The organism is Bacillus sp. NEAU-Y102 (assembly GCF_054788175.1).
The window spans coordinates 1-57,671 of sequence record NZ_JBTWFK010000001.1 but is presented as its reverse complement, the minus strand read 5'-3'; the positions used below and the strand labels follow the sequence as shown (position 1 = coordinate 57,671).

Genomic DNA, 57,671 nt, shown 5'->3' with positions numbered 1-57,671 from the left:
ATTGAAAAATTAAGATCTATATTAAAGTCAAAGGGCAGTGGATTTATATGTGTGGTGTAGTCGATCAAGAGGGGGATACCATTGACTTTTAATTAAGGAAAAAAGGACAGACTTTGCAAGGAGAGAAGGCTATCAAAAACAAGTTAAGTTAATCAATCAATTCTTCGGTCTTATCGCATAGTAACACATTCCATGTAGGGATATACAATGCTATTTCGAATCTACATACCCTTATTGCAGAAAGAAAACCACCGGCATTATACCGGTGGTTTTGACTTAGAAAGCAAAGCAAGTACAACCGATACCCCATGTAGTTCCATCTTTTCCTATTACGGTATGAGTGTGTTGATGGAGAGGGTTACTGCAACTATGTAACTTGTTATCATGGGAATCGTGGGAAAGTATAGTGTTGGCTAGGTTAGCACCACCATAACCATAAACGCCCGTCGGTGACCAATCAGGTGATGCTGGCGGCAATTCAGGTGATAAATTTTTAAATTCATCATTTCCATAAACAAACTGCCCACCCATAATGGTGAGTAATGATTCAAGGTTTTTGATTTCTTCTTCTGGCACAGTAAAGTAGTCAGCAGACAATACAGCAAGATCAGCAAACTGACCTACTGCCAGGGTTCCCTTTTTACCTTCATCATCAGAGAACCACGCACTTCCTTTTGAATATAATTCCAGGGCTACTTTTCTATCAAGTTTATTTTTTTCATCGTATATGGAAAGCCCACCAATGGTTTTTCCGGCAACCATCCAGTAAAGGGCAACCCAAGGGTTATAGCTGGAAACCCTAGTTGCATCACTACCGGCGCCAACAGGTATACCAAGGTCTAACATACGATAAATCGGAGGAGTACGCTTTGCAGCTTCCTTTCCGTATAAATCAACAAAGTATTCACCTTGAAAAGCCATGCGGTCTTGGATGGCAATACCGCCATTTAAAGCCTTAACACGTTCCATACTACGATCTGAGATTGTTTCTGCATGGTCAAACCACCATCGTAGACCATTAAAAGGAATTTCACTGTTAACTTCCTCAAATACATTTAAGAAACGTGTGATTGACTCATCATAAGTTGCATGTAAACGGAAGGGCCAACGGTTTTCCACCAATAGAGAAATTACTTTCTTTAAGTCAGCTTCCATCATCGTAGCTAGTTCAGGCCGTGGCATTTGAAATTTTTCAAAATCGGCTGCTGAGAATACTAACATCTCTCCGGCACCATTCATTTTATACTTATCACTTCCTTGACCTGGAGAAACAATTTTTGCCCATGAAGCAAAGTCTTCATATTCATGATTTGGATTTTGCGTAAATAGATTATAAGCAATGCGCAAAGTTAATTGTTCCTTCTCGGCTAAATGTTCAACAACTTTGTAATCATCCGGATAATTTTGGAATCCACCACCTGCGTCAATAGCACTTGTAATACCTAATCTATTTAATTCGCGCATAAAATGGCGAGTTGAGTTAATCTGGTCGTCAAAATTAAGTACTGGTGCTTTACCCAAACTTGAATAAAGAATAGAAGCGTTAGGATTCGCAATTAAAAGGCCTGTTGGATTACCTCGTTTATCCCGCTCAATTAAGCAGCCTGGAGGGTCTGGTGTATCTTTCGTATATCCCAGTGCATGCAGCCCTGCACGATTTACAAGTGCTCTATCGTAAAGATGTAGCACAAAGACAGGAGTGTGTTCAGAAACGGCATTAATTTCTTCCAAAGTTGGCAACCGTCTCTCTTTAAATTGAAATTCAGACCAACCTCCAACTACTCTTACCCACTGAGGAGCAGGTGTACGCCTTGCCTGTTCTTTGAGCATTTCTAGAGCAATAAAAAGTGATGGCACGCCTTCCCAACGTAATTCCATATTATAATGTAGACCACCACGAATAACGTGTATATGAGAGTCATTCAGGCCTGGAATAGCTCTCTTTCTTTTAAGGTCTATTTTCTTTGTTTTTTCCGTGGCACTATTAAGAAGCTCATCTCCACCTACTGCAGTGACTAAACCATCAGTTATGGCGATAGCAGATACCTCAGGTTGAGAAGGGTCAAGGGTAGTAATTTTTCCGTTATATAAGATCATATCCGGTAAAGTCATGTTCACACCTCGTCTACTTTCTATTATTTTGTAACCATGGATGAAATAATTTACCGAAAATCGGCATGACTACCCATGATAGCAAGGACACTATACATACAGAAACAAAAAAAGCTGACATAATAGGATTCATATGTTTTATAATAGGTCCTATCAATTTAGGAACTAACATGCTAAGAGGCCATACACCCAAAAGGGTAACGATAGACATTTTCCATTTTGGCGGTGGAACTGGCGTTTTCGGAGTAACAAACCAATAAGCCAAACTGCTTTCAGTTTTGTAAGTTGGATTAGTGGCTTGAAATTGCTCGGCCGTTTTTAACAAATCCCGGCGAACATCTGATTCTTGCCAAGCACGTAGATGCTCATACGTATCAAAGCGAAAAATAACAGTATACTCTCTGGATTCGTTACTTGGGACTATTAGATTTACACCTAAATGTCCTGGGAATTTAGTAGCCGCAGCCTCAATTTCATGTCTCCATGTTTCAAACTGTTTTTCTTTACCCTGTTGAATTTCCCATGTAACAATCGTTGTTACTGGATTAGCAGCATCCATTGTGTTCTCTGTATGAGTCTCTTCGACAGCTACTCCTTCTAGTTTCATATTTTTCTGCTTGGAAGCGCGCCGTGAACCATAGTATATGCGTATTCTACACCTTGACCATAAGCGCCAGTGTGTTCTTTTACAATCTCCATTACAGCATCATAAGTGTCTTTGTGTGCCCAATCACGTTGGTATTCAAGTAAAACTTGAATTGCTGTCACTGGAATTGCACCAGCTTGTTCTACACGACGCATAGCAGCGTTATGTGCTGTCAAACTAGTACCACCTGAAGCATCATCAACTGCATACACCTCATAGCCAGCTTTAATTGCTTCAAGCACAGGGAATGCAAGGCAAACTTCAGTCCAAAGTGCTGCAAATATTAATTTCTTTCTACCTGTTGCTTTAACTGCTTCAACAAATTTTGGATCTTCCCAAGAATTCATTGAACTGCGTTCTATAATTTCATGGTTTGGGAATATGTCAAGAATTTGCGGCCAAAAATAACCAGAAAAGCTGCGTGTTTCAACTGTAGTAAGAATAGTAGGTACGTTAAAAGTTTTTGCTGATTTAGCAAGCAGCATAACGTTATTAATCAATGTTTGTCTATCAATACTTGCAACTCCAAAAGTCATTTGAGGCTGAAAATCAATCAAAATTAAGGCACTGTTCTCCGGATTTAACAATTCTAAATTACTCATAATAAAACGCTCCTTTTTTAATTGTTTAAAATCAATATTATTGAAAATAATGTTTTTTCTGTTAATTAAAAAGAGAGTGCTGATTTAATCAGCACTAAATGTATACTATCCATTTTTTAAAAAGTGATTTAAAGCTATTTCCTTGAAATACATTTATGCATTTTGTTTACTAAGATCTCGCTGTGCGCTCATATAGCTTCCAATTATATTTTGATAGCCTGGAAGATTGCTAGCAAGCAAATTGCCAAAACCTTCGACATCGTTGCGCCAATCGCGTTGTAATTCGCAAGCTACGCTAAACCAGTTCATAAGTTGCACACCACTATGTGCCATACGAGTATTTGCAGCATCTGCAACTTGCTTATTGAAAGTACCTGAAGCATCAGTAACAGCAAATACTTCATATCCAGCTTTTATAGCGGAAAGTGCAGGGAAAGCAACACAAACGTCCGTAACTACGCCGGCGATGATAATTTGCTTTTTTCCAGTTTCTTCGATTGCTTTTACAAAATCATCATTATCCCATGCGTTAATTTGTCCAGGTCGAGCTATTTTTGGTGCATGAGGAAAGAGATCAACCAATTCTTGCATTAAAGGTCCGTTAGGTCCGTTTTCAAAACTTGTTGTTAAAATAACTGGTAAATCAAAAAACTTAGCAGTATGAGCAAGAGCTAAAACATTGTTCTTGAATTCATCAACACCATAGTCACGTACTAGTCCGGACATAAGACCAGTTTGATGATCTACTAAAAGCACGACAGCATCATCTTTGTTAATACGAGAATAGAGATCAGTCATTATGTATTCCTCCTAAAAATTAAGTAATCGAAGAAAGTTTAAATAGTCGAATACTATCATAAGTTTCTTCGTTTATAACTAAGCTGACCAATAATATTGGTTATAGCAGCATTCACAGAACATGAAGTGCTATACAAATTTATAGTATTTGAAAACTGATTCATTAATCAATTCTAAATTATCTATAATTTGTATAGGTCGTAACTATAGTTGTTTTCACTATAAAATAGATTGGTTTTACCTATACATCCTATAGATAGAACAATATTGATAGTCACCTATTTTTGTTATTACAATTGAATATGAGTAATGTTCAGTAATTATTTTATGATGAAAAAGGTATTAGAGGGGGGATTGTTCCAAACGGAGAAAAAATGCATTGGAACAATAGAGTTTCATACTTAGAGTTCACAACATAAACGTGCATGAATAGCTTATGAGATTCATCCGGATTATTGAAGAAAAGGATATATATTAAAGGAGGTAGGAGAATGGCAAAAATTACTGTAGGAACCGAAAATCAAGCACCAATTGAGATATATTATGAGGATCATGGTATAGGAAAACCAGTTGTACTCATTCATGGTTGGCCGTTAAGTGGTCGATCTTGGGAATATCAAGTTCCCGCTCTTGTTGAGGCTGGATACAGAGTTATAACATATGATCGTCGAGGCTTTGGAAAATCATCTCAGCCGTGGGAAGGGTATGAATATGATACCTTGACTTCTGATTTACATCAACTATTAGAACAGTTAGAGCTTCAAAATGTCACACTTGTTGGTTTTTCTATGGGTGGAGGCGAGGTAGCCCGGTATATTGGGAAATATGGAACCCATAGAATAGAGAAGGCTGTATTTGCCGGAGCTGTACCACCATTCCTTTACAAGTCAGCAGATCATCCTGAGGGTGTATTAGATGATGTAGCAATTCAAGGATTTGAAAATGGAGTGAAAAGTGATCGCATAGCATTCCTTGATGAGTTTACGAAAGGTTTTTTTGCTGCTGGAGATCGAACTGACTTAGTTAGTGAACCATTTCGACTTTACAATAGGGATATCGCTGCGGGTGCATCACCTAAAGGAACATTAGATTGTATCGCTGCTTTCAGCAAAACAGACTTCAGAAGCGATTTAGCCAAGATTAATATACCTACCCTTGTCATTCATGGTGATTCAGATGCAACTGTACCATATGAATATAGTGGGAAATTAACACATGAAGCAATTCCTAATTCTAAAGTAGCATTAATAAAGGGTGGTCCACATGGGCTCAATGCAACGCATGCTAAAGAATTTAATGAAGCACTCCTATCATTTTTAAAGGACTGATTACAACTATATAATTGTTAATTGAGACATTATAAATAAGTTAAAATAAAGCTTTATAAAAGATGCTCTTGGATAAATCCAGGAGCATCTTTTTAAATATTGATATTGAGATGTTAGGTTAATAAATCGCCATTAGTTTTGGATTGAATATTCTTCTTAACAGCTAAAATGTATTGATTAGAGTTTTTTAGATTTCTTAGAAGTATTGTTATATTACTATCAAGATAATATTTCTTCCTCAAAACAAAGAAATATACATTTTTTTGAGGAAAAAATATCTTGTCAGAAAACAATAAAATCTTATTAATTTTTATAATTGGTAGAATTTTTATGGAAATAATTCTCTTAATATATTAAAATAACATCGTATTATGTCAGATTTTAATTAGGGGAGAGAAATTTTATGTTGAAAAAAATCATTCCAGTTGCTTTAGCATTAAGTACAGTTACTTTTACTAGTGTATTTGCTGCGCCTTCAATCCAAGCAAGTACAGAACAAAACCGCTACATAGATGTACAAATGCTCGGTATTAACGATTTTCATGGGCAACTAGACACAGTAAAAAAAATTAACAATAAAGATGCAGGGGGAATTGAGTACTTAGGGGCTTATTTACGCGATCGTGAAAAACAAAATCCAAATACATTAAAGGTACATGCCGGCGATGTTGTTGGAGCAAGTACTCCTGTTTCAGCATTATTACAAGACGAACCTACAATTGAATTTCTAAATGATTTGAAATTCGATGTTGGAACTATAGGGAATCATGAATTTGATGAAGGTGTTGCGGAAATGAACCGCCTTATTTATGGTGGGTACCATGAGAAAACAGGGAATTTTAAAGGAGCAAAATTCCCATATGTTGCTGCGAATTTCTATAATAAATCCACCGGGCGTCTATTTTTACCACCATTCACTATAAAAAAGGTACAAGGAGTGCCTGTTGGCTTTATCGGAGTCGTAACAACGGATGTTCCTAACCTTGTTATGCCTACTATGCTAAAGAATGTAGAAATTACAGATGAAGTTGAAGCTATTAACAAATCCGTAAAGCAATTAAAAAAACTAGGCGTTAAATCTATCGTTGTTCTTGCACATAACGGAGGTACAACAGATGGGAACGGCGTAACAAATGGTGATATTGTCCAATTAGCAAATGAGACTGATCCAGAAGTCGATGTTATTTTTGGTGGCCATAGCCACACTTATGTAAATGGAACTGTTAATAATAAACTTGTCGTACAAGCAAATTCATATGGTATGGCTTTTGCTGATGTTGATGTAAAGATTGATCGTAAGACACAAGATATTGTTGAGAAAAAAGCAGAAATTGTTACAACTTACCATGAAGGCATGGAGCCTGATAAAAAAATAAAGAAGAAGATGGAGAAATATCAAGCAAAAATCGCACCTCTTGTTAATGAAGTTGTAGGTAAGTCTATTGCTCCACTAGATCGTAAACTCAATACGGCTGGTGAATCTACTCTCGGAAATTTAGTTGCTGATGCCCAGCGTGCAACAATGCAATCCAAAATTGCACTTATGAATCCTGGTGGTATTCGTAATGACTTAGATGCTGGTGATATTACATGGGGAGAGATATATGGTATTCAACCATTCGGAAATCAATTAATAAAAGTAAATTTAACAGGTCAAGACATTCGTGATATTTTAAATCAACAATGGCAAAAAGATATAACAAGAATGCTTCAAATTTCAGGTATCCAATACACTTGGGATGCGAACAAGCCTAATGGAGAAAAAGTAACAAGTATTCGCTTAACAAATGGAGAAGAAATTATTCCTTCTAAAACTTACAGCGTCGTTGCTAACGCATTTCTAGCTTCAGGTGGAGATGGATTTGTATCTTTTAAAAACGGTAAAGATGCTGAAACAGGACCAACTGATTTTGAAGCATTAGTAGATTATATAAAAAAATCAAAAGAACCAATTCAGTCTATTATTGATGGAAGAATTCAAAAAATAAATTAGGTTTTTATTAATCTCAAAAAAAAATAGATTACCTATACTTTTTATTGTACAGGTAATCTATTTTTTGTGGGTTTGAAATAAAGTCTTACTGTGGCCAATTAATAGTGACGGTGAATTTGGCCCCTATGGAACATTAAAATTGGATGATCCAAACAGTTATAACTACATTTTTGGACAGGTCAAAAAAGATCAATTTTTTATTGATTTACGTAAGGCGAACGGCGTGACAAAAACTTGGTTACACGAACAACATCCAATTTTCGCTGGAATAACTACCGAAGGGCCTGATATACCAAAAACTGTTGATATATCATTAGGTAAGCGTTTGATATACTTGTTCAAATTCAAAAAGTGAGTCCATCTCAAGTACATCAATAAATTTAGAATAATATGCCTTAATGACAAATTTCATAGTGTTTCATATAACACAATGAAATTTGTTTTATATAGCAAGAAGAATAATCGCATTAGAAAAAATTAGCAGTTTAACCTGTTAAGAGTAAAACGAATCTTCAATATGTAAAGCGCAAAAACACTGAAGCGAAAAGCATCGGTGTTTTTTGCGCTTTCGGGCACAGATGCTACTTCAACCCTAGTGTACAAGTGATTTTGTATGTAAGGAATTTGTAAGGAATAGGTAAGAAAAAAGAGATTTTCATTGTGTAGGATAAAAATATAAGGAGTCGTGAAGGGGGGATAAGTACGGCCTATATATAACAATCAGTAACAAGAGTGTTTTGTGAAAATAATGAGTACAATGATTGCAAATGCATTGTTGCCTTTTCATCATTGGGAGAATGGATAGCTGTGTGGTTCGTATATGACACTGCTATCAACTATCTATACAATTTTAATAGAAGAGAGGAATTCTTTATGAAAACACGCAGTAAAATTACATGTGCAAGTCTAGCACTTTTAATAGCTGGAAGTTCCCTGTTATACATAACACCAACATCAATTGTAAAAGCAGAACCTACGAAAAATGTATCTAGTTCGTTACAAACAAGTACGAAAAGCGATCGTACTTCCGTTAAGAAAGCAATGCGAGATGAACTGCAACTTGGATACCCGGGAATACTCGCTCAAATTTCTAAGGGGGGTAAAACTTGGAGTTATAGTGCTGGGATAGCGGATTTGAGAACTAAGAAACCAATGAAAGCAGATTTTCGCTTTCGCATTGGCAGTGTGACGAAAACGTTCATTGCAACAGTTCTACTTCAATTATCTGGAGAGAACCGTTTGAATCTAGACGACTCAATTGAAAAATGGTTACCTGGTGTGATTCAAGGAAACGGATATGATGGTAACCAGATTACTATCCGGCAAATATTGAATCATACAAGTGGTATTGCTGACTATATAAATTCAAAAGACTTTGATATTACGGATATAAAAAAATCGTATACGGCTGAAGAATTTGTAAAGATGGGGATTTCACTTCCCCCAGACTTTGCCCCAGGAAAGGGTTGGTCTTATTCAAACACAGGATACGTATTACTGGGGATCCTTATTGAAAAAGTAACTGGCAACAGTTATGCCGAAGAGGTTGAAAATCGGATTATTGAACCGCTTGATTTGTCAAATACATTCCTACCTGGCAATTCAAGCGTGATTCCAGGGACTAAGCATGCCCGTGGCTATTTGCAACTAGACGGAGCGAGTGAGCTAAAAGACGTTACTTATATTAACCCAGGTAGCTCGGATGGAGATATGATTTCTACTGCTGACGACTTAAGCAAATTCTTCTCTTACTTACTAGGTGGCAAATTACTGAAGGAACAGCAGTTAAAACAAATGCTTACTACAGTTCCTACAAATAGAGAGGGAACCGGATATGGTCTTGGAATCCTTGAAATTAAGCTTCCGAACGGTGTCTCGGTATGGGGACACAGGGGGGCCGTTCCAGGGTTTTCCACTTTTGTTGGTGGAACACTTGGAGGTAAACATATACTCGCTATCAATTCGAACAGTTTAAACATTAATAACCCGGAATTTTTTAAAAACATTTTACTTGCTGAATTTAGCAAGTAGGAAAAACGGATAAATTTTGTCATTTGTAATTTCCATCGGAATGGATTACCGCTTGAAATGAGTACAGAGGGATTAAGTATCTAGAAACAATCAAGCCAATCATGAAGGATGGCTAAGTAAAAGGATTTGTTTATACATTGGCCAATTAAAAGAGCAACACATATAATGAGTGATTATGTATATAGTATTGCATTTGTGTTGGTATCGTCACGGATTGTAAATTTGTATAAGGTGCGAAGTCTAATTTAAGACTTCGCACTTTTGCTGTTTAACAGCTTTTATTACGAAGCTATTAACAATAGAAAAAGGAGAATGTAACTAGTTATGTGGATACTACTGTATGATTGGTGCAACAAATTGTGACTCTAACGTATTTGAAAGGTTTGATAAATTCACCGTTTATCGTCCTGACATTGATATTAAAAAGGCATTTAGTGGTACTGCAAGACATCTTGCTTTTGGATCAAGTATCTATAATTGTGTAGGAGCAGCATTTGCAAAATTAGAAATTGAAATAGATTCAACGATCAAAGATAATATTAGCGGAAAAAAATTGAGGGACATTAAAGATTTTGTGAAGAGGACTTCAAAAATGAAATAACATTGTAATAAGTTATATTTCTATTATTAATTGAAAGTTATTACCCTATAAATTCAGTCATTTATTATATAACTGAGTGCATAAAAAATGAACCGAACTCTATTAAATAACGTAAAAGCTAAAAGGTTTTCGCTTTGGGAACATCTCAAAATATTAAATTGATGGTAACTTTGTTGTAGCTCTTTAAACATACCTTTAGAAAAACCCAAATTTCTCAATTTAATGCTGAGAAATTTGGGTTTTTCTAAAGGAATCAATTTTTTAAAAAATTTTTAGAAATTTAAAGATAAAGTATTGTATACATGTAAGTATGATTAAAAATGAAAAGTTGTAAATGCTAAATTTAATTAAATATGCCTTACTCTCTTTAACATTGGCCTGAATGAATAGTTTATAGGAGATTACACTGGCTAAAGATGCGATAATTGTTCCAAGCCCTCCAATATTTACTCCTAGTAATAAAGCTTTCCAATCAGAAGTAAAGTTTGATAGAAGAATTGAAGTAGGAAAATTGCTAATCAATTGACTCAAAAATATGGAACTAAAGAAGACTGAAGTATCTCCTCTTAAATTAGCGCGAGCAAATGTCCCCAGTGCATCGGAATGGGAAATGTTTCCGATAAAAATAAAAAAACAGACAAAGGTTATTAGAAGAAAGTAATCGATCTTAAATAGTAAGTTTCTATCTAACGTAAATGCTGCTATCAGTGTGACTATTAGCGCGATGTAATAATTAATAAAACCAAAAATAGATGCAATGATAGTAATAAGTATCAAAATCCAGACGGTAGCTTTTTTTCGATTTTTCACGGTAATAACAGGTAGTTCTATTTTCAAATCTGTTTTTTGAAGTTTTTGAGTAAATATAAATAATAAACTAATTCCAAGTACAGCTAAAAGCAGAATTGAACCTAAAAATGGGATGAGCTTAATTCCATAGTAAGAATATAGGTATAAATTTTGTGGGTTTCCCATAGGCATCAAGCTACTACCGATGTTTGCTGCAATTGTCTGCAGGATGATTGTCTCCATCATGTTCATTTGTGTTTTTTTACTAATGACAAGTGTTATTGGTACAAAAGTGAGGAGAGCAACATCATTTGTTACAAACATGGAGCAAATAAAGCATAACAAAATTAGAATAATAGATATTGACCTGCTGTTATTGCATTTATTTAAAATCGCAACGGCAAGTTTGTCTAATATCTTTAGCTGTTCCAAGGCCTTAATGGCTACCATCAGATTAAATAAGCTAATTAACACTTCAAAGTTAATATATTCGATCTTTGGCGAATGTATTAAGCAGCTTACAATTGCTAGTATCAGTGAAATGGTAAGCACTAAATCCTTTTTTAAAAATTCGAATTTCATAAGGAGTCTTTTTTTATTTTGAACGAATACTATTTCTTTCACAATACACCACCTGTAATCTATGTTAGTAAATATACGTTTTTTGGGATAACTCGATATTGCTAGAAAAGAGGATGTCATAAGGTCCTAAATAAGAGTTTTGTAATGTTTCATCCCTTCAACAAAATCTTTTTTTCTTAGTGTCTTTCATGTTGTAAATATGTGCAATATAGACGAATCCAACTAGGGGGATTAATTGAGAAAACAAATGTTTTTTGTATGATAACATAAATAAATTAAATGTTTTATTTTTTTAATATTCTTATAATATTCCGTTGATTCTTGATTTCAAATACTTTATATGAACTTCTAAAAGAGAAAAAATATGCATGTTTTTATGAAGAAAATAGAGGCTTGTCAGAGGTTAGGTAGAACAGCATCCGCGACGTTTGGATACTGTATAAAATTCACAAAATCTCACTGTTTTTTTAGATGAAAAATCTTAAAATATTTTTTTGTTTTTATAAAAATCTGTACTTTTTCGTAACATTCTGTACTTTTAATTATAAATTAAAGACAAGCTTCTCTTAGTTGAAGATTGAAAGCGCTTCATAGTTTTTCTATAAATTTTTTATCTAGCCTATTTTTGAGATTAGTAGTGAGAAAGGAGATATTTCCATGTTCTTGAGAAAATTAACAAATAACCAGTTAATCACTATTGATTTTATGATTTAAATCACCGGTAAACGAAACAAACATAATAGTACAACAATGTTAGTGGATAAAAATATTAGTTTGCAGAAAGGGGTAGAGCATCCGTTTGTATAAGCGTTAAGTACTTCAAAATTTCAGTTTTACGGTTACATGTTGTGCTGTTTGCTTAAACAGGCCAATCCGATTAATATAGAAAATTTTTATCCTTGTTGTATTTGAATATGAAAGAGGTATTTATACCAGGAAATATAGGTGATTTTATATAAATTATAATATATAAACTTTGGCATGGAGTGATGATATGGAAAGGTTTTTTGTAGAGTTAGTCGGATCAACAAATGATTTTTTATGGTCTAAATTGCTAATTATTATGCTTGTTATTTGCGGAATTTATTTTACATTTAAATTGAATTTTGTACAGTTTCGAATGTTAAAAGAGATGGTCCGTGTATTAATGGAGGGGAAAAGTGGTTCTAAAGATCAAATCTCTCCTTTTCAAGCGTTTTGTATTGGTATGGCAGCCCGCGTTGGGACAGGGAATATTACAGGAATTGCGATTGCAATTGCATTAGGTGGTCCTGGAGCTGTATTTTGGATGTGGATTATTTCTATTATTAGCTCGGCATCTAGTTTTGTCGAAAGCACATTAGCACAGATATATAAAGTAAAAGATAAAACTGGTTTCCGCGGTGGTCCATCCTATTATATGGAAAAAGGGTTGAATAAACGTTGGATGGGAGTATTATTCTCTATTTTAATCACAATTACTTTTGGACTTGTATTCAATTCAGTACAATCAAATACAGTTACAATTGCTTTTCAAAACTCATTTGGTACAGATCGTCTAACAGTTGGGATAATCATGGCCATTGCTTTCGCTGCGATTATTTTTGGTGGTGTACAACGTATTGCAAAAATGGCTGAATACAAGGTGGTATTTTTAGCGGTATTATACATTGGAGTTGCATTATTTGTTGTAGTTACCAACATATCAAAAATGCCGGAAGTTCTTTCTCTTATTGTTCAAAACGCATTTGGTTTTAAACAAATAGCAGGCGGTTCAATTGGTGCAGCACTTATGAATGGGGTTAAACGCGGTTTATTCTCAAATGAAGCTGGTATGGGAAGTGCACCAAACGTTGCTGCAACAGCAACAACAAGTCATCCGGTGAAACAAGGACTGATTCAAGCATTTGGTGTATTAACGGATACACTAATCATTTGTACTAGCACCGCCTTTATTATTTTGCTGTCTGATGCATATAAACAACCAGGGTTAAATGGTATTGCACTTACACAAGCAGCATTAAGTGAACACATAGGCCCTTGGGCATCGGGTTGTCTTGCTATCTTTGTTTTTTTATTTGGATTTGGTGCGTTAATTGGCAACTATTATTATGGTGAAACAAACATTCGCTTCTTACATAAAAGTAAAGTGTGGTTAATGATATACAGAATAAGTGTGTTGGCTATGATTGTATTTGGTTCTGTTGCAAAGATTCAAATTGTATGGGATTTAGCGGACTTATTTATGGGCTTTATGGTTATTATTAATTTAATTGCTATTACCTTACTTTCAAAAGTAGCATTTGCGGCGTTACAAGATTATATAAACCAGAAAAAAGCTGGTAAAGATCCTATTTTTTATAAAGAAAACATTAAAGGACTTGAAAATATTGAATGTTGGGATAGTTATGAGAAAACTTCAAAAAAGAAAAGTGTGTAATAAGAAGGATATTCAGACTGCAATATGTCTGAATATTTTTCTTGGTTCTAGTGCAAATATTATTGATTATAGTAAAGAAAAAATCATTCTATATAAAGTTAATAGTACGGGGGAATATTATTAAATGATAAAGGATTCTAGCGTTCAAGTTGAGGGGCAAGAAAAAGTTTGCTTAGATCAATGGGTAGCTCATTATCGAGCGTATGCAGCTAAGGGACGAAGCGCCAGTTATATTCCCGCTCTGGGGGAAATAAATGTATCGCAGTTAGGTATTTGTATAGTAAAGCCAGATGGAACAATGATAAAATCAGGAGATTGGGAGATACCTTTCACATTACAAAGTATATCAAAAGTAATCGGTTTTATAGCCGCTTGTTTAAGTCGCGGTATTTCTTATGTATTAGAACGAGTTGACGTAGAGCCAACTGGAGATGCCTTTAATTCAATTATTCGTTTAGAGATACATAAACCAGGAAAACCTTTTAATCCTATGATCAATGCTGGAGCGATTACGATAGCTTCACTTTTGCCAGGGACATCGGTGCAAGAAAAATTAGAATCTCTATACGTATTAATTGAAAAAATGATAGAGAAGCGTCCCGCTATTAATGAAATAGTATTTCAATCAGAATGGGAAACGGCTCATCGTAATAGAGCATTAGCATACTATTTAAAGGAGAATGGTTTTCTAGAATCAGATGTGGAGGAGACACTAGAGGTTTACTTAAAACAATGTTCGATTGAAATAAATACAGAAGATATTGCCTTAATAGGGCTTATACTAGCACATGATGGATATCATCCTATTCGCAAAGAACAAGTGCTCCCTAAAGAAGTAGCTAGGTTAACAAAAGCTTTAATGCTTACTTGTGGAATGTACAACGCTTCTGGAAAATTTGCTGCTTTCATTGGATTACCAGCTAAGAGTGGGGTATCCGGCGGAATTATGACACTTGTTCCCTCAAAATCTAGGAAGGATTTATCGTTTCAAGATGGATGTGGTATTGGTATTTACGGACCAGCCATTGATGAGTATGGGAATAGTTTACCAGGAATTATGTTGTTAGAACATATTGCAAAAGAATGGGATTTAAGTATATTTTAAAAAGGAGCACAGATATTTTGGTGTTAGAGCGAGTCCAAAAGTGTTCAGACCTTATATTGTGTCTGAACATTTTTGAGTTATAAAGTATCTTTCTAAAGTAGAAGAGTGTAATGAATACTCACAATCTATAATGCTTTCGTTTATAACTTATTTATCAGTTTTTGAAAAAAATAGAGTAAGTATTGTATTAATGCAAATAGGTTTGTATACTGACTGTTAGGCGAAAGTGAGAAGTGATTATTTTGAATCTTAGTAATTTAGTAAAAAAAGACATTTATATTCTCGTTTTAATGATACTTACAGTACCCTTAGTAGGTGAAATAAAGTCATTTCCCTTAAATGAAACATTTAGAATGAGCTTTGGTGCACCAACATTTTTCTTTTTTTTGTTATTGTTTCGACGAGTTCCAGCATTTTTACCGGGTTTTTTAACAGCGATAGTCGTCGTAGTATTTCGTATCTCAATGGATGTCATTATAAAGGGAAATATGGATTGGTTAGCCGCTTTTCATACTCACTATCCTAGTTTTTTCTTTTATTTTACGTATTCGTATCTCTTTCATTTAGCAAAAATCAAACGTTTTTATCATCAACCACTAATGATTGGTTTTATTGGTTGCATGATTGAAATACTGTCAGACTGTGTGGAATTAATGATTCAATATTTTGTATTAAAAACATCGATCACATCCGAGGCAATAAATGAGATCATTGTTATCGCATGTTCCCATAGTTTTATAGTTCTAAGCTTTTTCAATATGATGAAATTGTATGAAGCACAATCAAGGGAGCGACATATAAAGAAACAAAATGAACATATGCTCATGCTCATCTCTAATTTATATGAAGATGCTGTTCATTTAAAAAAAACATTACAAGATGCTGAGAATATAACAAAAAAATCCTATGATTTATATAAAACTTTAGACTCTTTTGAGCATAAACAGATGGATTTTCAGTTTGAGGATTTAAGGCAACAGGCATTACAAATTGCTGGTGAGGTCCATGACGTTAAAAAGGATAACCAACGTATTTTTGCGGGACTTTCAAAACTAATTTCTGATGAAAGTTTTACAGATTATATGTCTGTACATGAACTAGTAAATATCATTATACGGGCAAATACGAAATATGCACAGTTGTTAGAGAAAGATATCCAATTTGTGTATAAAATTGATGGTGTGCATCCTCATTATCATATTTATACAATCTTATCTATTATAAATAATATCGTTACAAACGCTGTAGAAGCTATCCAAGGTATGGGAACCATCACAATTGACATTAATAAAGACCACCATTTTGTTGAATTTCAAATAGGCGATAATGGTCCTGGTATTTCTTCAAAATATAAAGATTCAATTTTTGAGCCTGGGTTTACTTCTAAATATGATGATTTAGGCAATCCATCGACAGGTATCGGATTATCGTATGTTAAAGAAATGGTCGCACAACTTGAAGGTGATGTTACGCTTGGGGACAGAACCGAAGGAAAAGGATCAATTTTTATAATTAGATTAGGAATTGATCATATAATTTCGAAAGGGTGATTCTATGTATTTTTATATAGTAGATGATGAAAAAGCGGTTCGCTCAATGTTGGCTCAAATTATCGAGGATGAAGATCTTGGGGAGGTTATAGGAGAAGCTGAGGATGGTTTATCTTTAGAGCAACAAATGGTAATCCTTAAAAATATAGACATTTTATTTATCGATTTGTTAATGCCGAATCAAGATGGAATAAAAACAATTCGTCAAATAAAGCCTTCGTTTAAAGGGAAAATCATCATGGTCTCTCAAGTAGAATCAAAAGAATTAATTGCTGAAGCTTATTCGCTTGGTGTTGAATACTATATTATTAAGCCAATTAACCGGATTGAAGTATTAACAGTTGTTCGGAAAGTCATTGAACGAATTCGTTTGGAAAAATCAATAAAAAACATTCAAGAATCGCTTAATATGGTACTAAAATTGGATAGTAATTCAAGTGTGCAAGAAAAATACCGTAATGAAAAACATTTAAATACTTTCAATCATTTTCAAAATTCCATTCATTTTCTTTTGTCTGAATTAGGAATAGCCAGTGAAAGTGGAAGTAAAGATTTAATGGATATGCTAGATTATTTATATAAATATGAACAAGATAACACGTTGGAACAAGGCTTTCCCTCACTAAAAGAGATTTTTATGAATTTGGCTCAAAAAAAACTTGGGGATTCAGCTGAAGATGCCGAATTAAAAAGGTTCATAGAAGCTTCCAAACAACGGATTCGGAGAGCTATTTATCAATCATTAAACCATTTAGCATCCCTTGGACTTACTGATTTTTTAAACCCGAAGTTCGAAAATTATGCTTCTAGATTTTTTGATTTTACTACCGTAAGGAGAAAGATGACAGAATTGAATAATGAACCAACATTACCTGCTCGTATTGATACGAAAAAATTTATTCAAGTTCTTTATTTTGAAGCAAAACGAATACACCTGGAGTTAAGATGATAAACTCTTGCTAATTATTATTTTCAATTGCTAGATTGATAATTGTTTTCATGTTATTTGTTTTATATAGTTTTTCTAAGAGAGTATTTTCCTTTATTTCATATTGATTTTAAAATCAGAAAATTCCGTATCGATTTGGTAGAAGTGTATGAACTTAGAACAAAAGAATATGTATTTTTTATTTTTTTAAACATTAATATTCATTAAAAAAAACGAGTATTTTCACAATAAAATATAAATACATAGTAAGTTGAATTTAAAAAAAGATGCTATCTTCTAGCATCTTTTTTTCTTTAAGAGGAAATATCATTGATCCTTATATTATTTGAAATTCAAATGCGGGCATATAAATAACGGAAAAGGAGATAATATTTAACAAATTATAATTGGAAATGGTATTTTAGGTCAGAAATGTTTTTATACTAATTAGGTTATTGGTACTAAATAAGCATAATGTCTCGCTTTTCTGCTCTTTAATCTTATCGTTATTTTTTATTAAGTACATATCGTTTTTTAGAAATCTCAATCCTAGCAGAGTATATAAATTGGGTGATAAAAATGTGGAACATAATTACTTCTTATCTTCCAGATTGGAAAGTCTTTGTACAAGCTTTTATCTTGTTTTTAATTCCGTATACTATCTCAAGAGTTTTTCATTGGGTTCGTATGTCAGAGAAAGAGTGGGAAGAATGAGTTGGTGGAAGTCAAGAGACAAACAAGTGAAAAAAATAATATTCAAAGTAAAACGAAACAAGAGCATAAACCTTCTCAAAATGCAATCGTTCATTTCACAAATGATTTTGCCTCTAACTTAGAACTTATAAAGCAACAAATCGGACATAATTCTGATGTTCGCTTTCGGAAGTTTAATATTGGACGCACAGATATTCAGGCTGGGATCGTTTTTGTTGATGGCCTATCAGATAAAGAGATAATTGACAAACATATTATGAAATTACTAATGGATGATTTTTCTGATGAATATAAAAATGAAACTTCTTATGTGGAGGGGACTGTTTCAAAAGAATATATTAAAAATAAAGTTCTTACAATTAGTGAAGTAGCAGAAGTCCATTACATAAAAGATTTAATACCCAAAGTATTGATAGGTTCAACAGCTCTTTTAATTGATGGTTTAGCAGATGTGTTTATTCTTGGTACAACAAAAGCAAATAAACGAAACATTGAAGAACCAGTATCGGAGGCATTAGTCAGAGGGCCACGGGTCGGTTTTACTGAAGTATTAAGTGATAATACCTCACTTTTGCGACGACATTGTGCGGATGAGAGCTTATCATTAGTAAAGCTACCAGTAGGAGAACGTGCAAAGAAAGAGTTAGTTGTCGCATTTATTAGAGATCTTGCTAGTACAGAATTGGTGGATGAAGTAAAAAACAGAATTCAGACAATTGACATAGACAGTGTACTCGAATCTGGTTATATAGAGCAACTCATTGAAGATAATTATCTAAGTCCTTTTCCACAGATTCAAAATACAGAACGACCTGATCGTGTTATTAGTGCTTTAATGGAAGGTCGAGTAGCTATTTTGTTAGATGGAACACCATTTGTTTTAATTGCTCCAGTTACATTTAGTATGCTGCTGCAATCACCAGAAGATTATTATGAAAGGTGGCTTCCTGGTACGCTTCTCCGCTTATTACGCTTCATGACAGCTTTTGTTTCATTATTTGCTCCAGCACTGTATATTTCTTTTATTTCATTTCATCCAGGATTAATTCCCACTAAGCTCGCTATTTCTATTATCGGATCGCGAGAAGGAGTTCCTTTTCCCGCTTTAATAGAAGCGTTAATTATGGAAGTAGCTATCGAAGTTTTGCGAGAAGCAGGTTTACGTCTGCCTAAACCGATTGGACCTGCAATGGGAATTGTGGGCGGTTTAATAATTGGTCAAGCTGCCGTAGAAGCAGGAATTGTTAGTCCAATAATGGTTATCGTTGTTGCGGTAACAGCTATTTCTTCTTTTACTATTCCACAATATAGTGTAGGAATTACGTTACGCATTCTTCGTTTTGTAGCTATGTTTTGTGCTGCGATATTTGGTTTGTATGGAGTTATTCTCTTCTTTCTTTTACTTTGCAGTCATTTAGTGAAACTGAAAAGTTTTGGCGTTCCTTATACCAGTCCTGCTGTTCCATATCGATTCAGTGACTGGAAAGATTTTATGGTTCGCATGCCATTAAAAATAATGAGACGTCGACCAAAAATAATGCATACCAAAAAAAATATCCGCAAAAGGTAGCTGATGACGAAAGGAAGTGGCCTTCAGTGATTACTAAACTTAAAGACCGAATAACAACTTCACAGGCAGTTGTTATTATTGTAAATTACATACTTGGGACAGGAATTCTCACTCTGCCTAGAGCATCTGTGGAAAAAGTGAAAACACCAGATGTATGGATAAGTGTGATATTAGGTGGAATACTGGCAATGGTTTCAGGAGTAATTATGGTCAAATTAAGTCAGCAGTTTCCAGAAAAAACATTTTACCAATACAGTCAAGATATTGTAGGGAAATGGATAGGCAGGTTGCTTAGTTTTCTTATTATAGGGTATTTTCTTACAACTTCAGCATTTCAAATTCGTTCAATGGCAGAAGTAATAAGCTTTTTTTTGCTCGAAGGAACCCCCACATGGGCTATTGTTATGCCTTTTATGTGGATAGGTCTCTATTTGATTATGAGTGGTATTAATTCAATTGCACGGATGTTTGAAATAATATTTCCTATTACTGTTTTTATTTTTTTAATCATTTCCTTTATGAGCATCGGAATATTCGAGATAGATAATCTCCGTCCCGTATTAGGTTTGGGAATTAAACCAGTATTAGATGGGATAAAAACAACGTCTCTCGCATATACAGGTCCTGAAATTATGTTAATTCTTTTGGTATTTATGGAACAACGAAATAAAGCAGTAAAAGCTATTTTAGTTGGAATTTCTATTCCGTTAATCTTTTATGTAATAACTGTTGTAATGGTCATTGGTGCATTATCAATTGATGGGGTTGTAACAAGAACATGGCCGACAATTGACCTTATGCGCAGTTTTGAAATTTCTGGATTGATATTTGAACGTTTTGAATCTTTACTGCTTGTAATATGGATTATGCAAATATTTGCTACCTATACGATTAGTTATTATGCAGCTGCATTAGGATTAGCGCAACTCTTTAAAAAGAGTATTCATCCGTTTATTTTTGCTTTGATTCCAATCATTTACATCATTGCTATGACTTCGAAAAATATAAATGACTTGCTTAAATTGGGGGATATGCTCGGTAATGCTGCTTTATTTTTATTTGGTTTACTGCCACTGCTTCTTCTTATTATTACGCGATTAAAAGGAGGAGTAGTGTGAAAAATAAATTTAATTATATACGGTTCTATTTTGCTTTGTTATGGACGCTTTTGCTTCTATTTTTAACAGGATGTTGGAGCAGTAAAGAAGTAGAAGAGTTGAGTTTAACTGCAGGTATAGCACTAGATAAAGGGAAGAATTCAACAATTGAGAAAGAAGATGAGGAAGGAGGTTATCCTAAAAGAAATCTTATAACAGCTACTTATCAAATTGTTAGTTCGCAAGCACAAAGTAAAGGAAATGGACAACAAAAACGTTATATTAATGTTTCTGAGACAGGTGATTCCATTCATCAAATTGTTCGTGAGTTTTCATTGAAAAGAGAGAGCACAATGTTCAGCCCACATTTAAAAAACATTGTTATTAGTGATAGTCTTGTACGTACATACAGTTTAGAACAATTACTTGAACAGTATCTCCGTGACAATGAAGTTCGGCTTAGCTGTATGCTCTTAATTAGCAAGGGGCTAGCGAAGGAGATACTGGAATCAAACAAAAAAGGAGAAATTCCAGCATTTCGTTTGTCTGGAATTGCAGATAATAGAAATAGAACAACAAGGATTTTACCTCCTGTATCGCTCGCTAAATTGGAAGGAAAGATGCGGTCAGGGTCCAGTTTTCTTTTGCAAAATGTAATCTCGATAAAAGGGGAAACAAAATTTGCAGGAGCTGCTGTAATTAAAGGGAAGACAAAAAAGTTGATGGGCTTTTTAAATGAACAGGAATTGGAAGGAGTAGTATGGATAAACGGAAAAAGGAATGGTGGTGTGGTAAAAACTTTTGATAAAGAATCAAAGAAACTCATTATATACGAAATAAAGTCAATAAAAAGCAAAATCATACCACATGTTAACGGAAATAATATTTCCTTTGATGTAAACATTGAATCAGAAGGGCGTTTGTCTGAAAATTGGATGCAATCAGGAAAAGATTTTGAAAATGAATTTTTAAAAAAGGAAGAAAAAGCTATTGAAAAAGAAGTAAAGCACTTAGTACATCATGTTACAAAAAAAATACAAAAAGAATATCAAGTCGATATTGCGGGTTTTGGCAACCAATTAAGAATTAAACACCCGAGAACATGGGAGAAAGTCAAAAAAGATTGGGATCAAACATTTAGTAAAGTACCGATTAAATATCATATAAATGTAACTATACAAGATTATGGAGCGTCAAGTTTAAAACGATGAGATACCTTAATTGAAATTATATTTGAATCAAAACAAAAAGTTATAAAAGTTTTAATTTGAAAATTTTTGTAACTTTTTGTTTTTTTATGTCCTTCTTATTATAGATTAAAGAAATGATTTTATCCCGCTATTTGCCGGGCAGTAAGACTCACACCTCAAAATTCAGCGAAAGCAAAGAAGTTATTAGAGGTATATGTAAGCTCTATATAGGAAGGAGAATTTTGAAATTCTATTGATAAACCAAGTAATTGTAATAGCCCTTATTTAGAATAATAATTTCAAAATCAATAAAATTTAGAGTAGAAGGAGCAAGAGCAAATTATTATGAATAAACAAATAGGTTTTATCGGATGTGGAAACATGGGTATTGCTATGATAGGTGGGATGATTAAAAAAAATATAGTTTCTCCAGATCAAATAATTTGTTCAGATTTAAATGTCATTAATTTAAAAAATGCTAGTAATGAATATGGCATAACTATAACTACTAACAACAATGAAGTCGCTAACAGCGCTGACATTTTAATTTTATCAATCAAGCCAGATTTATACTCATCGGTAATTAACCAAATAAAAGATCAAATAAAAAATGATGTAATCGTTGTAACTATTGCTGCAGGAAAAAGTATTAAGAGCACTGAGAATGAATTTGGTAGAAAGTTGAAAGTTGTTAGAGTAATGCCTAATACACCGGCACTTGTTGGAGAAGGAATGTCTGCGTTATGTTTTAATGAAATGGTTACAGAAAAAGATATAAAAGAGGTACTGAACATATTTAATATTTTCGGCCAGACGGAGGTCATAAATGAAAAACTAATGGATGTTGTTACATCTATTAGTGGTTCTTCTCCAGCATATGTGTATATGTTTATAGAAGCCATGGCAGATGCTGCTGTACTTGGCGGTATGCCGAGAAAACAAGCTTATAAATTTGCGGCTCAGGCTGTATTAGGTTCTGCAAAAATGGTATTGGAAACAGGAATACATCCAGGTGAATTGAAGGATATGGTTTGTTCTCCAGGTGGAACGACGATAGAAGCTGTAGTAACGCTAGAAGAAAAAGGTTTAAGAACAGCTATCATTTCAGCTATGAAACGTTGTACGCAAAAATCTATGGAAATGTCTAGTTTAACTAGTAAGTGAGAAGCGAATTTATATAATATTTCAAATCTATTTAATGTAAAAGAAATATTATGAGACTAGTTAATAACTAAGTAAATTTATATACAACACTAACGAGAAGAATAAACCTTATTTTAAAGGGGATACAGAAAATATGAGTAATTTACTAAAAAAGAAATCCGTTACACAATTGTTAGAGCATAATCAAAGCAAGACTTTAACGAAAACATTAGGAGCATTTGATTTAATTATGTTAGGGGTAGGCTCGATAGTTGGAACGGGTGTTCTTGTGTTAACTGGATTAGTAGCAGCAAGAAATGCTGGTCCAGCAGTTGTTTTTTCATTTATACTTGCAGCAATTATATGTGGATTTATAGCATTATGTTACGCGGAAATTGCTTCTACACTCCCGGCGTCTGGTAGTGTATATACGTACTCATATGCAACAATTGGTGAGTTTGTTGCTCATCTAGTAGGTTGGTCATTGCTGTTAATATATATCGTGGCAACAGCGGCTGTCGCTGCTGGATGGACAGGCTATTTCCACAATTTAATAAAGGGATTTGGATTAGAGATACCTAAAGCTCTAGTAACGATTCCTTCGCATGGTGGTATTGTGAATCTACCAGCAGTAATCATTACATTGATATTAGCATGGATGTTATCCCGTGGTACGAGGGAAAGTAAACGAATCAATAATACAATGGTATTGATTAAAATTGGAATGATTTTGTTGTTTATTACGGTTGGTATATTCTATGTAAAACCAATGAACTGGATACCAATTGCACCATACGGTTTAAGTGGAGTTTTTACGGGTGGAGCAGCTATTTTATTCGCTTTTACGGGTTTTGATATATTAGCAACTTCAGCAGAAGAAGTAAAAGACCCGAAACGTAATCTTCCGATCGGTATTATTGCATCATTAATCATATGTACAATTATTTATGTTATGGTATGCCTTGTTATGACAGGAATGGTTTCCTATAAAGAATTAAATGTCCCTGAGGCAATGGCTTATGTAATGGAAGTTGTAGGACAAGGAAAAGTCGCTGGTGCAATTGCTGCAGGTGCTGTAATTGGCCTTATGGCTGTTATTTTTTCCAATATGTATGCGGCAACACGAGTATTCTTTGCAATGAGTCGTGATGGATTGTTACCGAAATCATTTGCGAAAGTTAATAAGAAAACTGGAGCACCCACTTTTATAACTGGATTGGCAGGAATAGGGAGCTCTATAATAGCTGGGTTTATTGATTTGAAAGAATTAGTTAATTTAGTTAATATCGGTAGTTTGGTGACGTTTGCGTTAGTTTGTCTATCAGTTATTATTCTACGTAAATCACACCCAAATTTAAAACGTGGATTTATGGTACCTTTTGTACCTGTATTACCATGCGTTGCAATTGTATGCTGTTTGTTTTTAATGCTAAATTTACCGTTAAGGACATGGATGTACTTTAGTAGTTGGATTACTATTGGGGCAGTCATATATTTCTTTTATTCGATAAAACACAGTAATTTAAATGAGGAAACGATCTCGAAATTACATAATAAAATTGCGAGATAATAACGATAGAAAATTTTATTAATAATCATATTGATAGTTGAGCAACATAGAAACAGTTTTTTGATATTTAGCAAGAAATAAAATGAAAAATCCTAGGACAGCTGAGTGCCTTTTTTAGAAACCTTGCCTGTTTTTCATGATTTAAAACTAATAAGGAGAGGAAAGTATGAGTGAATTGCATTTTATGAGTCTAGAAGAACTGGATAATGAATTAGAAAAAGATGACAGTGGTATTTATTTTATTAAAGATTATAATGACAATATTATTTATATAGGCAAGGCTTTTAGTATAAAAAGTAGAGTATTAGCTCATTTTAATAGTTATTCCAATATTAAGGAATATGTACATTTATTTAATAAAGTAGCGTATCTCATTGAAGATAGTTTGTTAAAACGCTCATTGTTACAAGTTACTTATATGATTAAATATAAACCAGTATTAAACAAAGAAGTCCAAAAAGAATTCCCAGAGTTATATACTCAATACATTAAGCAAACAAATAAAAAATCCATGTTGTTAGAAATTGAGGAAGCTAAAGAAAAAAGGGATGAGTTAAAGAATAGATTGGTAAAATTAGTAGGCGGAAAAACTATGTTTTATGACATAATTTCTCTGTTAAACAATGGATATAACTATCATGTTCTCGCAAAAGTATTGAGCATAGAACTTCAAACTTTAATTATAATGAAAGAACACCGAAACAAATTCCCGATGCCACATAATTATAAGAGGACAATAAAGCATCAAGATATAATGTATGCTTTATCTGGAAAAAAGAATTTAAGTATTTCAAGGTTAAACACTTAACTTTAAAGTAGTAAATTCGTTGCTTTTGTAGCTTTTATTGTTATATTGAACTGCAATGTACATTTGTGTTTCAAATTTAATTGGTGGAATAAGGGGAGGGAAAGGGTTCCTATAAAAATGCTGGAAGAAATTAGGTTACTTATGCATAAATAGCATAAGTAGGCACATGTTATTTATAAATATATTGGAAGTGCAATTATAAATATTCAAAGATACGAAAGTAATACAAATGAAATTCTTATTTCTGCTACTACAAGTACTATTGAGCAAATAAAGTATGAAATTGCTTTTGAACTAGGAGTCACACTGGGACCTGATACATCACATCATCTGCAAATGGTTCGGATCGGTGGAGAGATTACAAAACGCTTAGTTCGAATGGCTGATAAACAGTTAACAGGTCAATACAGATTACACTAAGAAAATAATCCGTATATATATATGGATTATTTTTCCTTTAATTTACAAAAAAATAAATTTCGGAATTGAAAAAACCTCTCAGATTCCTTTGTGATAATCTTTTTTAGTTGTGTTAATGACATAGGTATCTAAAGGTGGTAAATTCGATACGAACGATGTATGAGCTCTTAAAATAGTTTTGGTGTTATTTGTAATTTTAATTCCATAATACTTAAGCTGATATAATATAATGTTTTATGTCTAAATCGATATAAAATAATAATTGTTAAGTGATATTTCTTTTTTTATAGAATAAGTAAAAACTGATACTGTAGTAATTACTGTTTTGAGATCAATTTACTGTGTACCTTAATTATTGAAGTTTTTTGTTGATTAACAACTATTGTGTTTGGAAATTAATAATAAGTTTATGTGATGCGGTAATAAAACTAGCTATTTTGCTATTCTTAGTATTTGTAAAGTCTATATATTTTTCCCTCTTTTGTGGAAAGTAAAACTAATGTTACGACCAGTAATATAGTGTCATTTTTTGAATATTCCATTCGTTTTTTATTTTTATTTTTAGTTGATGAAAAGACCTTTCTCTCAATTAAATGTTTAATTGAGCACTTGAATTTCCTCCACCTTGTACTTTTCAAAACATAGTGTTTCAAAAATAGCCGTATCGCTTTCCTCTTTTTCCGATTTCACGACTTCTTTATTATCTTTTTCTAAAATTTGGAGCAAAATAGTTTTTCAGTTTCATATTTAAATTAGCAGTATTTATTTTTTGAATTCAATTTGTATAAATGATTGAATTGGAACTTTGACTGTTATTTCTTGCGGTGGTACAGTATCTCCTGTTACTTTCGTTTTATTTGTAATATTTTTCTATCTCGGTCCTCGCATTGACTACCACTGTATTTTGTAGTGCTTCACTGTTTTCTCAAGTTCAATAATTATATCTTGTAGAATTAAGAAAAGAACTTAGCTTATTTCGTTTACTTATCTACTCTGATATTTAGATGCTAACTACAATTAAATAATATATGATTTTTATAAAAAAGATATAGTAATATTTTGTTGTGAATTGTACTAATTTGATATTTTATAGTATTATTTGTCGTGAATTATCTCTAACAGAATATATTTTATGGATCTATAAAGGAGAATGTAATGAATACTTCTATCGATATACAACACTTGTGTGATCTTGCACATAAAGCATTTAATGCCCCTGTACATATTTTATCTGCAGACAGAAAAATTTTATATCATTCTACATCTGATAATGTTTGTAGTCCTTTTTATTCTTCAAAAGAAGAACATCTTAGTGATATTTATCAAGAAAACGATCCCTTTAACTTGCCACTTTTCCGAAGTAACAACTATCTTGAAAATTTTGTTCTAATTCATATAGAAAATCATGATGATATTAAAGGGACTATTATAATCGGTCCTACTATACATCCAAAAGATTCAGATGATATGATCATAAAATTTCAGAAAGAATTTAAATCAAATGATAACATTCAAGAAAGACTTGCCTATTATCAGTGTTTATCTGAGATTAAAAAAACTACATTAATTGATATGGGAATTTTATTACATTACATGATTTTCAATGAAAAGTTAGATGTAGATATTGTCTTGGAAAAAAATAAAGTACTAGAGGAAATTCCTAATAAAAATGTGAAACCTGATTTATATATTTTAAAACGTCGACAAAACAAACCTAAAACGCACAATATGTCATTAGTAAATGATTTCTTTTCGACTATTAAAGAAGGGAATAAAAAAAAGTTAATACAGTATATGTATGCGGTTTCGCAAGAAGATGTTGAACTTATGCTAATAGAGGATCCGCTCAGGAATCAAAAAAACCTTGGAATTATTGCGATTACCTTAGCCACTCGATATGCAATAGAAGGAAACCTGCCACCAGATATTGCTTTTGCTCATAGTATCTTATATATACAAACCCTGGAACAATTAGATAATGTAGAATCTGTAAAGCGATTGTCAGGGGATGCTTTACGTACTTTTGCAGATCGTGTGAAAGAATACAATGCAAAAAAGTATTCTTACGCGGTTACTACATGTATAAAACATATTAATAAAAATGTTTACGATGGAATATCTCTGAATGAACTTGCTAATCATTTAGAAATTACGCCTACTTATCTGTCTAAACTATTTAAAAAAGAAATGGGAATTACTTTAAGCGAATATATTCAAAGGGAACGAGTGGAAGAAGCAAAGAAATTATTAACACTCACTACTTATTCGTTATCAGATATCTGTGCTTGGCTTAACTTTAATGACCAAAGTTATTTTATAAGAGTTTTCAAAAAAATCACTAGCATGACCCCTAGGCAGTACCGTGAAAAATATACAATAATATAAGTTTGTTATCTACTGTCTCCAATGTAAAGACTTAAACATGGGTGTAAGTATCCCAAAAAATGAAAATTCACTAACCATTATTTTGCTAAAGGAAACAAAAAGATAGAAGGTTGCAAAGTGTTCCAAGGAAGCTTTGCAGCTTTTTTGTAATTTAAAACCTATGTTTATAACGATGATAAGTTTATAGACTAATATCTTCATATTAGATATTTATTAATAATGATATTGGGATATTTCGTGAAAAAATCAATAATATAACATATATTACTAAATATATCTACATTTTATGCAATTATACATAACTAAATAAAGGTAAAAAAGTATAAAAAAACCTATTATATTATTCTATAAGTATTTTTTCTAAAATAAAATTTCTTGGTTGAGCTAAAATAGTTATTTTTAACCGTATACACATTAATTTGTAATCATTACAATTACAGAAATGAAATTTACGAATAACTATATTTATATAATTTTTTTCGGTTCATATTTTTATTTAACAGTAAATTATCGAGCATAATCGACAAAATTTTTCTATTTACGCATTAAAAATTTAATGTTTTAATGAACAACATAACTGGTATGACCAGACAGAAAGGAGAAGGTTACGCTAATAGGAATTATAGTGAAGTTATAAGTAACATTATGTCTTTAATAATTTTCTAAATAGTCAATTTATTTACAAGAGGTCAAGAATCAAATTGGTAATAAACGTGTTCTAAGTTTCTGCATAACAAAAGTGAAGTTATTCCGCAATAAAAGTATAAGTAATGTACAGTATAATTTCACCTTTTGTTGTCTACTAAGAAGTTTGCTGACAAAACTAAGAGGGATATTATTAAATTGAAATTAAACAATGTTATGACAAGATTAACTGTAAGCATTGGTTTATTGATCCTCACGATTCTGTAAGTTAAACCGCAACTTTAGGAAAGAATTAATAATTTACTACTCATAAGGTGCCTGATTCAAATATAGTTAATAAATTTTTGTTATTTATATTTTAAAAAATAGAGTATCGAAATGAGAGATAAATAAAATCCTTACATCCTATTAGAAGTAAAAAACAACGATATTAACGTATCTGAAAGATTTCTCCTTCTTATCCAGTTTACAAAGAGAGCGGTCGTACAAGTTATATGAATTAAGTTATAAAAACAATGGTAAAGGAGTGTACGGAATGAAAACTAAAATAATGACAGGATTATTAGTCACATCCATTGTAACTGGAGCAACTATTCCTATCAATACTCTCGCAACACCAATCGTTCAAGCGGAAACTCAACAGGAAGGCATGGATATTTCCTCTTCATTACGAAAATTAGGTGCGCAATCTAAATTAATCCAAACGTATATTGATCAATCTTTAATGAGTCCTAATGTACAGCTAGAGGAAGTCCCAGCTTTAAATACCAATCAATTCCTAATCAAACAAGATATGAAGGAATGGTCATCGGAACTCTATCCACAGTTAATTCTATTAAATTCAAAAAGTAAAGGATTTGTAACAAAATTTAATAGTTATTACCCGACATTAAAATCGTTTGTAGACAATAAAGAAGATAGAGAAGGGTTTTCGGATAGACTTGAAGTACTTCAAGAAATGGCTATGACGAATCAAGAAAATGCGCAACGACAAATCAATGAATTAACAGATCTTAAATTACAGCTTGATAAAAAATTAAAAGATTTTGATACTAATGTGGCAACTGCGCAAGGCATACTAAGTACAGATGGAACAGGAAAAATAGATCAGTTAAAAAATGAAATATTAAATACCAAAAAAGCAATTCAAAATGATTTACAGCAAATTGCATTAATACCAGGAGCTTTAAATGAGCAGGGATTTGCTATATTCAAAGAAGTTTATAGTCTTTCAAAAGAAATTATTGAACCAGCTGCTCAAGCAGGGGTGGCAGCGTATAACAAAGGAAAAGAAATTAACAACTCTATTCTAGAAGCGGAGAAAAAAGCGGCGCAAGAAGCGACAGAACAAGGTAAAACTGCTCTAGAGATTGAATCAGCAAAAAAAGCAGCTCGTGAAGCAATTGAGAAAAGCAAACAAGGTGAAATAGCAGCCGCAGCCGCAGCAAAAACACAAGAGTATGACCTGATGAAGGTCATTGATACCGAAAAGATTAAGAAAACATTTGGCGTTTTTGCTGAAGTAAATAAATTAACAGCAGAACAGCGAGCATATTTAGATGATTTAGAGAAACAAAATCAAAAAATATATGATTTAACAACGAAACTATCAATAGCTGATTTACAAAAATCAATGCTTCTTCTTACACAAAATGATTTGCATACGTTTGCAAATCAAGTAGATGTAGAACTGGATCTACTAAAGCGCTATAAAGAAGATTTAAATCTAATAAAAAATAGCATTACAAAATTATCTACTAATGTTGATACAACTAACGAGCAGTCTCAAAAAGATACATTAAGACAATTAAAAAATGTAATAAGTTACCTTGAAGAACAAGTATATAAATTTTAATATTGCGTTTTTAGGGAATTCATACAGATTATAAGCATTTAGCGAAAGAAGGAGAATAGTCATGAAAAAATTTCCATTCAAAGTACTAACTTTAGCTACATTAGCAACTGTTATAACTGCTACTACCGGTAACACTATTCATGCATTTGCACAAGAAACGACCGCTCAAGAACAAAAAGTAGGCAATTATGCATTAGGCCCCGAAGGACTGAAGAAAGCATTAGCTGAAACAGGGTCTCATATTCTAGTAATGGATTTATACGCAAAAACAATGATTAAGCAACCAAATGTAAATTTATCTAATATCGATTTAGGCTCAGAGGGGGGAGAGTTGCTCAAAAATATTCACCTTAATCAAGAGCTGTCACGAATCAATGCGAATTACTGGTTAGATACAGCGAAGCCACAGATTCAAAAAACTGCTCGTAATATTGTAAATTACGATGAACAATTTCAAAATTATTACGACACATTAGTAGAAACTGTACAAAAGAAAGATAAGGCAGGTCTAAAAGAGGGTATAAATGATTTAATTACTACAATCAATACAAATTCAAAAGAAGTTACAGATGTGATTAAGATGCTACAAGACTTCAAAGGGAAACTATATCAAAATTCTACAGATTTTAAAAATAATGTTGGTGGTCCAGATGGGAAAGGTGGATTAACTGCAATATTAGCAGGTCAACAGGCAACGATTCCACAACTTCAAGCTGAAATTGAGCAACTTCGTTCTACTCAGAAAAAACATTTTGATGATGTATTAGCATGGTCAATTGGTGGTGGATTGGGAGCAGCTATTTTAGTTATTGCAGCTATTGGAGGAGCGGTAGTTATTGTTGTAACTGGCGGTACAGCAACACCGGCTGTTGTTGGTGGACTCTCGGCTCTTGGTGCAGCTGGTATCGGTCTAGGAACTGCGGCTGGTGTCACAGCATCTAAGCATATGGACTCCTATAATGAAATTTCTAACAAAATCGGAGAATTAAGTATGAAAGCAGATCGTGCTAATCAAGCAGTTCTTTCGCTTACTAACGCGAAAGAAACATTGGCATATTTATATCAGACTGTAGATCAAGCGATATTGTCTCTAACAAATATTCAAAAGCAATGGAATACAATGGGCGCAAATTATACAGATTTACTGGATAATATCGATTCTATGCAAGACCACAAATTCTCTTTAATACCAGATGATTTAAAAGCCGCTAAAGAAAGTTGGAATGATATTCATAAAGATGCAGAATTCATTTCAAAAGATATTGCTTTTAAACAGGAGTAGAACTGAAATTTAAAACCTAAATTGGAGGAAAATGAAATGATAAAAAAAATCCCTTATAAATTACTCGCTGTATCGACGCTATTAACTATTACAACTGCTAATGTAGTTTCACCAGTAACAACTTTTGCAAGTGAAATTGAACAAACGAACAATGGAGATACGACTCTTTCTGCAAATGAAGCGAGAATGAAAGAGACCTTGCAAAAGGCTGGATTATTTGCAAAATCTATGAATGCCTATTCTTATATGTTAATTAAGAATCCTGATGTGAATTTTGAGGGAATTACCATTAATGGATATGTAGATTTACCTGGTAGAATCGTACAAGATCAAAAGAATGCAAGGGCACATGCTGTTACTTGGGATACGAAAGTAAAAAAACAGCTTTTAGATACATTGAATGGTATTGTTGAATACGATACAACATTTGACAATTATTATGAAACAATGGTAGAAGCGATTAATACAGGGGATGGAGAAACTTTAAAAGAAGGGATTACAGATTTGCGAGGTGAAATTCAACAAAATCAAAAGTATGCACAACAACTAATAGAAGAATTAACTAAATTAAGAGACTCTATTGGACATGATGTTAGAGCTTTTGGAAGTAATAAAGAGCTCTTGCAGTCAATTTTAAAAAATCAAGGTGCAGATGTTGATGCCGATCAAAAGCGTCTAGAAGAAGTATTAGGATCAGTAAACTATTATAAACAATTAGAATCTGATGGGTTTAATGTAATGAAGGGTGCTATTTTGGGTCTACCAATAATTGGCGGTATTATAGTGGGAGTAGCAAGGGATAATTTAGGTAAGTTAGAGCCTTTATTAGCAGAATTACGTCAGACTGTGGATTATAAAGTAACCTTAAATCGTGTAGTTGGAGTTGCTTACAGTAATATTAATGAAATGCACAAGGCGCTTGATGATGCTATTAACGCTCTTACTTATATGTCCACGCAGTGGCATGATTTAGATTCTCAATATTCGGGCGTTCTAGGGCATATTGAGAATGCAGCTCAAAAAGCCGATCAAAATAAATTTAAATTCTTAAAACCTAATTTAAATGCAGCGAAAGACAGTTGGAAAACATTACGAACAGATGCTGTTACATTAAAAGAAGGAATAAAGGAATTAAAAGTGGAAACTGTTACTCCACAAAAATAGGGAAATATTAATTCTGCGTAAAGTGAACTAAAACATAGAAAGTCTATGATTACACTGTTAAACAGAAAAGTAATAATTAATAAATCCTTATATAACAGAAAGGCGGAGTCTCATTAAAGACTTCGCCTTTCAATTATATATAAGTATGATTCGAATAAAAAATAACCTTGTAGTTTAATTGCTTTTTTAAAATTTGCAACAGAATCGGTTAATTTGAAGCGGATTATATACATTTTCTTTAATACTTAATGATTTGAAGGCTGCTAAAGAAAGTTCAAACGATACTGATAAAAGATGTAGAACTCATTTTGAAAGACATCGCTTTTTAATAAGATTAGAACTTGAAACCATACCTTATATAGGAGGAATACGAAATGATGAAAAAAATCCCTAATAAACTACTCGCTGTATCAGCGTTTTTAACTATAACAACTACTTATGCAGTCATACCACTAGAAACTTTTGCGATTGAAATTGAACAAACGAACACTGAAAATATATCTCTTTCAGCAAATGAAGAACAGATGAAAAAAGCTTTGCAAGATGCTGGTTTATTTGCAAAAGCTATGAATGAATATTCTTATTTGCTAATTAATAATCCAGATGTGAGTTTTGAAGGAATAACTATTAATGGAAATGCAGATTTACCTAGTAAAATTGTACAAGATCAAAAGAATGCAAGAGCACATGCTGTTACATGGAATACACAAGTAAAAAAACAGCTTTTTGATACATTGACAGGCATTATAGAATACGATACAAAATTTGAAAATTATTATGAAACATTAGTAGAGGCGATTAATACTGGAAATGGAGATACTTTAAAAAAAGGGATTACAGATTTACAGGGAGGAATTCAACAAAATCAAAAGTCTGCAAAAGCATTAATAGAAGAATTAATTCAATTAAAAAATGCTATTGGAGAAGATGTTAGAACATTTGGAAGTCATAAAGAGACATTGCAATCGATTTTAAAAAACCAAGGTGCTGATGTGGAGGCTGACCAAAAGCGTCTAGAGGACCTTTTAGGACAAGTAAAATATCAGAAAGACATAGAATCTAAGGGGTTAGACATGGTGAAAATCCCCTTTATTCCAACCTTGATTGCTGGTGGCATAATGATAGGTGATGCAAGAGGTAAGTTAGGTTGGCTAGAACCTGAATTAGCAAAATTGCGTCAGACTGTAGATTATAAAATAACATTGAATCGTGTAGTTGGAGTTGCATTTCATAATATTAGTGATATGCATAGTATGCTTGATAGTGCTATCACTGCTCTTACTTATATGTCTACGCAATGGGAGGATTTAGATTCTCAATATTCGGGTGTAATGGGACATATTGATAAAGCTGATCAAAAAGCTGATCAAAATAAATATAAATTCTTAACCCCTAGCTTGAATGCAGCGAAAAACAGTTGGAAAACATTAAAAACAGATGTTGTCACTTTGCAAGAAGGGATAAAAATTGCAGAGAAAAAAGAACAGGATTTTTTGAATCAGCTTCGTCCATCAAACGTTTTCTACTTTTATAAAAAAATTCATAACGCATACACTTTTGAAATAAAGACTGGAACAAATGCGCCAAATGCGTCTTATAAAGTTATGAATTTAACTAAAAACACTGTTCATAATATGTGGAGTGGAGGGGCTAATACTAACATGTGGGCTGATTGGCTTTCATTCAATCCAAATGATGAATTTGCGGTAGTAGCAGTAGTGGATGGTAAAGAATATGTTGTGTATAAAGACAAAATACAAAATATAATGAACTGAATCTGAAAGTAACGAAGTAATTGGAGCTGGAGAATAAACTAGACACCAAGTTAATTGAAAAATCTCCTTATATCCTAGAATATTTTGCTCAAGAAAAAGAATTTGTTCAGCGAAAAAGTAAATATTGAACCAAGGAGTTAGTTGTATTATGTGTATGGTTTTACCGAAAGGTTTCAAGTACATTACTCATACAATTATGTAGTTATCCTGAAGCATCTACAGGTGTTCTTATCGACCTTGAAGAACTACTTAGCTTCCTAAGTGGAGTGACTTTATGCAAAATTAAGTGAACGTTTTTGTACATAGATTAGTTGACATTTATATAGATTTTTTCCATTTTCAAAGATAGTTTTGTTTTTTATGTTATTTTTCAAAAATTACTGTTGAAGTTTCTATATTCATGACTCAGCATATAATCATTGTTTGATGAAATGACATACCACGTCCCTTAGAGTTTCATACGTATTACGATAACTTAAAGAAAAAAGATAATAGTAGTCAACGGTTACTATTATTATCTTTTTTGAACTATTTTTCATTAAAATATCTCATCTGCTGTGCTCCTTATTTACTTTTCCAGATTTTATCCTAGTTTAAAATTTATGCATTTGAACTGTTTATACAATTTGTAGGATTTTTAGCTTTTTTGTCGAATACACTTAATGCAAGGAGGGACATTACATGATTATTAAAGATTATTTCATCAACCTTTCTATTTTTTCTTTATTAGTTAGCGCAGCAATATTTATTCAAGTGTTTACAATTAATTCTAGTCGATATTTCGAAAAGCTCTATGGAGGGATTATTGCAGTTACGTTAATGTTCTTTTCTTTTCCATACATGGGATTTTCTTACGATCTTCGAGTTGTTCCTCTTATTCTATCTTTTATTTACTTTGGTCGTATTGCTGGTTGGATTACGTTAATTAGCATAATTGTAATGCGTATCTTTTACACTGGAGGGTATTGGGAACCTCCTGTGATTGCTTATTTAGGTATGGGGATTCTATTTTCTACTTTTAAAACTTATTTTAAAAAACTACATCCTTTTAAAAGTGCATCGTTATATTTTTCTGTTTTTATTGGAATAAAGTGGTTAGTTGGCGTATTATTTAATACTACATTACTTTACACAGGAGGCCTATTATATATAGCGTTAGGACTTTTAATTGGGCTATTCCTTATGGAAGCCTACCAGAGATTGTATTATTTAACACAGGACTTATCTAAAATGAATCGAGAATTAAAAAAATCGGAGCAAGAACTTGCAGATACCGTACATGAGCTTCAAGGAGGAATTTTTAAATTTAAAAAAGTGGATAAGCACTTTATACACACTTTATGTGATGGACAGTTTTATTATCAAAACGGATTTTATTCTGAACAGGTGGTAGGAAAAAGCTTACGTACTATTGATGCTTCTATTGTTCCTCCACATTTAGTTCCACAATTGATGAAGTACTATCTTCAGGCATGGGAAGGAAAAGAAATTATATTTGAATTACCTTGGCCAAATGATAAAACTATTATTCTTATTGCGCTTAGGCCGATTAAACGAAATGGACAAGTTATTGAAGTTGTTGGTTCTACAGTTGATATAACCGAAAGGAAAAAGGTAGAATCAGAATTAAGCGCTACCAAAGAATTATTGGAATCATTTATAAAGCACAATCTAGATGCTATTACCATTTCTGATCGAGAAGGGCATATTTTACAAGCCAATAAAGCTTATGAAAAGATATTTGGGTGGTCATCACAAGAAATCATAGGTAAGAGATTACCTTGTGTACCAGATTTTTTAATGGAAGAATCGCTCGAAAATATTCAGAAAATTCTAACAGGTGAATCTGTGGTTACTAGATTAGAAACTGTTAGACAAAGGAGCGATGGGAGTCTTCTTGATGTTAGTCTGACAGTTTCTCCTATACTAGATGTAAGAGGAAATGTGATAGCTTTATCAGCAATATGTAGAGACATCTCTGAAAGAAAACAAGCAGAAAGAGAACGGCATCGATTACACCAGCAATTAAGAGATAGTGAAATGAAGTACCGTGCACTAATCGAACAAGCAACTGATGCGGTATATGTAGTAGAGCTGAATGAAGATAATGCTCCAAGTCGATTTATTGAGGTGAACCCTGTTGGGTGTAGAAGATTTGGATATAGTAGAGAAGAGTTGCTCTCATTATCATTTTCAAATATAGTACCACAAGATTCTCAAATGATCGTAAGGCTATTAGAAAAAATTAAAAAGGGACAAACTTCCTTCACTTTGCAAGATGAATATGTTTTTCCAACAGGAAAAGTAATAACAGCTGAGTTTAGTGTTCGTGTTTTTAACTTAAATGGTAAAAAGGTTTTCCTAAGTATTTCTCGTGATATCACTGAACGGCTAAAAACAGAAGAATTATTACGAAAATCTGAAAAACTTGCTGTTGTAGGACAATTAGCGACTGCAATGGCTCATGAGATTAATAATCCATTAACTGCAATGAAAGGGTTCATGCAATTACTAAAATCAACAGAAAATGAGAATAATCAGGGTTATATTAATATAGTATCATCAGAGATTGAGCGTATAGAGAGCATAACAACTGAATTTATGGCGGTAGCCAAACCACAGGTGGTAAAAATACAACCTAATGATATTAGTGTGCTAATGGATCAAGTTTTAATGCTACTACAACCTCAAGCAATGATGCATAATATAAAATTTAGAATCGATCTTAACCCTGGTATTCCATTGATTTCATGTGAAGGAAATCAATTAAAACAAGTATTTGTTAATATATTAAAAAATGCAATTGAATCTATGCCGATGGGAGGGGAAATTCTGATTCAAATAAATATACTTGATAATAATCAAGTAAGAATTCGTTTTATCGATCAAGGGTGTGGGATTCCAAAAGAACGTATACCATACCTTGGAGAACCTTTTTATAGTATTAAAGAAGAGGGGGTTGGCTTAGGGTTAATGATCTGTTATAAAATCATTGAAACACATCAGGGAAAGGTATTTATTGAGAGTCAAGTGAATAAAGGGACTACAGTTGAAGTCACTCTCCCTATTTGTACACTTCAAAATTAATATATTCTTTTACTGAAATTTTTAAAGAAACCATACAGAATGTAATGCTAATGTTACTTAATGAAATAATAAAGAGAAGAACACTGGTAAATTCACCCTATAGAATAGACAATTGAAAAAGCTTGTTATAAAAACATCCTTTCTTTAGAACTAAAAGAAAGGATGTTTTTAATATTGTAATTATGCTCGAAAACATTTCTTATTTTTACTTTTAATACATTTTTTAACTAATTTTGGTTAAGTTATTTTCAAAGGCGTTATTATTAATTCAATAAGTATATTTACATATCACCATCCCTAATTTTAAAAATAGCAATTTCCTGAAAACTATATATAGTTTCTTTCTGAAAGGAAGGGTATTATCAATTGAAACCACATGAAAGAATATCTGTTTACTCTATAGAATCTTTGCAGGATTTAATGAAATTACTAAAAAAATCTAAAGATTTTATAACGTTGGAAATTGCTTCTAATAATTCCTCTATAGTCATTTCATATTTTAGAACATTAATCGATGTAAATATATTTCATGAAGAGGTTTTGACTTATATAAAAGAGAAGAGCTTCGATTCGTTACAAGATATTCACTCTGTCTTACCTTTTGAGAATTCAAAAATAACAAATCAAATGGAAGATATTCAGGATAGTATTTTAAATGGCTATATACTGATTCAGTTCGATACAGATAAATTAAATTGTTTGTTAGTAAATGTGTCAAAGAAAGAAAAAAGGGATATTACAAAAGCCGAAATTGAATACAATATTGTGGGTCCGCAAATCGCATTTGTCGAAGATTTAGATGTAAATTTAAATTTAGTACGTAGAAAGCTTCCAACACCTTATTTACAAATGAAAGAATTGAAAGTAGGATCTCTCTCTAACACAACTGTTGCGATTGTATTTATTGAGGGAATTGTAAATGATCAAAATCTACAAGAAATTATAAAAAGGGTAAGTCAAATAAAAACAGACCATGTTTTGGATAGTACTTATTTGATGCAGTTAATTGCAGACAACCCGAATTCTATATTCCCTCAATTTTTGAATACAGAACGTCCGGACCGTGTGGCAGCTGTATTAGCAGAAGGGAAAATTGCACTTTTTGTAGATGGCTCGCCTTATGCTATCACTCTTCCAACAACATTAATTGACTTTTTTTCTACGACAGAAGATTACACCATGCCTTGGATTATTTCCTCCTTTTTTCGACTGCTAAGGCTTTTTGCTTTTATTTTTTCTGTCTTAACAACTCCATTATATGTTGCAATTTTAACATATCATTACGAGCTAATTCCGAGAGAACTTCTTGAAACGTTAATCATATCGAGAAGTAAAGTACCTTTTCCTCCAGTTATTGAAGCACTTTTTTTAGAAATAACGATTGAATTACTGAGAGAAGCGGGGGCACGTTTACCAACTAAAGTGGGTCTAACTGTCGGTATAGTAGGTGGTATTGTAATTGGACAGGCATCGGTAGAGGCAAGTCTTACAAGTAATGTACTTATTATCATTGTTGCACTTTCAGCCCTTAGCTCATTTACAGCACCAATATATCGAATTGGTAATACAATTCGAGTAATTCGTTTTCCTTTTATAATCGCCGCACACCTGTTGGGTTTATTAGGAATTGTTTTAACAAGCTCTTTGCTTTTAGCACGTTTATTACGTACAGAATCATTAAGACGTCCTTATTTGTTTCCTTTTTATCCTACACGCCTTACAGATTGGAAAGACAGTATTGTACGTATGCCGATTTCAGCGATGTTTCGACGTCCTATTTTTTCAAGGTCTAAACAGCGTTTTCGCTTTAATCCAGAAGAGGTAGAGAAAAATAAAATACTATCAAGAAATGATTTTGATGATTGAATTTAACAGGGAGGAGCATTATGAAACAGATCCCAATTGAGTATCAAGTCTCTCCATATATGGTATTTTTTTTAATTATTACTATACAGATGGGGGTTGGTATGCTTGGTTTTGAAAGGATTAGTGCAAAATTAGTTGGAAATGATGCGTGGATTAGCACGCTACTTTTTGGAATATCTGTTAATCTTATGATTTGGATCATATATCAGATTTTAAATCAGGGTAATGGAGACATCATTGCAATCAATCAAAACGTACTTGGAAAATGGATTGGTGGAATATTCAACTTCATTTTTTTATCCTATATTGTATTGTTAGGTGCAACAACACTACATACTTATATCGAAGTAGTACATGTTTGGATGTTTCCTTCTATTTCATCTTGGGTTATAGCTGGGGCTTTTTTGGGTTTATGCTATTACATTGTTACTGGAGGATTTCGTGTAGTTGCCGGAATCGGTTTCTTTGGAATCGTTATCCCAAGCATTCTAATCTTCACATTTTTTTATCCTTTGCAGTATGCAGATTTCCGAAATTTATTTCCAATTGCACAGCATTCATTCCTAGAAATTATGAAAGGAATGAAAGGAAATATGTTTAGTTTTTTTGGATTTGAAATGTTATTGCTGTACTACCCATTTATTAAAAAGGCAAAAACGTCTCAAAAATATGCGCACTATGCAAATTTAGTAACGACTATTGTCTACACATACCTTATGATTTTAACTCTTGCATTTTTTAGTGAAAAACAACTAGCGAGTGCGATATGGGCATATTTAAGCATGATTAAAATTATACAATTTCCCTTTATAGAGCGGTTTGAATACATTATTGTTTCTGTTTGGGCTTTTTTTATATTACCCAATGTTTCCTTTACATTATGGGGAGTAAGTCGTGGTATAAAAGAGGCACTGGGAATAAAGCAAAAATATGTTTTGCCAGTTATCATCCTATTCATCTTTGTTTTATCATTTTTCTTGAATAACCGTAATAAAATTAACTTATTAAATACTTGGACAGGTCAAATGGGCTTTATATATATATATGTATACCTACCTGTACTATGGCTAATTCAAACCGCCAAAATAAAGTTAAGGAGATAAACATGAAGCGATGGATACTTTTCCTTATAGTAAGTGTCTTCTTAATAGGTTGTGCTAAAACGAAAATTGTGGATGACATTGACTTAGTTCAAGTTGCGGCATATGATACCGAAGCAAAAGGTAAGCTAAAAGGAACCTTTGCGATTTCAGCTTATAAAGGAGGCGGGGAAGGTGAAACGAAAATCTATTCAGCATCAGGCCAGACTGGTAGAGAAGTTCTTGCAAGAGCATCCGAAAAATCTTCTGGACCTCTAGAGTTGGGGCAATTGCGTGTTATTATATTTAATGAAAAAATAATTGAAAAGGGAATGCAGGAAATTTTAGAGACTTTGAATCGAAATCCTAGTGTAGGAAATGCAATTTATTTAGCAATTACAAATGTAAAAGGGGAATCACTATTAAAGGGGAACTATTCTGAAGAAAAAGAAATTGCTTCCTATCTATCCTCTTTACTGGAGCAAAATATGGATAATGGAACGCAGCCAAAAACAAATTTTTTTATGTTTTTAAACCAACTTAATGATGATGCGAGAGATTCATATTTACCGATAATATCTAAAAAAGGTAATGTGTTGGAGTTAGATGGAATAGCACTTTTTAAAAGATGTAAAATGGTTGATAAAGTAAACCCTAAAGATTTATTTGTATTTAAATTGTTGACAGATAATTTTAAACAAGGTACATACCAATTCAAACTACCTGGTTCCCCAAATACTTACGCCACGATAGAGAATATAAAAGCTAGAACAAAATATAAGATGGAGGGGAATAGTAAGCATCCATTCGTAAATGCTCATATTCAAGTTAAAGCTGAAATTCAAGAATTTACAAAAACAAAAAATCTAGATAATCCTAAAGAAATAAAAAAATTAGAAAAAATTATGGAAAAAGAAATAGAGAAAAAAGCAACTACATTGATAAAGAGATTTATTAAAAAAGACACAGATCCTATAGGACTTAGAAAGCTTGGTAGAACTCACGTAAGAAAATGGAACAGTCAAGAATGGGAAGAATCCTATAAACATTTACGTTTTCGTGTAACAGCTGATGTAAAAGTAACCCAATCTGGTGTTACAGAATAAATCAAATAAGATATGGGGAATTTTAATGAAAAAATATAGTCTCGCAGGAGATTAGGGAGAAGAGAAACGATTAACAAAGAATTTCATAAACATTAAGATGCTTTGTTAATCGTTTTTATACCTGTAGCTTTATCACTTATAGTAATCATAATTATAATAAAAGAACACCGAAACAAATTCCCGATACCACATAATTATAAGAGGACAATAAAGCATCAAGATATAATGTATGCTTTGTCTGGAAAAAAGAATTAAGTACTTCAAGGTTAAACACTTAACTTTAAAGTAGTTGTAGCACTTCAACTAGACTGTGCCCCCGAAAGTTAGAAAGGTCGGTTTATTAAGTAGTCTCTAGGGAATGAGCCTAGTACAATACTGGATTCATTTCCTTTTATTTTTCCTTGATTCTTTCATGATTATAGTACTTTATCTACTTTATCTACTTTGCTAATTCTTGTTTGAATTCTGTTATACTTTCAAATTCTTTCGATACAGAAATAGACATACAAAAACGCCATTCTTTCTTATAAATCTACAGAAAGAATGGCGTATTCTTCAAAAGTGAGTTCCTTTATTGAAAAGCTTTAGTTCTATATGACAGATAAAAGGGCAAGCAACGCTAAAATAGCGAGAAATCCTTGTTTCATGATAATTGATTTATTGGATGTGAAACCTCCGAAAATAGCTGCTACCACTACACAAATGATGAAAAATAATTGAATCATATAACCAATGGGATTATTTCCAAGTATAAGTCCCCGAATGAGGCCAGCTGCTAAGAATTCATTATATAAACCGTTTGCAAATTAATTGTCTAAGTATTTCTAAGTTTAAAGAGTACAGTGTCTTCGTTTTTTATTGAATCAACTTTTACATGTTGGTTCAATATTTTCTATTCTCTTGGAACTTAGTTCTCGTTTACTTCTCACAAAAGCAATAAAATCTATTATCTCTTCTGTTGACAGTGCTTCTCCATCTATTAAAAGTGTTGGATCTGGATCGTTTAGGAGTCTTGTAATATCAATTACATCTTTGTTTTGATGTGAATGTTCAATTCGACCTAATATATAATCTACAGATGTATCAAATAAATCGGCTATTTTTGATAAAGATTGTAATGAAGGTAATCTATAACCATTTTCATACCCGGCATAGGTGCTTTTCGCAATCCCAAGTCGATCTGCTGTCTCTTGTAAGGACCATTTTTGATTTTTTCTTAATTTAGATAAACGTTCCAGCATTCGTCTCATACCCCATCTAATTTTATTAAATTAATTATAACATAGAAAAAGAATCAAGAATAGAAAAAAAGTACGCGTATTGAATACAAAATCTTGATTAATTCAAATTAAGTTCTATAATGATAAATATAAATACGCATTACGCGAACGATATATCGTTGTTTATTTTATGGAGGGGTTGTGTATGAAGAAAATTTTATTACTTGCAACTGGTGGGACAATTGCATCTGTGGAGGGGAATGAGGGGCTTGTTCCAGGATTGTCCGCTGAGGAATTATTGAATTATTTTTCGAAGTCTTCTCGAAACTTAGAAATAGATTGCAAAATCTTAATGAATATTGATAGTACCAATATGCAACCTGAGCACTGGAAAGAAATAGCTAATGCTGTTTTTAATCACTATGATGACTATGACGGGTTTGTGATTACACATGGAACGGATACGTTAGCTTATACATCTTCCGCGTTATCTTATATGCTTCAAGGTTTAAGAAAACCAGTTGTTTTAACAGGTTCACAAGTACCTATTAGTTTTAAAAAGACAGACGCAAAGAAAAATGTAGCTGATGCTCTTAGATTTGCCTGTGAGGATGTTGGCGGTGTGTTTATTGTTTTTGATAGTAGGGTGATTATTGGGACGAGAGCAGTTAAAATGCGAACAAAAAGTTATGATGCATTTGAAAGTGTGAATTATCCATATGTTGCTGAGGTAAATGAAGATGAACTGAAATATCATTGGAAGCCAAAGTCCTCCCATAATGAACTTTCAATAAATACTAATTTATGTACGGATGTTTTTCTTATGAAATTGTATCCAGGTACAAAACCAGAGATATTTGATTGTTTAAAAGATTTGTACAAAGGGATTATTATTGAAAGTTTTGGTAACGGTGGATTACCTTTTGAAGGAAGGAACTTGCTTTCGAAAATTCAAGAGTTGACTGAAATGGGGATTGCTGTAGTGATTACTACTCAATGCCTGGAAGAAGGAGAAGACATACTTCTCTATGAAGTAGGACGGAAAGTGGCACAACATCAAGTAATATTATCTGGAGATATGAATACGGAAGCCATCATAGCAAAATTGATGTGGGCGCTTGGGAAAACTAATAAATTAGAAGAGATTAAAAAAATTATTGAAGAGCCTTTAGCCTACGATTTAACAATAAAATCTGATAAGGATTGGTAATGACTTCATATGATTTATTTAGGTTTTACATTTAATATGGGGGAGAAATTAAAATGGCAATGACAAACAAGAACGTGCGAGTGGAGAATGATTTTTTGGGAGGAAAGGAATTACCTATTGAGGCATATTACGGAATTCAAACTTTACGCGCTGTTGAAAATTTCCCGATTACAGGGTATAAAATTCATGAAAGTTTAATTAAAGCGTTCGCAGTTGTAAAAAAAGCTGCAGCGCTTGCCAATACAGATGTAGGAAGATTGGAATTAAACAAGGGCGGTGCCATCGCAGAAGCTGCTCAAGAAATTCTTGATGGAAAATGGCATGATCATTTCATCGTAGATCCAATCCAAGGCGGAGCAGGTACTTCAATGAATATGAATGCAAATGAAGTCATGGCCAATCGTGCTCTTGAATTATTAGGAATGGAAAAGGGAGACTATCATTATATTAGTCCAAATAGTCATGTAAACATGGCGCAATCAACAAACGATGCATTCCCAACGGCGATTCATATTGCAACATTAAATGCATTAGAAGGCTTATTACAAACGATGGGTTATATGCACGATGTATTTGAATTAAAAGCAGAGCAGTTCGATCATGTTATTAAAATGGGTCGTACACATTTACAAGACGCTGTGCCAATTCGTCTTGGACAAGAATTTAAAGCATATTCTCGCGTACTTGAACGTGATATGAAACGTATTCAACAATCGCGTCAACACTTATATGAAGTAAATATGGGGGCAACTGCAGTTGGTACAGGCTTAAATGCAGATCCAGAATATATTGAAGCAGTTGTAAAACATTTAGCTACAATTAGTGAACTGCCACTTGTTGGTGCAGAAGACTTAGTAGATGCAACGCAAAATACGGATGCATACACAGAAGTATCAGCAGCACTGAAAGTATGTATGATGAATATGTCTAAAATTGCGAATGACCTTCGCTTAATGGCATCAGGTCCTCGTGTTGGTTTAGCTGAAATTATGTTACCAGCTCGCCAACCAGGTTCTTCTATTATGCCAGGGAAAGTAAACCCTGTTATGCCAGAAGTAATTAATCAAATTGCGTTCCAAGTAATTGGTAATGACCATACAATTTGCCTTGCTTCAGAAGCAGGACAATTAGAATTAAACGTTATGGAACCAGTACTTGTTTTCAACTTACTGCAATCGATTAGCATTATGAATAACGGTTTCCGTGCCTTTACAGATAATTGCTTAAAAGGAATTGAAGCGAATGAAGATCGCTTAAAAGAGTATGTTGAGAAAAGTGTAGGAATTATTACAGCCGTGAACCCTCATATCGGTTATGAAGCAGCAGCTCGCGTTGCGAAAGAAGCAATCGCGACAGGGCAATCCGTTCGAGAACTTTGTGTGAAAAATGGTGTACTGTCACAAGAAGACTTAGAATTAATTCTAGATCCATTCGAAATGACACACCCAGGGATTGCAGGAGCAACTCTTTTAAAGAAAAATTAAAAGAAGAGGGGGGAGAAGTCCCTCCTCTTTGTTTACAATATAAGGATGTTATACGTGAATAGAGGTAGGGAGATTATAAGTAAGTATACAGTGGCGTTTAATGGTTCATAGAAACAAAATTAAGAGGAGCAGCAATATAATCAACATCACTTTTAAATAAAGAGGATTTATTAAAACATCCTATCATGTTAACAACAAGTTTACATGAATCTTTATAAATAACTATGACCAACCATGAATCAATAGTTGGCCATAATGATCTTAAAGACCCATATCTTTTAATCCAGGACTATGCTCATTTGGCATTTCAGGAAGTTCTGGTACAGGAAAACCTTTTGGCGGGTCAGTTACTGCTAATGTTCCTTTGTTTCTACTTGGTGATTCACCTTGGAATATTTCTCCCATTCTTGTTGGATCTAAGCTAAAATTAAATTGTGCGTTATGGAATCCCATGTCTACATACTTTCTGCACTCTGGGTATTTATTAATATCATAGTTCGGCACAGGGAAGAGTTTTCCCCATTCAACACCCAATGTCTCTAAAGCTTTTGCGAAAGCATTTTGATGTGCATTATCACGTACAATTAAAAATGCAAGAGTTTCTCTAAATGTTTGATTAGAACTCATTTCATAAATTCTAGTCTTTTGAAGTACGCCTGTAGATTCAAGTACGACATTATCTAGTAAATCGCTAATTAAGTTTCCATGACTATATACCCAAGATCCATTCCACGGATTTCCAGCTGCATCAACAGGTAATGAACTTTGAGCACCTACAATAAAGTGGTGAGGGTTTGCATGTTTAACCGCTTCATCAAGCGGTGCGTTGTCAATACCAGCATTTCCTGGCGTAGGTTCACCAGATCCAGTTAGTAGCTGATTAATTGTATTTTGTACAAGTTCTACATGGCTTATTTCCTCTAAAAAAACACCTCGAAGTAAATCGCGATATTGCTTCTCTTTACCTCTAAAATTTGAGCTTTGGAAGAAGTATTGCATCATTGTACGCATTTCGCCATAATGCCCACCTAATATTTCTTGTAAAACTTTTGCGGCAGCTGGATCTGGCTTGTCCGGCTTGATAATATTAATCAGTTCTTCTTTATAATAAAACATGAAGTACACCTCTTTTAAGTTAGTTAACATTGTTATCGTGTCCGCTAATTGGTTACTTAATACTCAAATTCATTTTTTTACCAATAAATCATGATCTCAAAATGCAAATTCTTTTGGAAATAACTATTTTCGATATGAGATGAAAATGGGGGAATAGCTACTTACAATTTAATAAAAAAGATAAGATTACGGAGTGTAATCTTATCTTTTTATTAAGAATAATAAATTGTATCTTCAAGGTTTTAAAATGACTTTTATACAATCATCTTCACGATTATTAAAAATTTGATAACCATAGCTCGCTTCTTCAAGGGGGATTTTGTGTGTAATAATCTCTTTTGGATCGAATTCTTTGTTTATTATTTTTTCAAATAGTTCCGGCATAAAATGAATAACAGGTGCTTGTCCCATTTTAAGGTTAATATTTCTAACCCAAAATGCTCCGAGTGGAAATGCATTATAATTGCCACCATAAACGCCAGTCATTTGAACCGTTCCATATTTTCTTACGGCTTTCGTAGCGATTTGAATAGGGCCGAGAGTTCCGCCTTGTAATTTTAATTTTTGTTCTAGAAATTCTAGTGGCGATTTTTTTCCATCCATGCCCACGCAATCAATGACTACATCGGCACCGCCATGTGTGATTTCCTTTAAATGTTCTCCCATATCGGGGAATTTTGTAAACTCAAATACCTCAACATTGTTAATCTTTTTTGCATAATTTATACGATAATCTAAGTAATCGACTGCGATTACACGCTTAGCACCTTGCATCCAAGCAAATTTTTGTGTCATTAATCCAACAGGCCCGCAACCAAGGACGATAACAGTATCACCTGGCTTAACACCAGCGTTTATTACACTCCAATAGGCTGTTGGCAAAACATCGGATAAAAACAGTAAAGATTCATCTTCAAGTTCGCATGATTCTGGTATAACAAATGGAGTGAAATTTCCAAAAGGAACTTTTAAATATTCTGCTTGTCCACCTGGATGGTTACCAAATTTCTCTGTATAACCAAAGTATCCACCAGAATCATAATGAGGATTGGAGTTATCACATTGGCTTTCCATTTCATGTTGGCAATAAAAACAATGTCCACAAGAAACGTTGAAGGGGATGACAACACGATCTCCTTTTTTCACTTTAGTAACATCTGGACCAACTTCTTCAACAATGCCCATTGGCTCATGACCAATAATGTAACCTGGAGGTAAAGGCATGTTGCCCTGATATAAATGTAAATCAGAACCGCAAATAGCAGTTGAAGTAATTTTTACAATAATATCATCTTTTTTCTCTAACTTTGCATCATCAACCTGTTTAACTTGTACTTGGTTTGGTCCTTGATAGGTTACAGCTTTCATCTCATATCTCCTTAGGAATCATTTTTCATAATTTATCTCGCTATTTGCCGGCTGCCCGTAAAAGCCCGATTGATGAGGGCTGATAATCACCCGGGGATGAACAAAACCCCACTGATTAAAATTTCACTTTATATGTATCTCTTGATAAAATATAAATTTTTAGTAAAGAGAAACCTGTACATAGTGTTGTTATGAAAGTATGTTATAGCAACTCTTCTTTCTTATATCTTTTGCCCTATTTTAAGAAGAAACTCAATAATTATTCATAATCTAATTTCCATAAAAAGGATAATTATTATTTCATAATTTGTCGCATATTAAAAACATCGGAGGTGAAATAATATGGCAAACAATAATAGTGGAAATCGTAATGAATTATTAGTTCGAGGTGCTGAACAGGCTCTTGATCAAATGAAATATGAAATTGCACAAGAGTTTGGTGTACAACTTGGTGCAGATACAACAGCTCGTTCAAACGGATCTGTTGGTGGTGAAATTACAAAACGTTTAGTTGCAATGGCTGAACAACAACTTGGTGGTAGAGCTAACCGCTAAGAGAATTCGTATAAAATATAGCGAATATGTAAATCAATTTCTTTTGTATATGTATAAAAATAAAAACCCTTATAGTAAATGGATTCTCACTCAAAGATTATTGATAATCTTCTTTCATAATCTTTGGGTATTTAATTTGTAAACGACTTTCCTAAACAATAAACACGCAGTGTTGGAAAGGTGTTTTCCATGCATAGTAGAAAAGCTTTTGCAGGAAAAAGCATACTTAAAAATTTGATTTCAATATTGAAATCAATATTGATTATGATATTTTCGAAAGGGAGGAATTTAAAAATGGGTATTTTAAGTGGAAACCCTCAAAATGAACCGTTACATTACGGAGAAGTATTTGATATTTGGAGTTATCTTCTAGCCGCACAAGGTGGAATCGCAAGCCATCAAGTATTTATGAATCATACAGGTGACGAAGATTTGAAGAAGTTTTTAGAAAGCTTAATTGAAAATGATATGAATTCAGAAATAGAAGAGTTAAAAACTCTTTTAAAAGTTAATGGCGTAGCTTTACCGCCAGCTCCGCCAGAACGACCAGTTGCATCTATTGAAGACATTCCTCCTGGAGCACGTATTAATGATGCAGAAATTGCAGCAGCGGTTTCTACAGGATTAGCAGCTGGACTTGTGACATGTAGTCAAGTGATGGGAAAATGTCTTCGAGAAGATGTCGGAATGCTATTTGGACAATTTCATATGAAAAAAGCGCAAGCAGGTGTAACGTTACTGCGTTTAAGTAAGAAAAAAGGGTGGGTAGTTCCACCTCCATTACATGTGAAAAACTCTGATCAAGCTTAATAAACAAAAATAAAAAAGTGGCATTGGCCACTTTTTTATTTTTTAGATGTATCCTCAACTTTAGATTTATTTATTGTAGAAGAATCCATATATTCATCTGACATTTCCATAGCATATTTATCATGATGAATATGATTGTGATTTCTTAATTCATCGTCGTTACGCAGTACTAACCTCTTCATATAAATGTGGAAGAAAACCTCTATTCCGCCAATAATTAAAGCGGCTAAGAATGAAGAAAGTCCAATATTACGAGTAGCATCTAAATTAGTAAACAAGTATGTTAAAAGCCAAATTCCGAAGAAGCTTAAGCCGAAATCTGCCATTGTAGCAATCGTATTTCCGTATTTAGGTAAAATGAAGAGATCGCCGATTAAATAGGCAGCTCCTGTTAAGAAAAGAGAAATGAGTAATACTCTAGGAATGGAAATGCCTTGAAAGATACTGAGTACGATAAGTAATACTGCAGTTATCGCTGTGTATTTAATTAATAAAGCAACAATATGTTTCATCATTTTCCTCCATTGTTTAAACGTATATGGAATAAAATATTTCATTAGAAACGGGTTATGCTTTTATATAGCGTAACCCGTTTCATTTTCTGATGGAGGCCTATTTATAATATCCCATGGCACGTATATTGTATTTCGTTCTCCTATACACTATTATGTTGGGCTTAAAGGGCATCAATTATACCTTTGAATTCACGGTCGTAATTACCAATTAATTAGCTATATATTTTAGCATGTAATTTAACATATTAAAGAAAGAAGGAGGTGAATGAACATGTCAAACAATAACAGTGGAAGTAGCAATCAATTATTAGTACGTGGCGCTGAACAAGCTCTTGATCAAATGAAATATGAAATTGCTCAAGAATTTGGTGTACAACTTGGAGCAGATGCAACAGCTCGTGCAAACGGATCTGTTGGTGGTGAAATTACGAAACGTCTTGTATCACTAGCTGAGCAACAACTTGGCGGTGGCGTTACTCGTTAATTTTATATATGAAATAGATATAAAGGAGAGGCATGCCGTCTCTCCTTTCTCATACATTTTTATTTGTTTAACTTTTAGACTCTCGAGGTTTTAAATACATAATGAATTTTTGTGAAATAAAAGGATAAAAGATAAGAGGTTATATTTGATGCGAAAGGGGCAGAAAAAATGAAATATGAAGCGTTATTTACAGTTGAGATTTCTGTAGGAAGTGAGAGAGTAGCAAACCATAAAATAAAGGCACATGATGTCGTTGATGTTGTTGAAAAGCTTGCTGAAAAGTACTTAAGTAATCATGAGGGACATTCTCAAAATGAATAAAGGAGAATCGTAATATGACCTGTCATGATGTTAAGAACGAAACGAAAGAAAAAAAAGATTTAAAATGGTGGCAACTCTCACTTATTGGAATTGGTTGTACGATAGGAACGGGCTTTTTTTTAGGATCCAGTATAGGGATTAAAATAGGTGGATCTTCAATTATTCTTATTTTGATTTTAACTGGATTCACTACATATATTGTATTTGAAGCATTGGCAAAAATGGCTGTGGAAGATCCGCAAAAAGGATCGTTTCGCATTTATTCAAGAAAAGCTTTTGGAAATTGGGCGGGTTTTAGTCACGGATGGACATATTGGTGTTCGGAGTTGCTTATTATGGGCAGCCAGTTAAGTGCGTTAGGAATCTTTTCACGTTACTGGTTCCCTAAAATACCACTATGGATATTTGCTGCTGTATATGGAGTAGCGGCTATATTAATTATTTTTATAGGGGTAAAAATATTCGAACGTTTAGAAAAATGGATGGCTATTATAAAAATCGCGGCTATTATAGGGTTCATTGTGATTGCTATTTTGGTTATTTTAGGATTTATAAAGGGTGGTTTATATAAGGCGCAAATTCCACGGAATTTTAAAGATTGGTTCCCAAATGGATTAAAAGGCACTTGGTCCTCTCTGATTTATGCATTTTATGCATTTGGAGGAATCGAAATTATGGGGTTAATGACAATAAGACTGAAAGACCCTAAAGATGCACAAAAATCAGGGAGAGTAATGTTAATGATTTTAACGATTATTTACGTAGTCTCTTTAGGGTTGGCAATTATGATGGTTCCGTTAAATCAGTTTAATACGAAAGAAAGTCCTTTTGTAATAGCATTACAAGACTATAATTTGCCGTATGTGCCATTTATTTTAAATGTAGTATTAATTTTAGCGGGTTTTTCAACGTTAGTTGGTTCATTATTTGCAGTGACAAGTGTATTAATGAACTTAGCTGAAGAAGGTGATGCACCTGCGATGTTTGCGAAAAAAAACAAGAAAAATATCTCGTTTCCAGCTTTAATTCTTATTATAATGGGGCTTGGTGCTTCTATCCTTAGTGCTTTATTACTACCAAAAAATATATATGAATATGTAACAACTGCAGCTGGATTAATGTTGTTATATACATGGAGTTTAATCCTTCTTTCCTTTTGGAGACTAATGAATCCAAAAGGGTGGATGCAGATAAAAAGTATTATTGGTCTTATTATGATTGCACTAGCTGTTAGTGGAACACTATTACAAAAAACAACGCGTTTTGGTTTCTTAGTGAGCTTGTTGTTTTTAGGAATAGTTATTATTGTTACTATAATTGTTCATTTTGTCTCACGAAAAAGGAATCCAGCTATATGAAGTATCTTTCTTTTCACACCATGAATAGTATGTCAGAACTAAATAATAGAAGTTATTGAAAAATGATTTGGTAAGTTTGAAAACCAAAATATAATCCATAAATAATAAGTGATATTCCAGATACTACTGTTATAAGAGACAATATACGTGCATTCAAAATTTTACGAAATATACTAGATGTACTTGCCATCGTAATATCCCAAATAAAAATGCCTAAAATAATCCCGAAACTATATAACAAAAGCTGCTCTTTATTATAGGAAGAAGCGGCTTTTGCTAATATAGAGCCGAAAATTCCAAGCCAAAATAGAATTGTTAATGGATTAGATAAGGACATAAAAAAACCAGAAAAAAAGCTTTTAATAACTGAATCATCATTTCTCGTATTACTAATGCTAATTTGATTTGCATTTTTTAAACTTTCGATACCTGTATAGATTAAAACAAAAGCGCCGAAAGACCATAAGAAAAGTTTTATAATATCTTTTTCGAGGAAATGAATGACACCTAAATAAATAAGTACCATGTAGATGACATCTGCAAGTAAGGCTCCTATGCCAAGAATCCAAGCGTGAAAAAACCCACTCCTAATACCTTTTTCTAACTGTGCAGCATTAATAGGCCCCATTGGAGCAGATAATGATAAACCTAAGAAAACATAGCTTAAAAATATGCCCACGTATGATATGCTCCTCCCACTAAATTTGATCTATATTAAATCTATTCAGTGGTTAAAGTTTGTACAACTAAATAATAAAAAGTGGAGTGGGTTACTTATTTTTATGCAAGTATTTTATTATTCGAGAAAAGGGACACTTGGATGGAATTGTTTCATCATCACGTAAAAAATATTGTTGCCATTCATAATTATCTTTTTCACCATAATCTTTAAGAGAAGGGTGAATAGGAGCTTTGTCATAAGCGGCTAGACGTTGACGTATTAAGTTTTTTAGTTTTCTACTGCGTTTCTCAGAATTCATAATTCCCTGTAAAACCCACCTAGGAGTTAAAGCAAGCATCATACATGAAAAATGTCTACTTTGTCTATTGACATGGGCAGGTGTAGCGCAGTAAACAAAATATGATTCATTATGAAAGCAAAATTCCCAAGTGTTTTCCATAGGATCATTTGGAATGTGCATAGGCCATTCCATCTCGTCCAAACGGCTAGTTGTATTAAGTAGAGACCAATAAATATGTTCAAAATCCTCAACGGTAGTTTCTTGCTTTAAATCTGTTGGTGTATGAATAAAAACAATGAGTGAGGCGTATTGACCTGTGTCTCTAGAACATTCAGTATATTCTTTAAGTAATGCAGCAAAATCCTCGCTAGTATTCGTATCTCTAGGATCACCAATAAATCCGTACCTGAGGTGATTTGCTGTAAAGCCGTGTTGAGCTGGTATACAAGGGAAAGGTTTATCTTTATCTGTCATTTTTAATTTAAAAGAACGGAAAGCTTCTCGTTGCCAATGTGGAAGGGTAATAATATTTTTTTGTAAAGAGTCTTTATTATAAAGCATAGTCATCTTTTTATCCCTCCTAAGTCATAATATATAACCTATTAATTATTTAAGAATAGGTGACTAACACGACTAGAATAATTGTTTTTTAATCTATAAAAATAAAATGATTTAATGAAGAATCCCCTTCAATGTAGTTACTTTAATAGTTGATCTTTAATAACGTATAAATTTAAGTAGCTATAAAATTTGAAAAATATATAAGGAATATGTAGGTACAATGTTCAAATTTATATTTTCTAACTAATATGGTTTATAACGAAACAAGAAGGGATGTATTATGATGGGGATTTTTAAGGAAGAAAAAATTAAATTTATAGATTGTAAAGGCGAAGAAGTCATTTTGAAAATCAAAATTAAGGATATAAAAAAGTAGGGAAGAGGAATTAAGGATACTTTATTGTGATTAACATAGAAGGATAATAAGCAATCATGAATTAGATTGAAATGAATTCATGTAGTATAGGCCCTTTTTGAATTTTTTTGCATAGTGTAGCATGAATGAATATTAAGGGGGAACGTCTATGTCTTATCCTAATCAGCTAGCTTGGCATGAAACATTGGAGTTACATGAATTAGTAGCATTTCAAGCAAACGGTTTAATCAAATTAAAAAAATCAGTTAGGAATGTACCTAATCAAGCACTTCAATCGTTATATATTAAAGCTATAAATGCCATCCAAAACAATCTACAAGAGTTAGTACAATTTTATCCTTATGCTCCTGGATTTCAATCGCAGCATCGTGATGACACTGGATTTTACGCTGGAGATTTACTTGGATTAGCAAAGACATCTGTTCGAAACTATGCAATAGCGATTACCGAAACTGCAACGCCGCGACTTAGAGAAGTTTTAACCCGTCAAATAAATGATGCTATACAATTACATGCACAGGTTTTTAACTTTATGTATGAGCGTGGTTACTATCCAGCTTATGATTTAAAGCAACTATTAAAAAATGATGTTCAAAATGTGCAAAAGGCAATACAAATGCAATATTAAAATGAAGATTTGGAAATTATCATTAGAGAAAAACTATAGTTTATTTATAGAGGATCAAATAGTTAAGACTATATGGTAATTTCCATTGTTAATAAATTGATTAAATGCTAAAAAGATAGATTGATTCTAAAATGTTAAAGAAATTATACTAGCTCTATTTTAGAATGGTGAACCACTTAAAGCTTTTTTAGTGAGTTTTAATAAAATATTAAATACGCTTGAGAATAAGTATTTATATGATACATCTAATTGAATGTTATTTTCCTTTGGTACTAAGTATGTTTAGCACGTTTTTCTTTTGGGAAAAATAAGAATATACATTAGTGGAAAGGATAGGATTTAATGGTTACCAAAACCGATAATACAAGCTATTTAACCTCTTCTGTTTATTTGACCCGTAATCTATGGTCAGGTATCTTGTTTGGGCTAGGGTTAGTAGCTTTTATAGATGAAACTATTTTTCATCAACTGCTACATTGGCACCATTTCTATGATAAATCTACAACAGATATTGGACTCATTTCAGATGGTCTTTTTCATGCTTTTAGTTGGTTTGCAACGATTGGTTCCTTGTTTATGGTTGCTGATCTTCGCCGTAGAAATGCATTTTGGTTGAAAAGATGGTGGAGCGGATTAATGCTTGGTAGTGGTGGATTTCAATTATATGACGGTATAATTCAACACAAACTAATGAAAATACATCAGATTCGATACGTAGATAATGTTCTTATCTACGACGTAATATGGAATATAATTGCGACTGTAATGCTCTTAATTGGCATTCTGCTAGTTTTTCAGACAAGAACTGATGAAAGATTATTGAGAGGTAAAAGCTTAAATGAATAATAACCATCTTCATCATGAAATATGGAATGTACTGGATATTTTAGTATTCGTATTCATTTTAATTATGTTAATAATTTATATAGTAGCCACGATTTTATCAAATCGCCATTACAAACGATGGTCGTTATATCGAAGTGTCTTCTGGATTTTAGGACTTATTTGTGTGGCAATAGCAGTTGTTGGGCCCTTAGCTCATCGTGCTCATAATGATTTCACAGTGCATATGCTTGTGCATTTACTCCTTGGGATGCTTGCTCCAATTTTTATAGCATTAGCCGCTCCAATGACTCTTTTTTTACGAACGTTCAATGTGAGAACAGCGCGACGTCTTTCAAGGATACTAAAGAGTAGGCCTCTACAACTTCTTACTCATCCAATTATCGCAACCTTGCTTAATTTAGGAGGACTATGGATTCTCTATACGACTAGCTTATACTCGATGATGCACGAAAGTATACTTCTTCATTTGTTCATACATTTCCACGTTTTTATTGCAGGATATCTGTTTACCACATCAATGATTTATGTTGATTTAATATCCCATAGGTATAGCTATATGTACCGATCAATTATTTTAATAATTGCATCAGCTGGTCATGGGATATTATCAAAATACATATATGCTCATCCGCCTGCTGGTGTAGTTACTGAACAAGCAGAAATTGGGGGCGTGCTGATGTATTATGGCGGCGATTTCGTTGATATTGTTCTTATTTTTATACTTTGTTTGCAATGGTCTAGGGGTAGCAGACAGCGAACAAAAGTTAATAATGTAGTAAGGTCATGGGATGTATCGGATTTTTTGAAACTAAAAACTTTGAAATGAAATTTAGTTAAACTGTATTATGGATTAAGTATGGTATGAACAAAATTAAAAAAAGTATGTTAAAAGTAAAAAGAGCAGTTTTTCTATGGCTAAATTTACAGCTGATGAAAAAATACAAATCGTTCTACGTTATTTGAACGGAAATGAAAGTTATCGAGAAATGGGTAGATCGCTCGGTATAAGTGACACAATCATTTTGAATTGGGTAAACCAATATAAACAGAATGGTCTGGAAGCTTTTCTAAAACGATGTACAAATTACACACAACAATTTAAACTAGACGTACTAAACTTTATGATTGAAAACGGTATGTCCTTATTTGAGACGGCAGCTATCTTTAATATTCCTGCCCCTTCAACGATTTCTGTTTGGAAAAAACAGCTCGAAACACAAGGAATTGATGCCCTTCAATCTAAGAAAAAGGGGCGTCCATCCATGAAAAAAGATTCAAATAAACAATTAAAACAACATTTAGCTGAAGGGTCAGTCGAAGCACTTGAAGCACGCATTAAACAGCTTGAGATGGAAAATGAGTACTTAAAAAAGTTAAATGCCTTAGTTCAAAACAAGGAAAAATCACAAAACAAGACAAAGCGCAAGTAGTCTATGAATTAAGGCATAAATATTCGGTGAAGGCACTCGTGGAGCTAGCTACTATTCCTCGAAGCACGTATTATGATTTAGTAAAGAAAATGAATCGTCCAGATGTAGATGCCGATTTGAAAGCTGAGATTAAAGCGATTTATGAGGAAAATGAAGGTCGTTATGGTTACCGTCGCATTCGTGATGA

At 33.1% G+C, this 57,671-nt stretch carries 46 protein-coding genes and 4 pseudogenes; 37 read left to right on the top strand and 13 right to left on the bottom strand.

Going from position 1 to position 57,671, the window contains the following annotated elements; all coding sequences use genetic code 11:
• Window positions 1–276 precede the first annotated feature (276 nt).
• The 4 genes from ACYFX0_RS00250 to ycaC all read right to left on the bottom strand — a co-directional run bounded on the left by ACYFX0_RS00250 (window position 277) and on the right by ycaC (window position 4,158).
• On the bottom strand, window positions 277–2,112 hold the full coding sequence (locus tag ACYFX0_RS00250) for an amidohydrolase (RefSeq protein ID WP_247727444.1): 1,836 nt from the start codon (window positions 2,110–2,112) through the stop codon (window positions 277–279).
• 13 nt (window positions 2,113–2,125) lie between these two features.
• Window positions 2,126–2,719, bottom strand: coding sequence for an antibiotic biosynthesis monooxygenase (locus ACYFX0_RS00245; protein WP_000763041.1), 594 nt, complete (start codon window positions 2,717–2,719; stop codon window positions 2,126–2,128).
• Window positions 2,716–3,360, bottom strand: a complete 645-nt coding sequence (locus tag ACYFX0_RS00240) for a hydrolase (RefSeq protein WP_000067162.1) — start codon at window positions 3,358–3,360, stop codon at window positions 2,716–2,718. The genes ACYFX0_RS00245 and ACYFX0_RS00240 overlap by 4 nt, the downstream gene beginning before the upstream one ends.
• Before the next feature lie 153 nt (window positions 3,361–3,513).
• Complete coding sequence (ycaC, locus tag ACYFX0_RS00235; protein ID WP_460269623.1) at window positions 3,514–4,158, bottom strand: isochorismate family cysteine hydrolase YcaC; 645 nt, start codon at window positions 4,156–4,158, stop codon at window positions 3,514–3,516.
• Between the two features lie 491 nt (window positions 4,159–4,649).
• Between ycaC and ACYFX0_RS00230 the strand changes: the two genes are divergently transcribed.
• The 5 genes and pseudogenes from ACYFX0_RS00230 (at window position 4,650) to ACYFX0_RS00210 (ending at window position 10,111) form a co-directional block, all read left to right on the top strand.
• Window positions 4,650–5,486, top strand: coding sequence for an alpha/beta fold hydrolase (locus ACYFX0_RS00230; protein ID WP_247727443.1), 837 nt, complete (start codon window positions 4,650–4,652; stop codon window positions 5,484–5,486).
• Window positions 5,487–5,889: 403 nt separating this feature from the next.
• A complete protein-coding gene (locus ACYFX0_RS00225) occupies window positions 5,890–7,479 on the top strand; it encodes a bifunctional metallophosphatase/5'-nucleotidase (protein WP_460269621.1) in 1,590 nt (529 codons plus the stop codon).
• Window positions 7,480–7,579: 100 nt separating this feature from the next.
• Window positions 7,580–7,857: pseudogene (locus ACYFX0_RS00220) on the top strand (erythromycin esterase family protein); the annotation flags it as partial.
• A 429-nt stretch (window positions 7,858–8,286) separates the two neighbouring features.
• Window positions 8,287–9,510 carry a serine hydrolase domain-containing protein gene (locus ACYFX0_RS00215; protein WP_133963744.1) on the top strand — a complete coding sequence of 408 codons (1,224 nt, stop codon included), beginning with the start codon at window positions 8,287–8,289 and terminating at the stop codon, window positions 9,508–9,510.
• 340 nt (window positions 9,511–9,850) lie between these two features.
• The gene (locus ACYFX0_RS00210; RefSeq protein ID WP_000578627.1) at window positions 9,851–10,111 is read left to right on the top strand and encodes a hypothetical protein; all 261 of its coding nucleotides are present in this window, start codon (window positions 9,851–9,853) and stop codon (window positions 10,109–10,111) included.
• Between the two features lie 261 nt (window positions 10,112–10,372).
• Here ACYFX0_RS00210 and ACYFX0_RS00205 read toward each other — a convergent pair whose 3' ends face one another.
• Window positions 10,373–11,524, bottom strand: a complete 1,152-nt coding sequence (locus ACYFX0_RS00205) for an anion transporter (protein ID WP_247727442.1) — start codon at window positions 11,522–11,524, stop codon at window positions 10,373–10,375.
• A gap of 952 nt (window positions 11,525–12,476) precedes the next feature.
• Here ACYFX0_RS00205 and ACYFX0_RS00200 point away from each other — a divergent pair.
• The 11 genes from ACYFX0_RS00200 to ACYFX0_RS00150 all read left to right on the top strand — a co-directional run bounded on the left by ACYFX0_RS00200 (window position 12,477) and on the right by ACYFX0_RS00150 (window position 25,996).
• Window positions 12,477–13,901 carry an alanine/glycine:cation symporter family protein gene (locus ACYFX0_RS00200; protein ID WP_247727441.1) on the top strand — a complete coding sequence of 475 codons (1,425 nt, stop codon included), beginning with the start codon at window positions 12,477–12,479 and terminating at the stop codon, window positions 13,899–13,901.
• Between the two features lie 124 nt (window positions 13,902–14,025).
• Window positions 14,026–15,006, top strand: a complete 981-nt coding sequence (gene glsA / locus ACYFX0_RS00195; RefSeq protein WP_000588648.1) for a glutaminase GlsA — start codon at window positions 14,026–14,028, stop codon at window positions 15,004–15,006.
• Window positions 15,007–15,239: 233 nt separating this feature from the next.
• Window positions 15,240–16,556, top strand: coding sequence for a sensor histidine kinase (locus ACYFX0_RS00190; RefSeq protein ID WP_247727440.1), 1,317 nt, complete (start codon window positions 15,240–15,242; stop codon window positions 16,554–16,556).
• A gap of 4 nt (window positions 16,557–16,560) precedes the next feature.
• On the top strand, window positions 16,561–17,505 hold the full coding sequence (locus tag ACYFX0_RS00185; RefSeq protein ID WP_000274088.1) for a response regulator: 945 nt from the start codon (window positions 16,561–16,563) through the stop codon (window positions 17,503–17,505).
• Window positions 17,506–18,202: 697 nt separating this feature from the next.
• Window positions 18,203–19,768: a spore germination protein gene (locus tag ACYFX0_RS00180; RefSeq protein WP_348773338.1), complete on the top strand. Its 1,566-nt coding sequence runs from the start codon at window positions 18,203–18,205 to the stop codon at window positions 19,766–19,768.
• A gap of 26 nt (window positions 19,769–19,794) precedes the next feature.
• A complete protein-coding gene (locus ACYFX0_RS00175) occupies window positions 19,795–20,886 on the top strand; it encodes a spore germination protein (RefSeq protein WP_000628928.1) in 1,092 nt (363 codons plus the stop codon).
• Complete coding sequence (locus ACYFX0_RS00170) at window positions 20,883–22,076, top strand: Ger(x)C family spore germination protein (protein ID WP_460269616.1); 1,194 nt, start codon at window positions 20,883–20,885, stop codon at window positions 22,074–22,076. The genes ACYFX0_RS00175 and ACYFX0_RS00170 overlap by 4 nt, the downstream gene beginning before the upstream one ends.
• Window positions 22,077–22,400: 324 nt before the next feature.
• Entirely contained in the window at window positions 22,401–23,219 is an 819-nt protein-coding gene (gene proC, locus ACYFX0_RS00165; protein ID WP_001041290.1) for a pyrroline-5-carboxylate reductase, read from the top strand.
• 133 nt (window positions 23,220–23,352) lie between these two features.
• The gene (locus ACYFX0_RS00160; protein ID WP_460269615.1) at window positions 23,353–24,768 is read left to right on the top strand and encodes an amino acid permease; all 1,416 of its coding nucleotides are present in this window, start codon (window positions 23,353–23,355) and stop codon (window positions 24,766–24,768) included.
• Window positions 24,769–24,934: 166 nt separating this feature from the next.
• Entirely contained in the window at window positions 24,935–25,576 is a 642-nt protein-coding gene (locus ACYFX0_RS00155) for a nucleotide excision repair endonuclease (protein WP_088298401.1), read from the top strand.
• A 198-nt stretch (window positions 25,577–25,774) separates the two neighbouring features.
• A complete protein-coding gene (locus ACYFX0_RS00150) occupies window positions 25,775–25,996 on the top strand; it encodes an alpha/beta-type small acid-soluble spore protein (protein WP_044783651.1) in 222 nt (73 codons plus the stop codon).
• A gap of 597 nt (window positions 25,997–26,593) precedes the next feature.
• Here the strand turns inward: ACYFX0_RS00150 and ACYFX0_RS00145 are convergent.
• Window positions 26,594–26,722, bottom strand: a complete 129-nt coding sequence (locus tag ACYFX0_RS00145; RefSeq protein WP_003281887.1) for a hypothetical protein — start codon at window positions 26,720–26,722, stop codon at window positions 26,594–26,596.
• Between the two features lie 429 nt (window positions 26,723–27,151).
• Between ACYFX0_RS00145 and ACYFX0_RS00140 the strand changes: the two genes are divergently transcribed.
• The 10 genes and pseudogenes from ACYFX0_RS00140 (at window position 27,152) to ACYFX0_RS00095 (ending at window position 42,240) form a co-directional block, all read left to right on the top strand.
• The gene (locus tag ACYFX0_RS00140; RefSeq protein ID WP_001097907.1) at window positions 27,152–28,381 is read left to right on the top strand and encodes a helix-turn-helix domain-containing protein; all 1,230 of its coding nucleotides are present in this window, start codon (window positions 27,152–27,154) and stop codon (window positions 28,379–28,381) included.
• Window positions 28,382–29,561: 1,180 nt separating this feature from the next.
• Entirely contained in the window at window positions 29,562–30,881 is a 1,320-nt protein-coding gene (gene hblC / locus ACYFX0_RS00135; protein WP_000850235.1) for a hemolytic enterotoxin HBL lytic component L2, read from the top strand.
• A 61-nt stretch (window positions 30,882–30,942) separates the two neighbouring features.
• Window positions 30,943–32,163 carry a hemolytic enterotoxin HBL lytic component L1 gene (gene hblD / locus ACYFX0_RS00130; protein ID WP_000714435.1) on the top strand — a complete coding sequence of 407 codons (1,221 nt, stop codon included), beginning with the start codon at window positions 30,943–30,945 and terminating at the stop codon, window positions 32,161–32,163.
• A gap of 36 nt (window positions 32,164–32,199) precedes the next feature.
• Entirely contained in the window at window positions 32,200–33,327 is a 1,128-nt protein-coding gene (gene hblA, locus ACYFX0_RS00125; protein ID WP_000591978.1) for a hemolysin BL binding component B, read from the top strand.
• Between the two features lie 374 nt (window positions 33,328–33,701).
• Entirely contained in the window at window positions 33,702–35,102 is a 1,401-nt protein-coding gene (hblB, locus tag ACYFX0_RS00120; RefSeq protein WP_000976161.1) for a hemolysin BL regulatory component HblB, read from the top strand.
• A gap of 20 nt (window positions 35,103–35,122) precedes the next feature.
• Window positions 35,123–35,350, top strand: a pseudogene (locus tag ACYFX0_RS00115) (hypothetical protein); the annotation flags it as partial.
• Between the two features lie 433 nt (window positions 35,351–35,783).
• Complete coding sequence (locus tag ACYFX0_RS00110; protein WP_460269612.1) at window positions 35,784–38,189, top strand: PAS domain S-box protein; 2,406 nt, start codon at window positions 35,784–35,786, stop codon at window positions 38,187–38,189.
• A 366-nt stretch (window positions 38,190–38,555) separates the two neighbouring features.
• On the top strand, window positions 38,556–40,055 hold the full coding sequence (locus tag ACYFX0_RS00105; protein WP_000802307.1) for a spore germination protein: 1,500 nt from the start codon (window positions 38,556–38,558) through the stop codon (window positions 40,053–40,055).
• A 20-nt stretch (window positions 40,056–40,075) separates the two neighbouring features.
• Window positions 40,076–41,158: a GerAB/ArcD/ProY family transporter gene (locus ACYFX0_RS00100; RefSeq protein WP_000809703.1), complete on the top strand. Its 1,083-nt coding sequence runs from the start codon at window positions 40,076–40,078 to the stop codon at window positions 41,156–41,158.
• Window positions 41,159–41,160: 2 nt separating this feature from the next.
• Window positions 41,161–42,240, top strand: coding sequence for a Ger(x)C family spore germination protein (locus tag ACYFX0_RS00095; protein WP_000832876.1), 1,080 nt, complete (start codon window positions 41,161–41,163; stop codon window positions 42,238–42,240).
• A 590-nt stretch (window positions 42,241–42,830) separates the two neighbouring features.
• Here ACYFX0_RS00095 and ACYFX0_RS00090 read toward each other — a convergent pair.
• Window positions 42,831–43,046: pseudogene (locus ACYFX0_RS00090) on the bottom strand (DUF1304 domain-containing protein); the annotation flags it as partial.
• Window positions 43,047–43,103: 57 nt separating this feature from the next.
• Complete coding sequence (ansR, locus tag ACYFX0_RS00085; RefSeq protein ID WP_000893569.1) at window positions 43,104–43,481, bottom strand: HTH-type transcriptional regulator AnsR; 378 nt, start codon at window positions 43,479–43,481, stop codon at window positions 43,104–43,106.
• Window positions 43,482–43,665: 184 nt separating this feature from the next.
• Here ansR and ansA point away from each other — a divergent pair, with 184 nt between their 5' ends.
• Together ansA and aspA are read left to right on the top strand one after the other, a co-directional pair.
• Window positions 43,666–44,670, top strand: coding sequence for an asparaginase (gene ansA, locus ACYFX0_RS00080; RefSeq protein WP_000722293.1), 1,005 nt, complete (start codon window positions 43,666–43,668; stop codon window positions 44,668–44,670).
• A gap of 53 nt (window positions 44,671–44,723) precedes the next feature.
• A complete protein-coding gene (gene aspA, locus ACYFX0_RS00075) occupies window positions 44,724–46,154 on the top strand; it encodes an aspartate ammonia-lyase (protein ID WP_460269609.1) in 1,431 nt (476 codons plus the stop codon).
• Between the two features lie 261 nt (window positions 46,155–46,415).
• On the opposite strand, the gene ACYFX0_RS00070 is transcribed toward aspA, so the two are convergent.
• Together ACYFX0_RS00070 and ACYFX0_RS00065 are read right to left on the bottom strand one after the other, a co-directional pair.
• Window positions 46,416–47,270: a manganese catalase family protein gene (locus ACYFX0_RS00070; protein ID WP_346587935.1), complete on the bottom strand. Its 855-nt coding sequence runs from the start codon at window positions 47,268–47,270 to the stop codon at window positions 46,416–46,418.
• A 234-nt stretch (window positions 47,271–47,504) separates the two neighbouring features.
• Window positions 47,505–48,638, bottom strand: a complete 1,134-nt coding sequence (locus ACYFX0_RS00065; protein ID WP_000649073.1) for a zinc-dependent alcohol dehydrogenase — start codon at window positions 48,636–48,638, stop codon at window positions 47,505–47,507.
• A 342-nt stretch (window positions 48,639–48,980) separates the two neighbouring features.
• On the opposite strand from ACYFX0_RS00065, the gene sasP reads away from it, so the two are divergent.
• Together sasP and ACYFX0_RS00055 are read left to right on the top strand one after the other, a co-directional pair.
• The gene (gene sasP / locus ACYFX0_RS00060; RefSeq protein ID WP_000002833.1) at window positions 48,981–49,193 is read left to right on the top strand and encodes a small acid-soluble spore protein, SasP family; all 213 of its coding nucleotides are present in this window, start codon (window positions 48,981–48,983) and stop codon (window positions 49,191–49,193) included.
• 294 nt (window positions 49,194–49,487) lie between these two features.
• The gene (locus tag ACYFX0_RS00055) at window positions 49,488–50,003 is read left to right on the top strand and encodes a DUF3231 family protein (RefSeq protein WP_000512139.1); all 516 of its coding nucleotides are present in this window, start codon (window positions 49,488–49,490) and stop codon (window positions 50,001–50,003) included.
• 35 nt (window positions 50,004–50,038) lie between these two features.
• Here the strand turns inward: ACYFX0_RS00055 and ACYFX0_RS00050 are convergent, their stop codons facing one another.
• Window positions 50,039–50,515, bottom strand: coding sequence for a YndM family protein (locus ACYFX0_RS00050; protein ID WP_000680682.1), 477 nt, complete (start codon window positions 50,513–50,515; stop codon window positions 50,039–50,041).
• Between the two features lie 274 nt (window positions 50,516–50,789).
• On the opposite strand from ACYFX0_RS00050, the gene ACYFX0_RS00045 reads away from it, so the two are divergent.
• From ACYFX0_RS00045 to ACYFX0_RS00035, 3 genes are all read left to right on the top strand, one after another.
• Window positions 50,790–51,002 carry an alpha/beta-type small acid-soluble spore protein gene (locus tag ACYFX0_RS00045; protein WP_000069660.1) on the top strand — a complete coding sequence of 71 codons (213 nt, stop codon included), beginning with the start codon at window positions 50,790–50,792 and terminating at the stop codon, window positions 51,000–51,002.
• A 168-nt stretch (window positions 51,003–51,170) separates the two neighbouring features.
• Window positions 51,171–51,323: a hypothetical protein gene (locus tag ACYFX0_RS00040; protein WP_000872954.1), complete on the top strand. Its 153-nt coding sequence runs from the start codon at window positions 51,171–51,173 to the stop codon at window positions 51,321–51,323.
• Between the two features lie 14 nt (window positions 51,324–51,337).
• On the top strand, window positions 51,338–52,681 hold the full coding sequence (locus ACYFX0_RS00035; RefSeq protein ID WP_000128224.1) for an amino acid permease: 1,344 nt from the start codon (window positions 51,338–51,340) through the stop codon (window positions 52,679–52,681).
• A 52-nt stretch (window positions 52,682–52,733) separates the two neighbouring features.
• On the opposite strand, the gene ACYFX0_RS00030 is transcribed toward ACYFX0_RS00035, so the two are convergent.
• Window positions 52,734–53,360: a LysE family transporter gene (locus tag ACYFX0_RS00030; RefSeq protein WP_000510856.1), complete on the bottom strand. Its 627-nt coding sequence runs from the start codon at window positions 53,358–53,360 to the stop codon at window positions 52,734–52,736.
• 91 nt (window positions 53,361–53,451) lie between these two features.
• Window positions 53,452–54,210: a YqcI/YcgG family protein gene (locus tag ACYFX0_RS00025; protein WP_000178296.1), complete on the bottom strand. Its 759-nt coding sequence runs from the start codon at window positions 54,208–54,210 to the stop codon at window positions 53,452–53,454.
• A 518-nt stretch (window positions 54,211–54,728) separates the two neighbouring features.
• Here ACYFX0_RS00025 and cotF point away from each other — a divergent pair.
• From cotF to ACYFX0_RS00005, 4 genes and pseudogenes are all read left to right on the top strand, one after another.
• A complete protein-coding gene (gene cotF, locus ACYFX0_RS00020) occupies window positions 54,729–55,208 on the top strand; it encodes a spore coat protein CotF (RefSeq protein ID WP_000121389.1) in 480 nt (159 codons plus the stop codon).
• 342 nt (window positions 55,209–55,550) lie between these two features.
• Window positions 55,551–56,054 (top strand): DUF2243 domain-containing protein, encoded by a 504-nt coding sequence (locus tag ACYFX0_RS00015; RefSeq protein ID WP_000256786.1) that lies wholly within the window; start codon window positions 55,551–55,553, stop codon window positions 56,052–56,054.
• Window positions 56,047–56,880: a cytochrome c oxidase assembly protein gene (locus tag ACYFX0_RS00010; RefSeq protein ID WP_001063503.1), complete on the top strand. Its 834-nt coding sequence runs from the start codon at window positions 56,047–56,049 to the stop codon at window positions 56,878–56,880. The genes ACYFX0_RS00015 and ACYFX0_RS00010 overlap by 8 nt, the downstream gene beginning before the upstream one ends.
• Window positions 56,881–56,965: 85 nt before the next feature.
• Window positions 56,966–57,671, top strand: a pseudogene (locus ACYFX0_RS00005) (transposase); the annotation flags it as partial.

Bases quoted from the DNA above. Each gene is read 5' to 3' on its own strand.
- ACYFX0_RS00250 (WP_247727444.1), bottom strand. From the start codon at position 2,112: ATGACTTTACCGGATATGATCTTATATAACGGAAAAATTACTACCCTT.
- ACYFX0_RS00245 (WP_000763041.1), bottom strand. From the start codon at position 2,719: ATGAAACTAGAAGGAGTAGCTGTCGAAGAGACTCATACAGAGAACACA.
- ACYFX0_RS00240 (WP_000067162.1), bottom strand. From the start codon at position 3,360: ATGAGTAATTTAGAATTGTTAAATCCGGAGAACAGTGCCTTAATTTTG.
- ycaC (WP_460269623.1), bottom strand. From the start codon at position 4,158: ATGACTGATCTCTATTCTCGTATTAACAAAGATGATGCTGTCGTGCTT.
- ACYFX0_RS00230 (WP_247727443.1), top strand. From the start codon at position 4,650: ATGGCAAAAATTACTGTAGGAACCGAAAATCAAGCACCAATTGAGATA.
- ACYFX0_RS00225 (WP_460269621.1), top strand. From the start codon at position 5,890: ATGTTGAAAAAAATCATTCCAGTTGCTTTAGCATTAAGTACAGTTACT.
- ACYFX0_RS00210 (WP_000578627.1), top strand. From the start codon at position 9,851: ATGATTGGTGCAACAAATTGTGACTCTAACGTATTTGAAAGGTTTGAT.
- ACYFX0_RS00200 (WP_247727441.1), top strand. From the start codon at position 12,477: ATGGAAAGGTTTTTTGTAGAGTTAGTCGGATCAACAAATGATTTTTTA.
- glsA (WP_000588648.1), top strand. From the start codon at position 14,026: ATGATAAAGGATTCTAGCGTTCAAGTTGAGGGGCAAGAAAAAGTTTGC.
- ACYFX0_RS00185 (WP_000274088.1), top strand. From the start codon at position 16,561: ATGTATTTTTATATAGTAGATGATGAAAAAGCGGTTCGCTCAATGTTG.
- proC (WP_001041290.1), top strand. From the start codon at position 22,401: ATGAATAAACAAATAGGTTTTATCGGATGTGGAAACATGGGTATTGCT.
- ACYFX0_RS00160 (WP_460269615.1), top strand. From the start codon at position 23,353: ATGAGTAATTTACTAAAAAAGAAATCCGTTACACAATTGTTAGAGCAT.
- ACYFX0_RS00155 (WP_088298401.1), top strand. From the start codon at position 24,935: ATGAGTGAATTGCATTTTATGAGTCTAGAAGAACTGGATAATGAATTA.
- ACYFX0_RS00140 (WP_001097907.1), top strand. From the start codon at position 27,152: ATGAATACTTCTATCGATATACAACACTTGTGTGATCTTGCACATAAA.
- hblC (WP_000850235.1), top strand. From the start codon at position 29,562: ATGAAAACTAAAATAATGACAGGATTATTAGTCACATCCATTGTAACT.
- hblD (WP_000714435.1), top strand. From the start codon at position 30,943: ATGAAAAAATTTCCATTCAAAGTACTAACTTTAGCTACATTAGCAACT.
- hblA (WP_000591978.1), top strand. From the start codon at position 32,200: ATGATAAAAAAAATCCCTTATAAATTACTCGCTGTATCGACGCTATTA.
- hblB (WP_000976161.1), top strand. From the start codon at position 33,702: ATGATGAAAAAAATCCCTAATAAACTACTCGCTGTATCAGCGTTTTTA.
- ACYFX0_RS00110 (WP_460269612.1), top strand. From the start codon at position 35,784: ATGATTATTAAAGATTATTTCATCAACCTTTCTATTTTTTCTTTATTA.
- ACYFX0_RS00100 (WP_000809703.1), top strand. From the start codon at position 40,076: ATGAAACAGATCCCAATTGAGTATCAAGTCTCTCCATATATGGTATTT.
- ACYFX0_RS00095 (WP_000832876.1), top strand. From the start codon at position 41,161: ATGAAGCGATGGATACTTTTCCTTATAGTAAGTGTCTTCTTAATAGGT.
- ansR (WP_000893569.1), bottom strand. From the start codon at position 43,481: ATGCTGGAACGTTTATCTAAATTAAGAAAAAATCAAAAATGGTCCTTA.
- ansA (WP_000722293.1), top strand. From the start codon at position 43,666: ATGAAGAAAATTTTATTACTTGCAACTGGTGGGACAATTGCATCTGTG.
- aspA (WP_460269609.1), top strand. From the start codon at position 44,724: ATGGCAATGACAAACAAGAACGTGCGAGTGGAGAATGATTTTTTGGGA.
- ACYFX0_RS00070 (WP_346587935.1), bottom strand. From the start codon at position 47,270: ATGTTTTATTATAAAGAAGAACTGATTAATATTATCAAGCCGGACAAG.
- ACYFX0_RS00065 (WP_000649073.1), bottom strand. From the start codon at position 48,638: ATGAAAGCTGTAACCTATCAAGGACCAAACCAAGTACAAGTTAAACAG.
- sasP (WP_000002833.1), top strand. From the start codon at position 48,981: ATGGCAAACAATAATAGTGGAAATCGTAATGAATTATTAGTTCGAGGT.
- ACYFX0_RS00055 (WP_000512139.1), top strand. From the start codon at position 49,488: ATGGGTATTTTAAGTGGAAACCCTCAAAATGAACCGTTACATTACGGA.
- ACYFX0_RS00050 (WP_000680682.1), bottom strand. From the start codon at position 50,515: ATGAAACATATTGTTGCTTTATTAATTAAATACACAGCGATAACTGCA.
- ACYFX0_RS00045 (WP_000069660.1), top strand. From the start codon at position 50,790: ATGTCAAACAATAACAGTGGAAGTAGCAATCAATTATTAGTACGTGGC.
- ACYFX0_RS00040 (WP_000872954.1), top strand. From the start codon at position 51,171: ATGAAATATGAAGCGTTATTTACAGTTGAGATTTCTGTAGGAAGTGAG.
- ACYFX0_RS00035 (WP_000128224.1), top strand. From the start codon at position 51,338: ATGACCTGTCATGATGTTAAGAACGAAACGAAAGAAAAAAAAGATTTA.
- ACYFX0_RS00025 (WP_000178296.1), bottom strand. From the start codon at position 54,210: ATGACTATGCTTTATAATAAAGACTCTTTACAAAAAAATATTATTACC.
- cotF (WP_000121389.1), top strand. From the start codon at position 54,729: ATGTCTTATCCTAATCAGCTAGCTTGGCATGAAACATTGGAGTTACAT.
- ACYFX0_RS00015 (WP_000256786.1), top strand. From the start codon at position 55,551: ATGGTTACCAAAACCGATAATACAAGCTATTTAACCTCTTCTGTTTAT.
- ACYFX0_RS00010 (WP_001063503.1), top strand. From the start codon at position 56,047: ATGAATAATAACCATCTTCATCATGAAATATGGAATGTACTGGATATT.